The sequence below is a fragment of the Methanobrevibacter sp. genome (assembly GCF_045220775.1).
In the GTDB taxonomy this organism is placed as follows: Archaea; Methanobacteriota; Methanobacteria; order Methanobacteriales; family Methanobacteriaceae; genus Methanocatella.
In genome coordinates, this window is the sequence record NZ_JBGUWC010000149.1 from 1 (window position 1) to 56,268 (window position 56,268).

Annotated in this window: 33 protein-coding genes; 9 read left to right on the top strand and 24 right to left on the bottom strand. The window is 31.8% G+C overall.

The features are described from left to right. Window positions 1-219 precede the first annotated feature (219 nt). The 4 genes from ACJROP_RS09595 to ACJROP_RS09610 all read left to right on the top strand — a co-directional run bounded on the left by ACJROP_RS09595 (window position 220) and on the right by ACJROP_RS09610 (window position 4,166). Window positions 220-801, top strand: a complete 582-nt coding sequence (locus ACJROP_RS09595) for an HXXEE domain-containing protein (RefSeq protein ID WP_406535245.1) — start codon at window positions 220-222, stop codon at window positions 799-801. Window positions 802-1,720: 919 nt separating this feature from the next. Then, complete coding sequence (locus tag ACJROP_RS09600; protein WP_406535246.1) at window positions 1,721-1,843, top strand: hypothetical protein; 123 nt, start codon at window positions 1,721-1,723, stop codon at window positions 1,841-1,843. Beyond that, the gene (locus ACJROP_RS09605) at window positions 1,827-3,572 is read left to right on the top strand and encodes a hypothetical protein (RefSeq protein WP_406535247.1); all 1,746 of its coding nucleotides are present in this window, start codon (window positions 1,827-1,829) and stop codon (window positions 3,570-3,572) included. Before ACJROP_RS09600 ends, ACJROP_RS09605 begins: the two co-directional genes overlap by 17 nt. A gap of 279 nt (window positions 3,573-3,851) precedes the next feature. Further along, on the top strand, window positions 3,852-4,166 hold the full coding sequence (locus tag ACJROP_RS09610) for a hypothetical protein (protein WP_406535248.1): 315 nt from the start codon (window positions 3,852-3,854) through the stop codon (window positions 4,164-4,166). 1,141 nt (window positions 4,167-5,307) lie between these two features. Here the strand turns inward: ACJROP_RS09610 and ACJROP_RS09615 are convergent. The 4 genes from ACJROP_RS09615 to ACJROP_RS09630 form a co-directional block, all read right to left on the bottom strand. After that, window positions 5,308-5,625: a DUF2149 domain-containing protein gene (locus ACJROP_RS09615; RefSeq protein WP_406535249.1), complete on the bottom strand. Its 318-nt coding sequence runs from the start codon at window positions 5,623-5,625 to the stop codon at window positions 5,308-5,310. A 6-nt stretch (window positions 5,626-5,631) separates the two neighbouring features. Next, a complete protein-coding gene (locus tag ACJROP_RS09620; RefSeq protein ID WP_406535250.1) occupies window positions 5,632-6,267 on the bottom strand; it encodes a MotA/TolQ/ExbB proton channel family protein in 636 nt (211 codons plus the stop codon). Between the two features lie 177 nt (window positions 6,268-6,444). After that, window positions 6,445-13,230, bottom strand: coding sequence for a PKD domain-containing protein (locus tag ACJROP_RS09625; protein WP_406535251.1), 6,786 nt, complete (start codon window positions 13,228-13,230; stop codon window positions 6,445-6,447). A 411-nt stretch (window positions 13,231-13,641) separates the two neighbouring features. After that, the gene (locus ACJROP_RS09630; protein ID WP_406535252.1) at window positions 13,642-17,661 is read right to left on the bottom strand and encodes a PKD domain-containing protein; all 4,020 of its coding nucleotides are present in this window, start codon (window positions 17,659-17,661) and stop codon (window positions 13,642-13,644) included. An 883-nt stretch (window positions 17,662-18,544) separates the two neighbouring features. Between ACJROP_RS09630 and ACJROP_RS09635 the strand changes: the two genes are divergently transcribed. Beyond that, window positions 18,545-20,527, top strand: a complete 1,983-nt coding sequence (locus ACJROP_RS09635; protein ID WP_406535253.1) for a right-handed parallel beta-helix repeat-containing protein — start codon at window positions 18,545-18,547, stop codon at window positions 20,525-20,527. Between the two features lie 120 nt (window positions 20,528-20,647). Next, window positions 20,648-21,679, top strand: a complete 1,032-nt coding sequence (rhuM, locus tag ACJROP_RS09640) for a RhuM family protein (protein ID WP_406535254.1) — start codon at window positions 20,648-20,650, stop codon at window positions 21,677-21,679. A 65-nt stretch (window positions 21,680-21,744) separates the two neighbouring features. Here rhuM and ACJROP_RS09645 read toward each other — a convergent pair whose 3' ends face one another. The 11 genes from ACJROP_RS09645 to ACJROP_RS09695 all read right to left on the bottom strand — a co-directional run bounded on the left by ACJROP_RS09645 (window position 21,745) and on the right by ACJROP_RS09695 (window position 38,161). Further along, window positions 21,745-25,431: a hypothetical protein gene (locus ACJROP_RS09645; RefSeq protein ID WP_406535255.1), complete on the bottom strand. Its 3,687-nt coding sequence runs from the start codon at window positions 25,429-25,431 to the stop codon at window positions 21,745-21,747. Between the two features lie 82 nt (window positions 25,432-25,513). Continuing rightward, window positions 25,514-28,774, bottom strand: coding sequence for a hypothetical protein (locus tag ACJROP_RS09650; RefSeq protein ID WP_406535256.1), 3,261 nt, complete (start codon window positions 28,772-28,774; stop codon window positions 25,514-25,516). Window positions 28,775-28,859: 85 nt separating this feature from the next. Beyond that, entirely contained in the window at window positions 28,860-30,347 is a 1,488-nt protein-coding gene (locus tag ACJROP_RS09655) for an FRG domain-containing protein (protein WP_406535257.1), read from the bottom strand. A gap of 16 nt (window positions 30,348-30,363) precedes the next feature. Continuing rightward, window positions 30,364-31,839, bottom strand: a complete 1,476-nt coding sequence (locus tag ACJROP_RS09660) for an SEFIR domain-containing protein (RefSeq protein WP_406535258.1) — start codon at window positions 31,837-31,839, stop codon at window positions 30,364-30,366. Between the two features lie 119 nt (window positions 31,840-31,958). After that, window positions 31,959-32,615: a hypothetical protein gene (locus ACJROP_RS09665; protein ID WP_406535259.1), complete on the bottom strand. Its 657-nt coding sequence runs from the start codon at window positions 32,613-32,615 to the stop codon at window positions 31,959-31,961. Window positions 32,616-32,624: 9 nt separating this feature from the next. After that, window positions 32,625-33,119 (bottom strand): hypothetical protein, encoded by a 495-nt coding sequence (locus ACJROP_RS09670; protein WP_292609619.1) that lies wholly within the window; start codon window positions 33,117-33,119, stop codon window positions 32,625-32,627. Between the two features lie 513 nt (window positions 33,120-33,632). Then, complete coding sequence (locus tag ACJROP_RS09675) at window positions 33,633-34,418, bottom strand: hypothetical protein (RefSeq protein WP_292609617.1); 786 nt, start codon at window positions 34,416-34,418, stop codon at window positions 33,633-33,635. Between the two features lie 16 nt (window positions 34,419-34,434). After that, window positions 34,435-35,913: an AAA family ATPase gene (locus tag ACJROP_RS09680; protein ID WP_406535260.1), complete on the bottom strand. Its 1,479-nt coding sequence runs from the start codon at window positions 35,911-35,913 to the stop codon at window positions 34,435-34,437. Window positions 35,914-35,918: 5 nt separating this feature from the next. Continuing rightward, window positions 35,919-36,392, bottom strand: a complete 474-nt coding sequence (locus ACJROP_RS09685) for a hypothetical protein (RefSeq protein ID WP_406535261.1) — start codon at window positions 36,390-36,392, stop codon at window positions 35,919-35,921. Continuing rightward, window positions 36,382-36,774 carry a hypothetical protein gene (locus ACJROP_RS09690; RefSeq protein ID WP_406535262.1) on the bottom strand — a complete coding sequence of 131 codons (393 nt, stop codon included), beginning with the start codon at window positions 36,772-36,774 and terminating at the stop codon, window positions 36,382-36,384. Before ACJROP_RS09690 ends, ACJROP_RS09685 begins: the two co-directional genes overlap by 11 nt. Before the next feature lie 244 nt (window positions 36,775-37,018). After that, window positions 37,019-38,161, bottom strand: coding sequence for a tyrosine-type recombinase/integrase (locus ACJROP_RS09695; protein WP_406535263.1), 1,143 nt, complete (start codon window positions 38,159-38,161; stop codon window positions 37,019-37,021). A 181-nt stretch (window positions 38,162-38,342) separates the two neighbouring features. Between ACJROP_RS09695 and ACJROP_RS09700 the strand changes: the two genes are divergently transcribed. Next, window positions 38,343-39,569, top strand: a complete 1,227-nt coding sequence (locus tag ACJROP_RS09700; RefSeq protein WP_406535264.1) for an FprA family A-type flavoprotein — start codon at window positions 38,343-38,345, stop codon at window positions 39,567-39,569. Window positions 39,570-40,110: 541 nt separating this feature from the next. On the opposite strand, the gene ACJROP_RS09705 is transcribed toward ACJROP_RS09700, so the two are convergent. From ACJROP_RS09705 to metK, 5 genes are all read right to left on the bottom strand, one after another. Then, window positions 40,111-41,241: a site-2 protease family protein gene (locus ACJROP_RS09705; RefSeq protein WP_406535265.1), complete on the bottom strand. Its 1,131-nt coding sequence runs from the start codon at window positions 41,239-41,241 to the stop codon at window positions 40,111-40,113. 16 nt (window positions 41,242-41,257) lie between these two features. After that, window positions 41,258-42,475 (bottom strand): gephyrin-like molybdotransferase Glp, encoded by a 1,218-nt coding sequence (glp, locus tag ACJROP_RS09710; protein WP_406535266.1) that lies wholly within the window; start codon window positions 42,473-42,475, stop codon window positions 41,258-41,260. Between the two features lie 21 nt (window positions 42,476-42,496). Beyond that, window positions 42,497-44,635: a phosphoribosylformylglycinamidine synthase subunit PurL gene (gene purL / locus ACJROP_RS09715; RefSeq protein ID WP_406535267.1), complete on the bottom strand. Its 2,139-nt coding sequence runs from the start codon at window positions 44,633-44,635 to the stop codon at window positions 42,497-42,499. A gap of 10 nt (window positions 44,636-44,645) precedes the next feature. Continuing rightward, entirely contained in the window at window positions 44,646-47,885 is a 3,240-nt protein-coding gene (gene ileS / locus ACJROP_RS09720) for an isoleucine--tRNA ligase (RefSeq protein WP_406535268.1), read from the bottom strand. Window positions 47,886-48,076: 191 nt separating this feature from the next. Then, window positions 48,077-49,246 (bottom strand): methionine adenosyltransferase, encoded by a 1,170-nt coding sequence (gene metK, locus ACJROP_RS09725; RefSeq protein ID WP_406535269.1) that lies wholly within the window; start codon window positions 49,244-49,246, stop codon window positions 48,077-48,079. Between the two features lie 304 nt (window positions 49,247-49,550). Between metK and ACJROP_RS09730 the strand changes: the two genes are divergently transcribed. After that, window positions 49,551-50,216 (top strand): DsbA family protein, encoded by a 666-nt coding sequence (locus ACJROP_RS09730; protein WP_406535270.1) that lies wholly within the window; start codon window positions 49,551-49,553, stop codon window positions 50,214-50,216. Window positions 50,217-50,277: 61 nt separating this feature from the next. Beyond that, window positions 50,278-50,604: a DUF192 domain-containing protein gene (locus ACJROP_RS09735; protein WP_406535271.1), complete on the top strand. Its 327-nt coding sequence runs from the start codon at window positions 50,278-50,280 to the stop codon at window positions 50,602-50,604. Between the two features lie 52 nt (window positions 50,605-50,656). Here ACJROP_RS09735 and ACJROP_RS09740 read toward each other — a convergent pair whose 3' ends face one another. The 4 genes from ACJROP_RS09740 to ACJROP_RS09755 all read right to left on the bottom strand — a co-directional run. Next, window positions 50,657-53,539: a hypothetical protein gene (locus tag ACJROP_RS09740; protein WP_406535272.1), complete on the bottom strand. Its 2,883-nt coding sequence runs from the start codon at window positions 53,537-53,539 to the stop codon at window positions 50,657-50,659. A gap of 108 nt (window positions 53,540-53,647) precedes the next feature. After that, window positions 53,648-54,340: a dihydromethanopterin reductase (acceptor) gene (locus ACJROP_RS09745; RefSeq protein WP_406535273.1), complete on the bottom strand. Its 693-nt coding sequence runs from the start codon at window positions 54,338-54,340 to the stop codon at window positions 53,648-53,650. Window positions 54,341-54,346: 6 nt separating this feature from the next. Continuing rightward, window positions 54,347-55,615, bottom strand: coding sequence for a serine hydroxymethyltransferase (gene glyA / locus ACJROP_RS09750; protein WP_406535274.1), 1,269 nt, complete (start codon window positions 55,613-55,615; stop codon window positions 54,347-54,349). Window positions 55,616-55,778: 163 nt separating this feature from the next. Next, a partial coding sequence (locus ACJROP_RS09755) for a 4Fe-4S binding protein (RefSeq protein WP_406535275.1) occupies window positions 55,779-56,268 on the bottom strand: 490 nt, incomplete at its 5' end.

The window sequence follows — 56,268 nt, forward strand, 5'->3', positions numbered from 1 at the left end:
CCAATTGAAAATTAAATTTTTCTAAATAAAAAGTTAATGTGGCATGAAAGCCACTTAATTAATAACTATACCCTCTTGAAAAAGCCACTATAATAACGAACTATTCGTATAAAACTTATAAAAAAGTTCCTTTGACCTTTGCACTACTGAAAACACAAACCAATTATTACGTGCATAAATTTTAATGTTAAACAACATAAAATAATGTAAGGTGTTTTAATGAGAGAATATAATTTGGAAATTCTTACTTTTATTATGTTTGGAATGGTAACATTTTCAGCTGTTTTTTATAATGGTTTAAGTTTAGTCCAAAAGATGATGTTAGTTTATATGTTTCTTTTCACCCTCCATGAATGGGAAGAAACACGTTTTCCAGGAGGATTTGTAAAATTAATGTTAAAATTCTTCAAGCTCAAAGCAACACCTTATCAGATAAACGCTGCACATATTCCAGTTACTATCCTATTAATCATAATCACATTTGTACCTTTTTTTACCCAATATACTCTATTGGCATTAGTTCCTGTTTATCTGGGATTATTTGAAATATTTATACATATAATAGGCATCAAACTTCATAAAATGGAAAAGCCTTACACTCCAGGTTTAATCACAGCAATGTGTCTTGGACTAACATCAATAATTGCATTGCTAAACCTTTCCAACAATAACCTCTTTCAAAGCTGGGACTATGTATGGGGAATATTAATAATGTTTTTATGTTTTGGTGCAATGCAAAGAACTGTCATTGCAATTTATGGATTAGGATACAAAGATTTAATCGCAAATTTAAAAAAATAATCGCTGAAAATTAATAAATTAGCACTAGTATTAGTTATTGATGTAATATCTTAGCATTAATTTTCACAAAAATACGAATAATTCGTATAAAACTTATAAAAAAGTTCTGATACTTATCAATTTCCAGCACTAAAACTCTACTACAGAATTTATTTTTTGATGATTATAAAATTTTTGGAAATCGTTGATTACCTCATTACTTTTTTTATATAAATGGGATAATAAAAAGGATAATAAAGCCATAGTGGAAGCCAATGCTGATTTACTGCATTGTGAATCAGTTTTTGATTTTATACAATCTGATTTTTTTGTCGAAATAGTATGTTGAAATGTTTACAGAAATTCCAAAAAACACAAGGCTTTAGGACACAATTTTTTCTCAAAAAACTGAACAGTTTGGCAATGAAATCGAATAGAAATGTTTATATACACATAATGATAAAGTATACATTGGCCATTACCAATTAAAAGCAATTTTACGAAGTGGGAGCAATTTTCACACTCGTACAACTTTTTTTGGTAAGGTCTTAAAATCAAATTTAGAGAGGTAAAATACCAAGAAAAGAGTGAGGAAAAACAGATCATGAAAAAGGATTATAAAAAAAATAATTTTATGATGAATAACGAGCTATAAATATTATTTTTTAATATAATCCTATGGGGCCAGTAAGAGAAAAATAAGAATAGTTAAACAGAGCCGCAAAACTTTGTTAAAAATTAATATTTTTCAAAACTTAACCCAATATCTAGTTTATTTTAAGGAATATATAAAGATTATTCTAAATATTCGGTAATGATGGAAATATTAATTCTGCTCCAGTACTGTTTTTATTTTTCAAAGGATTCTGACAAACGTGAGCTTTAGACAGTTGAATAAATAATCGCCCCAAAGATGGGGAAAGAATAGGAGAAAAAAATCATGTTAGAAGAAGAAATAGATGGAGTAACATATGTTTATGTGCCAAAGGTGATGTGGGATAGAATGTGGGAAATTTTAGACAGAATTGATGAGATAGTGAGTAAATATGACCAACACAGCTGAACTGCCCACAAAAGACACAATAACACTTATCATCAGCAAAAAGAACCCTGATAAGGTTACATATGTATTCAAAAACAGGTATGGAAATAAGGTCGGAGAGCATGTAAACAGACCTCCGGCCACATTATCCCCACAGAGCAATGTCGCAAGGCAATGCAAACAGATAATGAATCGGAAAGGCAAAACAAATCCAAAGATGCTCAGCAATCAGTTCGAAGAAGTAAAACAGCTATTGCAGCTCAACTATGAAAATGAGCTATCTGTTATTGAACAGGAAATAGCTGAGAGAAAGCAGGCCGAGCTGGAAAAGGACATCGCCAAATCAAAGGAAGCTATCACTAAACTCAAGTCTTTGGATTATCCTTTGATTTATATTGGAAGCATTGTCGAATGGTTTACAGCAGGCGAGCGAAACAACATTCTCTATGCGTTTACCGTATATGCAGGACAGGTTATCCTGAAAAATCCAGTATCAGTGATATGTCTGGGTGAGGCAAGCAGCGGCAAATCCCACATCCAGGAGACCGCATTAAGACTGATTCCGGAAAAATTCATTGTCAATGAAAAGAAAATCACTGAAGCTGCCCTCTTCAACCGTGCCAAAAAGGATAAGTATTTTTATGACGGTAAGATTGTCAACTACGGAGATATGGGCGGCGCCAATGACCATGAGTTCATGGAGGAGTCCAAAAACCTCATGAAGGAACTGCAGTCCGACGGCTTTCTAAACAAACCATTAAACATTCCGGACGGTGAAGGCGGATGGGAAGTAAAAGACCTGAAACTTGAAGGCAGACCCTGTCTTACATACACTACTGTTCCTAATCATGATTTTGATGAGCAGGAAATGAGCAGAAGCATATTTATCACACCAAGAATGGACAACAAGGAAATATTCAACCGCAGAAACAGGCTACTGGAATTCAAGCATGGCAGAAGCTACAACACCTTAAAGAAATACGAAAATGAAGCCGAACTGATACCATACATGCTATTGCATCTAAAGGAAGTCTTTGAAGATATCTCAATAATAAACCCATATGTTTATTTCATCATTGACTTTTTAAAGAACTCCGCTTTCTACAAAAGGGATTTCGACAAATTCAATGGGATACTAAAAACGATAACTGCCCTGAATTACTATAACCATGAAGTCCATGATGTTGAAGGAAAAAAGGTGATCCTGACAAATATTGCAGACGTGCAGCAGTTCATGAGCCTCTTAAATCCATACAAGGAAAGCATATCTGCAAACCTGGCACCTAAGGCAGTTGAGGTTTTAAATGACATCAGAAACAATATCGACGAGTGGAGGATGCAAACAGATGAAGAAATATTGGACATGGGAATCACAACCAACCTATACTTTACACAACAAAATCTCGGACTAAGCAAGGATTCTGTTAAGAAATACATGTATAAGTTGGAAAAACAAGGATTTCTGCAAATAAACGGCCGTTTTGGAAACTCCAACATATATGATCTGGCCAATAGTGAAATTGCACATATCAGCTATGATCTAAAGCACATTGACGATTCAGTGTATGAGGACATCAGATATGAGATCGGCGAATGGGTAGTGGAGCTTATGAATGAAGACAGGTTTGTTGAAGGCTTGAGCATCATGAACTTTGACAGTGAGGTGGAAAAACCGGTTTGGGCAAAAACCAGAAAGACCAAAAAGACTTTTAGAAAAGTCTTTGAAAAGCCACTATTGGAAAACGATTGAGAATTGTTCTTCAGCTAATTGAAGCATTATCCGATGTTTTTCTATAGGCTTTGTTAATGTGAAAAACTAAAAAAGACCATGATTTTCAAGACAAGCGAGGGGAACATTTAAAGTTCCTCCCACACATTCCTGAAAGTATGGTCTTTTTAAAAACATATTTGATTGAAAAGGCATGAAAACTGTTATTTTCAATGTTAAAGACTTATTAAGAGATTTTTAAAAAGACCGTTGCAAAAGTCTTTGCGGTCTTTTTGGTCTTTTTTAAATCAGTGATGTTAAATGAAATCCATAAGACAGCAGATAATCGAAGCTAAAAGGCAAAAGACAGAACGGGAAAGTGAACTGTGGTTTGTAGATTACTGCAACAACTGCAAGACAGGTTTGGCCTTTAAAAATGATGTGCCCTGTCAGCATCCATATTACTGCTGGCATGAAGGTGAATCAGCTATTGTACAATCAGGAATTGTTAGAATTGATGAGTTTCGAAGATTACACGGCTACATCACAGCACAGATGTATGTTGAATATAAGCAATTGAGAAAAAGGCAGCGCCAACTGGTTTGGAAAGGTAGGAGAAAATTGTTGAAAAGTTAATACTGTCGTCAATGTTACCCGTTAGTTTTTTCAGTAATTGTTTCATTTGGACAACAACAATTTTTTTCAAAAAATATGAATGCCCATATTTTCGTGAACCCAGTCACATTTCTTCCATATAAGAGAAATTTTGTTGAATGTCTGCTGAAACATATCCTCCAGTAAAAGCCACTGCACAGTCATCGTGATTGGCTTCATTCGGATATGCGGTAATTTTTTCTAAAAAATTTCAATGCCCATATTCCTGTGAACCCTGTTCTATCCTGCCCATATGGAAAAATTCCATTAAATTAAAGGACTGCAGAATCTTGCATAACCGTATAAACATTGTTTTCGCACGTATTTACATCACATACTTCGCATTCTATACTGTTTAACTCATCAATGCCTAAAAATACAATATATTTATAATTAATATCTTACAGTTCCAAATATATGATATCAGATATATTTTCCTCTGTAATATTTAGAATATCATCAATTAGATTTTTATATTCAAATTAAGAGCCATATGAATCTAGAATATAGATATAACCCTTTAAATCTTTAGCCAGTAACACTCTAGTTGTGAAATTTGAATCACATTTTTCATGAATGCATCATCAAATTCACCAGTTGCATCAGGATTATGATACAAATGATGGGAATTTTCAAAAAGTAGCTATTAGAAATCAGATGGAAATCTGACTCACAAAATAGATACTATTCAACACTGCCTCATAGCTACCATAAGTTGCGATTAATAGATATGCAAAAAAGTTGCATTCATAAAGGATAAATTAAAGTTATATTATCCCTATTAATTGAACAATAACGGCTCACACATTTTGGACTAAAGATAATGCCTAGGGAAATCTTAATTTTATTTACGAATTCTCTTTGGAATGAAATTTGACTTTTTAAAAAGCAATATTGATATCAACTTGTAAAACAAAGAACGCAATGCAATATTTGATAAAATAAAACCATTCGGCTATGAAAAAAATAAGCAACCAACCACAAAAACAGTTGAGTAATCTACATGAACAGGTGTGAGAACATGATTATTAAAAATAGTATTGCAGATAATTAAAAAAACAAGTAATTAAACCAATAGTATTCATGTTTACTATTGATTTAATTTAATCTAAAATTAATCTAATCACCCTTCAACCATTATCAGTTTTCCCGTCGACGGATCCTTATAGACCTTACCCATCTCGGTATAACCCTGACCTGAAGAGTTTGATGTATCAGGGGTTTCGTTTAGCTGCTGGCCCTGGTCGACTTCAGTGGTGGTTTTCTGCATCTGCTCCTGAATACTGGTATCCGGGTCAATCATCGCAGTCATGTTCCATGAAATGATAACAAAGACAAGAAAGCCCACGGCTATCACAAGCATTGCATCCACAAGATTGCTTGTTCCGGCCATCGGATCCTCTTCAACCCGCTGCCTTCGACGTTGCTTTTTTCGAACCATAAACTTTTACCCCATAAAGTCCAGAACCGCATCGGTAAGTGCGTCCAGGTCTGACAGGTAGCGTTCCGCCCACTGGTTTCTGATTTTACCCAGAACGTAGCACAAGGCACCTGAACCGATACCGACAATGGTTGTGTTGAAAGCCACAGTCAAAGAAGATGCTAAAGTGTTGATGTCACCTGCACCTAAAGCGGCAAGACCCGGTCCCATCGGTATAAGTGTACCCATGAGTCCCAGTGTCGGGCCGATACGTGTGATGACGTCAGTTCTGTTGAGCTTTTTGTCAATCTTTTCTTCCTCCCACTCCACCAGCTTTCTTGCAAGAGCTTCACGGGTTGCCTTTTTCATTGAATCGGCATTGCAGATTTCTAAAAGAATGTTCTTTTGATTGCATGGAAGGTTTGATGAAGATATGAGGTTTCTTACTTCCTCGATGCTATCTGCCTCGTCTATGCCGTACATCAAATCTCTTATTTCACCCACTTTTACAGTCTTGTTTTTAAAATATTCCCTTACAACCTGTCCTAAAAGAATTATTGTCACCGCCACGATGACTAACAATATTATCAAAACAGGTATTGTGAGGCTCTGTGAAATGATATCCAGCGAGCCTGTAAGAATATTAGTACCATTAAAATCCATATTACGTCTGCACCTCTACTTTTTTTTATGATTAAAGATAAACGTGAAAAAAATGTTTTAAGGGAAAGAAGTAATCTTTCCCTTTTTTTCTAGGAGAAAAAACCTATGAATAAACAATAAAAATTATTGAGAGGAAAAAAATATTTAATTACACCTCTACTAAAAAAATTTAAAATTTTATAGCTCATCATCATCCTCGCTTCCTCCTCTTCCCCATCCGACGATGAAGAAGAAAACAGCTGAAAGGAAAACAACGAGAGCAAGTAAACTAATCTCTGTATTTTCAATATCAATTGCTTTTTTGATTTCATATGCTTTAGAACCGTCAGAACCGCTGGAGCCTCCTGAAGCACCAACCTCTCCACCTTGAGGCTGAGAGGATTGCTGAGCAGGTTTCTCGCTAACTTCAGCTTCGGATTCCATTGAAGGAGTGATGTCACCAGGATTTAACAGATTCTCAGGATCAATAACCTCCTCATGATTTCCATCATTCATATTGGTAACATTAACCTGAGTAACCGGCTCACTGACTTCCACAACAGTGGAATTGGCCGGGATTTCACTGACTTCAGTGCTGCTAGATGGAACATCAGTAGCGTTAGCAGGAGTATCCGAAACATCACTGCTGTTTGCCGGAACATCAGTAGCGTTAGCAGGAGTATCAGGAACATCAGTGCTGTTTGTTGGAGCTGTAGAGTTGCTTGGAATATCCGGAGTGTTACTTGGAGTCTCGGTGCTGTTAGTTGGAACCTCAGTTGAGTTTCCAGAAACCGTTGCATTACCAGTACTGTCAGTGTTGCCCGGATTTAAACTTGTTCCGTTTCCGGTGCCTACACCTGAACCTGTACCGTTACCGATTCCGGTTCCGCTTCCGCTGCCGTCAGTGCCGTTTCCATGACCTGTGCCGTTGCCGGTACCGTTACCTGGAGTGGTTCCGGGAGTAATGTTATTATTCTCTTCGGGAACATCCGGAACACTCGGATTATCTTCATGACCACTCGGATTATTTCCATTAATCAATTCCTGAATTGATGGAATAACAGGTTTTGGATTATTTATCGCCTCACCCGCCTCATAACCTGGATCTTTTTGCCTGTAAAATGAATTGAAACCTTCAGTTATATTAACACTCCATGAAATGGACTTTTTAATCTCAGCAGAAATTGTAGCAGTAATGGTAGTAATCGAAGATGCAACATCAAAAGTCGCAACAGCTTCACTGCCCTCAAATTTAACTGTCTGAGTATATCTTCCCGCAGTAAATATAACATCAAAGGCAGGAATCTCAGATAAAAACTCACCAGTGCGCATATTCTGCAACCTTAAACGGTAGGATGAATCACCGACACGGTCAACAACAAGATCAACAAATCCGGTACGGTAATGTGTAGTGCCGGTTGTAATCCAGTGATATGAATCTGATCCGTCCATCAGGTTATATCCGTAACCATCACAGCCGCTTTGAGTATAAGTGCTTGTTTTTCTTGATTCCCATGCGCGATGCTCCAGCAATATGCAGACATTGTTTTCAATATGAACTTCATTGTGGAAATTGCTTGCAAGCTCAAAAACCTGAATGGCATTATTATACTGACCATACAAATCAGTGCTATGTCTGAAATTATAGAACAAATCATATTCAAGACCGCTTTCAGGCTCACCGGGATGAGAATGCATCTTCTGGATAAGATTATTCAGAACTTCAACCTTTTCGCTGTAGCCGTTGAAATTAATACCCATAAAACACCCGTCAAGAGTATTGTGAGTAATATTCAAACCGATATACCTGCCGGACAAGTAAATCGCATCACCAACACCCTCATAAATGGTATTGTTATCCACTAATGTATTTTTATTAGTGTTTTTAAAGTATAAACCGAAATAACCATAATTAAGGGTATTGTTGATGATTTTGGTATTTTCACAATTGTCCAATAGAATATGGTTGGCTTCGGAGTAATACGGATCAACACCATTGCTTTCCAATAATGAATTTTGAATAACGGAATTATTTGAACCTTTAAGATAAACACCGTTCTCTGTACTGTTTACGATAGTGACTTTATTAATGTTGGTGTTATCTGAAGATATGATTTGAATTCCGTTTGTGGAGTTGGCAATCAATGTATCCTTGATTAAGGTATTGTTGCTGTTTATGATGTTAACAGCATTATCGCCCTGAATAATGGAATTGATGACTTTAACATTATTGCTGTTTTGAATCAATATTCCATCAGATTCATTATTTTCAATATTGAATCCGTTAATGGTTGAGTTAACTGCATTTTCACCTAAAGTAAACACCGGCTGATTGCCGTTTCCAATCAAACGAGTATTGACATTGGATATGATGTTTAAAGGTTTATTTATAGTGAAATTAGCACCCCATAATTCATCATAATCAAAGACAAATTTTGAATTCGCATCAGCATTGTCCAATAACTCCTGAATCTTCTGGATTAAAGTTGAATTAACCTTTTCATTGACATTAATCGCATCAGCAATAGTGAAATTGAATGTTGATACATTTCCGTAATTACCGGATTCATCAACCGCAACAGCATTTAACACAGTATTGACTTCAATATCAATAGGTTCACTGTAAACTCGCCTATTTGAACTGTTCACCGGATTGGAACCATCCACAGTATAATAGATAGTAAATCTTCGAGAATCATCACTGGAATTCAAACTAACTGTCTGTGTAGTGTTGAATATGCCTCCAGTAACATTACTGTTATTGATATAGGCAGTCACTGAATCTGGTGAAACTATATCATGGAATACAACTTCAATGGTTGTGTTTCTTGCAAGATTAATGCCATTATGAGTAACATATAATTCAACACGGTATTTTCCTGCTTCAGCATATGTATGTTCTGGATTTTGTTCAGTGGAATTGCATCCATCACCGAAAGACCAGAAATAACTGTTATTACCTTTGGTTGATAAATCACTAAACTGAACTGTTAGCTCACTTCCATCAACATGTTTGTATGCAAATTCCGCAGCAATATCCCTGAATGCATAAATTCCCTGTGTTGTAGTTACAATTAAAGTTCCATCATCAGTCAAAACCGGACCGGACAAACTTAAAGCACCACCATACAAACCTGAAATATTATAGCTCCATAACTCTTCACCATCAATTGTTAAAGCATAGACCATATTTCCTTTTGTTATATATATTACACCGTTTCCGCTGATTAACGGGGAACTGGATGTGAATACTGGTGCAAATTCAGAATAATCAATGGAATCATTCACAGCTAAACTATTATTATAAACTCCATAATCTTCAGGTGAAAAAACAACTTGAGTATAATTAGAAGCTATACCCCCCAAACTAACATTATAATACCCATAAGTTCCTGGTGGAAAAATTACTTGATTATAATTAGAACCGGCTGCCGGAATCAAATTCATTTCAGCATTAGTCATCTCAGGAAGAATCCAATAACTCTTACCCTCACCTGAAAATTCCTTATAAGTAACTGAAGAATCAATAATTAATTTATCATTCAGTACACTAACATAACCTTCACCATGTACATGTTTCCATAAAACATCCCCCGTACTTGCATTCAATGCAATTACACTATATTGATCATTTAAATATAATATTCCGTTATAATATGTTGGAGCCCCAAAGAGAACATATGTAGTCTTAACTCTAGATGAAAAATCATCATATAAAAGACTGCACCATTTCAAATTACCATCATTACTATATGCCCTAATGGAATACCATGACTCGGGAACATACTTTGGATTATTGAAGATAAAATAATGGGGTTGATTTATCACATAAATTGTATTATTCTCACCAACAGTTACAGAAACACGTGTTTCTTTTAAATCAACACTAATTTTACTGTATGCTTGTAAATGAGTTGCAATCAATGAAAAAGAATATTTGATTGTTCCATCCCAATTAATACAGATAAGCTCATGATCAGCACTTATCAGATAAATAGATCCATCATCTGCAACAGCAGGGGTTGAACCTGAAATAACCGGCAATGTAGTATTCCATAATAATTCCTGATTTTTAAATGCATATAAATTGGAATACTTTTCATTGCCTGTTAAAATATATAATGTACCATCAAGACCAAATACGGGATTAGAACCATCATTATAATCTCCTAACCAGTATTTCCAGATTAATTTGCCTTCAGGTGAAATACAATATAATGTGGAATTCATCCAGTTGTTAAAGTAAATATTGCCGTCTTCACCAATAACAGGAGTGCAGATAATAGAACTTGTAGTACCATATCTCCAAATAATCAATCCCTGACTATTTAAACAGTATAAATAACCGTCTTCAGCAGCAATATAAATAAATCCATCATTATCTATAACCGCAGAACCTGAACTAACAATATTCAGATTAGACCAACTGGTTAAATTAGTTAAAGAACCATTATAAATGGTAACACCATTATTGTCCTGATACTTACCCCAAATATAATTTAAATCAACAAAATCTGATTCTTTTAAAAGAGTAATGACATAATCAACATAATGGGCCTCATAACTAAAAATAGTCGGTACACTGGATATTCCAATCCAAGTATAATTGTTTATTGCATAATTACCATTAAAATCAATAGCAGTAACATGAATGCAGCTTGATTCATTAATACAAAATGGCTCTGTATAAACTAAACGGGTTAAGCTATTGCAAGGATTTGTACCATCTAATGTGTAGAAAATAACTGCAGATGAATCATCACAATCTACCTTAACTTCAACATTATCTTTAAACGTTGCAGATGGAGTGATATATGTGATATTTGGAGCAATACAATCAACTTTTAATGGTAAAGTTAACAGTTGATTTTCAAATTCAATGCTCATCTCACCAATATCTCCAGTCAGATAACCCCAAGTAAAAAGATACTCTCTAAATCCATCTTCCATATAAACATCAAAAGGGATATTGTTGAATTTGAAATTATAGTTTTTACTTGGAAGTGAGCCTGAACTGCTTACATCCTCACCGAGATTATTATGGGCTAAATCAATTGTCAAATTATAATATGTGACACCACCAACCCAATAGTGATAATCCAAATCATGATTAGAAACATTCAAAACTAAATAAGAAGGTGAAATCAAATTATTATCACTGACTTGGTAAATATCATAATATTCATCAGGAGTTGTTAAACTGGAATTAAAAGTAGGATTGTTACTTCCCCACCAGTTATTAGAATAATCGATGCCTTCTGTTGAATAAACTAAACCGAAATCCTTGTTGGAGTAAATTTCATTAAAATTAATGTTAGATTTACCTCCACTAATATTAACTGCAATGTTATTCTCAGTCATAGTATTGCCGGTAAGGTTTAGTTCACCTCCTGTTTGGCTAATTGCAACATCACAATCAACTAAAACATTGTTAATAATCTTTGATTTGCCATCATTGACAATAATTCCATAATGGGTTAAATTACAATATTCAACAACAGCATTTGATTCAATGATTAAAAAACCATTACTGAAACTGTTATTGTTAACAAAAACATTACCATTTACTGTTATATTAATATCGTTTATTTGTGAGTTTTCTAATGTAATTTTAGATGCCTTATCAGTTGTTATATTAATATTTGAGTCGAATGAAATATTATTGATAATAACATTTGCACCATTGACAACATTAATAATTGGAACACTGTCGTTACCAGTTAATGTGCAATTATTAAAGTTTAATGTCAATGATTTGTCAATAACCAAGTTTTCGAAGAATCTATCATAATACTCGCAACTAGTAATTGTTATTGTATCTCCTTCATCTGCATTATCAATGGCTTCTTGAATGAATCCATATTCTAAACCTGTGCTTTCAACATAAGGCGCAGTAGCATTCCAAGAATAAGAATACTCCTCTGAACCGTATTTATTTGAAATAGTGAGTTTGACTGTTTGATTTCCTAGTTTAAAATTATGTGTTGGATTCTGCTCCGTACTGTATGTTCCATCACCAAAATCCCACAACCAATTAGAAATCAAACCACTAGACTCATCACAAAAACTAACCACTAATCCTTCAGGAGTAATATTAAATGAGACAGGTGTGAAATTAGCAACAAGTATACTATTATAATCAACGTTAATGTTGTCTATGTATGCTGAGCTAACATTCTGGTAAAATTTTAAAGTATGATAACCAGTATAATTAGTCAAGTTTATAAAAACTTGTTCCCATTTGCCAATGCCTGTTTTTTTAATTGTATACACAGTAACGCATTCATCATCGATTAATACATTTATTGTTGCATTTTTGTTGGATGACATGTACCAGAATGACAATGAATCTATGATATCCAAGTTAATGAATTTTGAAATTGATCCATTGTTTTGTAAACTTGCATAGCGTATGCCGTTTTTTGCATTACGGAAATTAGTTGTAATTGAAGCTTTTTTATAATCCCAACCAACAAGAGTACCTGATTCTTCAAAATCAAGATTAATCAACTGACTGTTCAACTGATAAACATTAATAAAACCCTGCTTAACCATACAACTACTAACATCACCATCAGATACATTTAAAGACACATTATAAGAACCCCACTGAGCATAAGCATGTGCTGGATTTTGTTCAGTACTTGTGTTTCCATCTCCAAAATCCCACAACCAACTTGTAGGTTTACCTGTACTATTATCTTTAAAATTAACAGTTAAAGATTCGATTCCCTCATCTATATCACAAGAGAAATTAGACTCTAAACTATTATCACCTAACACTTCAATATTTGTAGTTGTTGTGTTGACTGATTCTAAATCTTCATTATTTTCTTCTTCTGCATATAAAGTATCTGTAAGCACCGCATCAACACCAACAACCTCATCACTAGCAGTATTGTTAATATCCTGTGCTGATACACCACCTACCGATACAAGAAAAGCAATCAATATTAAAAATATAAAAAACTTTTCAATTTTCATTTTTAACAAACCACAACCTTTCTTCTTAATTTTTTAAATTAGATTCAGGAAAAAAATTATTTTTTTCCTTAAATTATTAAAAATCTGGAAAAAAAGATTTTTTTCATAATATAGGTAGTTATAGGATTTAAACCTAAAATTCTAAAAAACATTACCCGTGTAATGTTTTTAAAACCACCATGCGGATAGAAAATATCTCTTTTGAAAAAAACTTTTTTTAACTTTTAATCTAAAAAATGGTTTTATTTTGATTTTTTTCTCCATAAATTAAAAATCAGCAATAATCTTGAAAAAAATAAAAAAAGTAAAATAATATAAAAAAGAATGAAGAAGAAAAACTTTTAAGAAGAATAACGGATTATTCTCTTTGGTTTAAATTTTTTCTTTTTACAATTGGATTCTTTTTATATTTTATTTTACTATAATTTTTCCGTTTTTGTTTATTGCTTTGTATGCTTTATCACCTGCGAATTTAACAGTGTATTTAAAATTACCTTTTTTAGTTAATTTGATGATTTTAAATGTTGCAATTCCTTTTTTATTGGTTTTTGCTATGTAAGTTTTGCCTTTGACTTTTAAAGTAACTTTTTTGTTTTTAAGTACTGTTTTTCCACTTGTTAGTTTTACTTGTACTTTTTTGGTTTTTGTTTTGACTTTGAAAGTCTTTTTAGGAGCTGTTATTTTTGTTGCTTTTTTGTTTACAACAACTTTAGCAGTAGCAATACTTGCACTATCTTTTTCATCACCAAGGAAACTGAAAGTGTAATACCTGGTACCTGCAGTACTGTAACTTACTTTAACAGTTGCAATACCTGAACCATTAGTGGTGGCACTGCCTGTTTTACCATTAACTGTGTATTTGATGGTTTTATTAACTAACGGATTATTATTTGCATCAACTAATGAAATAGTGAAATATTTAGCAGTTGTAGCAGTAGTAGTAATATCTTTCACTGATATGCTAGTTGCTATAGGATTAGAAACCTTGTTATTCTGCTCAATGATAGTTTCATTAAGATTATTAATAAGGGCTTTTTGTGAATCAATAGTACTGCTCTGAGTATTTACAGTATCATTAAGATTACTAATTTCAGCATCCTTACTAGCAATAACACCATCTTTCTCAGCTATAGTATTATTAAGAGCGCTAATTTGCTCAGCTTGATTAGCAATAGTGCTGTTCTGAACATTCACAACATCAGTAAGGTTATCAACTTGTTTTGTTAGATTATCAATAACACTATCTTTAGCATCTAAATCAGCGGTAAGATTGTCAACTTTACCTGATAAATCAGTGATATTATCCTTAGCATTAGCAAGTTCATCAGCTAATTTAGTAGCATTAGCCTGAGTCTCATTCAACTGAGAAGTCAAATCATCAACCTTACCATTAGCAACATCAAGCTCATCAGCCAACTTAGAAGCATTAGCCTGAGTCTCATTCAACTGAGAAGTCAAATCATCAACCTTACCATTAGCATCAGCAAGTTCATCAGTGAGGTTACCAATTTGTTCTGTCTGGTTCTTAAGTTCGTTGATTAAATCTTTGGTACTTTTATCAACATCGAATGAATCAGTTTGAATAGCATTGTCAAATATGTTATCTCCATGGTAAATTACTACAATGTTGTGTGTTCCCGCAATTAAATTATCTATGGTTTGACTGAGAGTATTTTCTCCATCCAATACTTTTTCATATTTGTCTTTATCTACGATTAAAGATACATTGCCTGTTGCATGTGGAATATTTACTACTATATTAGCAGTGGATTCTTCAACAGTTACTGTGATGTTGATTTTAGGAGTAGATACAACTGCACTTTCAGTTGAGTATGTTTGACCCAGAATTGTGTAATCAATTCCTTCACTATCACTATCACCAACAAGGATTTTAACTACACCAACACCATCAACAAGATATAAAGTTTCTACATCTCCAGCTGAACTTGCAACGTCTAATGATACTGTTTTAAGAGATCCCATGTCGCTTGTGTTTTGACCCATGCTGTTCATGGTTAAATCAAATACAATATCATATTCTTTGTTTGCAATCATTAGTTCAGGTGATGTAATTGTTAACATCAAATTGACAACATCGGAGCTTGTTTCTTCTGCTTGGTAAACATCTGCATATTCAGTTGGTGTTTCATTACCATTAATGTATGATATTTCGTCTTTTCCAAACCAGTTATTGTCTATGTTTATGTTTCCTTTGTAGACTATACCAAATTCTGTATTGCCGTAGATTGCATTGAAGTTAATGTTTCCAGTACCATTAGTAACATTAACGGCAACTTTATTGGCAGTGAATAAGTTACTGGTTAAGTTTAATTCGCCATTATTTTGTGTTACGGCTGCATCACAATTGGTAAATTCTGTGTTTAAGATTTTTGATTTGCCACCATTAACTATAACTTCACTGGCATTGATATTACAATGATTAATTTCAGCATTAGCATTAGTTATAGTTAAATAACTGTTATTCAATGCAATATCTTCAACATTAATGTTTCCTGATTGTAATTCAAGTTTAGCATCATCAATAGTTGAATCTTTAATGGTTAATTTAGATGTTTCATCAACAGCGAATACGTTACTGTCACCAGATAATGTGATATTGTTAACAATTACATCTGCACCACCAACAACATTAATCAAAGGAGCGTTTAATTCATTGCCGTTGAAGTTTAAAGTTACAGTTTGGTTAATTATTAAGTTTTCGGCCACATCGACTGGAATATCAATAACTGCACCAGATTCTGCATTATTAATAGCCTCTTGAACACTAGCATACATCTTTCCATCAATTGAAGGATAATCAAAAGCTAAAAGATAACTCTGGCTATTTGTTTTTTCACCATTATTAACAGTTAAAGTAACATTGTAAGTACCTGGTTTGAAAATATGGGTCGAGTGGATAAGATTACTTGTAGTATTGTCTCCAAAGTCCCATAAAATATTGTCGATTAAACCGATTGCAGTATTAATAAAATTGACTGTTACATTTTCACCATCAAAATCACTAGTGTAAGTAAAGTTGGAAATAGCTACATCATCATAAATAACTGCGAAATCATCCAAGTATAATGCATAGATTTTCTGAGTATTCTCCTCATGAAAATGAACAGATATTGCAAATAAATTAATACCATTATAATCTTTGGTATCAATTGTAGCTATTTGCCACTGAGAATCTTCAGAAGTATGGGAATTCTCAACAATATTATCTCCGATTAAAGTAGTGATATTGTAATTTAACCAGTGTAGACTTTGATCCAATGCATAATATTTGAAAATGATTTTATCAATATAATCAAAATTTATATATTGGGAAACAAAATATCCATAATAATTGCCAGACAATAATAATGCCCTAGTACCATTAAAAATCTTTATCATACCATCCTGACGATCTCCACCATGTGCAGAGCCCCCAGTAACATTCCAACCATAAACATCCTCAGAGACATCTAAATTTCCATCTTCAAAATTTGGATTAATGAAAGGATTGTTAGTAAAAGTAATATTATAGAAATTTACAGTTTTATTAGAGGTCAAATAATCATCATTCTCTGTAAAATTAGCTGAAATTGAAAAATTACCAGTTAAACTACAGAAAGTAACTCTACCATCATTATCTGTGCAAACAGTAGTTGTTTCGCCATTATCAATATTATAAGTTAAATTAACATTAGGGATAGAATACCCTTTTTCATCTTTTAGAGAAATAACAATAAAACCAGAGTCTGCATAATCTACTGAAATAATAGTGTTCATTTTTTGTTTTGGAGTAGGCTTATTAGTATTTACTGTGAAATCGTCTATTCTTAATTGGCCTCTTTCATTATTTACTATTTTAAAAAGACGTTCATCGGTAAAAGAAGAAGTATCTACAGTAAATTGTTTCCAAATTCCATTTCCAACATCAGCATCATTAACAATTGTAGCTACTACCTCCTCATCAACTAGAACATTGAAATTAACCTTCTTTGCAGCTGAAGATACCCAAAAACTAATACTATCAATTGAATTAAAATTCAAAGTTTGACTCATATACCTATTTGCTTGAGTGGTTTGTAATCCATAAGACCCAGAATGGGCTGCAGTTGAAGCACGACTAAAATCAGTATCCCACCCATCAGTACCATTCTCAAAACTAGGATTAACAATATATTCAGATGCATCTTCAGAACCTATACTTTCATCCGAAACACTACTTAACTTAATATTTTCATCATTAATCTGATTATCTTCCAAATTATCTTGTAAAACTGGTTCATTAATCTTTATATCATCAACATCTGAAAAATTTGGATTTTCTAAAATTGATTCGTTGTTTTCATTTATTGCTATGTCTTCAGTTGCTGAAACAGCACCTACTGCAAAAACTGCAACAAGAAGCATTGCAATTAAAACTTTATAATTAACCATTTTAAATCACATCTAAAAACTTATTTAACTGAGAAACTACCAAATATATAATTAGAGGTTTTTAAAATGTTTATAGGTGTTCGTTTTGAATGGTATGGACTTTGCCGTTAATAACAGTTCATATCGATTAACATTTTAATAAAACAAAATTTTTAAATATTGTTTTAAAAGCCTAATTCATTTTTTTAAACCTCTACTATTTTTTGATACTAACCCACATTAATATGAAACAAAGTTCATATCAATACTATTTTTACTAATAATTAATATATAATATTTGCTCTTTAAATTCACAGATACGGACTTAAAAAACTCCATAAGTCAAATGAACATCATCGGGGGGGGGGGCGTTTATAAAATGTATTAAAACTCATTTAAACAAAAAATAACTAAAAATCATTTAAATAACACTACCAAAAATAAACAGAATATAAATAAATAATTAAAGATTAAAATAATCAAATTAATAATAAAAAATTATACAATTAAAATAACAATTGATAATCATATATTCAATATATAAAACAAAATTCTAAAATTATCATAAATAGACTTCTAAAAGAATTAAATTAAAATGTAATCAATATTTAATCATAATTATAAAATTATATTCAAATTTAGCGAAATAAAATAAATAATTAAAATATCAAAAACAGTAATTACTAAACACTTCACCAAATAATAAAAACAATGATAATCGCCTGATAAAATTAACCAACACCGATATAAAATCAAAACGGCTAAAAATATCGAATTATAATAACTTTTATATTGAACAAAAGGTAAGATATAATATTGTAACTACTCTAAATATTGCGAATATTTTTTTGATACTGAAACTCACATTCTAAAAAAAATAATTACTTATTTAGAGATGTTAAAATTGAATCTTAAAAAAATTACAATACTTGCCCTATTGGTTTTAATCATTTCAGTTACCTGCGTTTCAGCACAGGACAACGAAACCGCATTGACTTCTGAAATCACAGTCGCCGGAAACAACGGCAGTGACATTCAGGATGCAGTCGATCATGCCAATAGCGGTGATACAATAAATCTGGGCTCTAATAAAACATACAATATTGAAAAGGAAATTTCAATCACAAAGCAGGTCACCATCATAGGTGACAATGTCAATGTTAGTGCCAATAGAGCCTTTGATATACAGAGTGCATCCGGCACCACAGTAAGTGGAATTACATTCATAAACACTGTTGAGGTACCGGAATATCGTGGAAATATAAATGGGGTTGCAATCAACTTAAGGTATGGAAATAATCTCTTAATCAAGGATTGCGGTTTTATTAATTACGCAAGCGGAATATATTTGAATAATGTACGTGACTCGACTGTAGATAACTGTTACTTTACCGGTGCTACTACCGGTGTTAATCCGGACAGCAGCGACAGCGGAACCAAGGCGATTAACATTATGGGTTCAAAAAACCTGAATATTATCAACAATGTTTTTGACGGTCCGGTTCTGGATGGTTTAAGCATTGCCTCTGGATCAGGTAACATATTGGCTGAAAATAACACTTTCATAAACAATACCTATGCCATTTTCTATGGAGGTGCTTCTACTGAAGGTTCTAAAATCAGAAACAACCGTTTCATAACCTGCGGCATGATTAACACAAGCTACTACAGTGCCAATCTTAAAAGGACATTCGTTGTAGACTATCCTAACCTGCCGGTTATCAGCCTGCAGAAGGCATCCGACAATCTGGAAATCACAGGCAATGAATTTATCGTAAAAGACAACAATATGTTAATCATTTCAGAGGCTGAAAACACCGCTCACGGTTATCCTTCAAGTATCGGCTCAATAAACATTACGGACAACACCGTCAAAAAAGCCGACTCAAATGTTGATGCCAAGACCGTTACATTCTATTATCTCAATGTCCTTTCAAGTCTTGCCCTCAAGCCGACTGGCGATATTATAATCAAAAACAACAACTTCTCTGATGTTGAGGGCATAAGGCAGTTTGAGCTTGTCTTCAGCGCAATCCAGTCAGGTGACGGTGACATCAAGATTCCTAAGGCGTCCACTGAGACCTATCTCAGTGCGGTGTATGTTAAGGACGGCCGTGTTGTAATTGAGCTTTCAGACATTGCAGGCGTCAGCCTCAAATCGGAAAAGGTCACCTACCGCATTAACGGAGGAAGTGACATTACAGACACTACCGATGAGTATGGCCATATCTACATCAACGGCCTTGAGGGTGAGGCTAAAATCACTGCAGTCTATAAAGGAAGTGACAGGTACTATGGAAGTGAACTGGAAACCATTGTCCAGACGGGCTCAGCTCAGACCGCCACCAAAATCACAGCATCCCAGGCCAAACTCACCGCCGGCGGCAAATACACTTTCACACTTAAGGATGCAAACGGCAATCCATTGGAGGGAAAAGAAATCAGCGTGAGCTTTAACGGTAAAATATACACTGTTAAGACTGCATCCAACGGTGCTGCAGCATTCACTCTGCCTGCAGTTGCTGCGGGCAAATATGCCGTTACCCTGGCATTTACCGGCTCATCCGGTTATAAGGGAAGCGTTGCAACATCTACAATAACCGTCCAGAAGCAGGTAACCAAGCTGACTGTTGCTAAAAAGACATTTAAAAAGTCTGCTACAAAAAAGGTTACAGCTACACTTAAAAGCGGAGGCAAGGCTTTAAGCGGCAAAAAGCTGACCCTTAAAGTCTCAGGTAAAACCTATAAGGCAACCACCAACAAGAAGGGAGTTGCAACATTCGAAGTTAAAATCACTAAAAAAGGTACCTTTACCGCCACAACCAAGTTTAGCGGGGACTCCGCATACAAGGCAAAAACTGTTAAATCTAAAATTGTAGTAAAATAGCTTTGCTATTTTACACTATTCTATTTTTTAAATATTACTTTTCAAATGCTCTCTCTAATCTTTTATATACATTATAAATCTACTTATTATTATAGCAATTAGATATTCAGGAGCTTGAATATGAATAATGAAGTTGTAAAAACATTATTATATACCAGTGAAGACGGAGCAGTGGCCATAAATGTAATTATTGATTCAGAAAATGACACAATGTGGACTACACAAAAAACCATGGCCGAATTATTTGGTAAAAATATCAATACAATAAGTACTCATTTAAATAATATTTTTGAGTCAGGAGAGTTGATAAAATCGGAAGTTACCTTCAATCCGAACGATTTCAATAATACTGAAATCGTTATTATAAACCCTGATGCAAAAACACAACCAATATTATACAACCTGGATGCCATAATCTCAGTCGGTTATCGCGTAAACAGCAAACAGGCAACACACTTTCGAAAATGGGCGACAAGCGTGCTTAAGGAGTATATTGTAAAAGGTTTTGCACTGGATGATGAATTATTGAAAAAAGGCTCAAGATTTGGAAAAGATTACTTTGACCATTTGCTTTCAAGAATTCGAGAAATACGTGCTTCAGAAAGAAGATTCAACCAAAAAATCACAGATTTATATGCAACAAGTGCAGACTACAATCTGGACGCCGATGAGACAAAAGACTTCTTTGCCACAGTACAAAACATGCTCTTGTTTGCCATAACCGGTCAGACTGCCGCTGAAATCATTAAATCCCGCAGCGACAAAAATAAAATTAACATGGGACTTACAACATGGGAAGACGCCCCTCATGGAAAAATCCTGCAGGCAGACGTGGTAATTTCAAAAAACTATCTAAACGAAATGGAACTGGATTCACTAAATACCTTGGTTGACGGTTTTTTGACCTTGGCAGAAACAAGGGCGAATTCCCAAAAGCCAACATTCATGAAAGACTGGAAAACATTGCTTTACGGATATCTTGAATTAAGCCAACTGCCACTACTGGAAGGTAAAGGTAAAGTTTCAGCTGTTGAAGCCAAAGCTCATGCGATTAATGAGTATAAGGAATTCAGAATAGATCAGGATAGAAACTATGAATCTGATTTTGATAACCTGATTAAATCCATTAAACGGCTGGAAGGTAAAAAATAATGCATCTGGAGAATACTCCTCCCAGATACTTTTGAAATTTTAGTCGAACTGGATTTATAATTTTATTACATAATTTGTATATTAATAGCTCTATTTAATTCAACTTCAGCACTATGAATTAAATTCTTCATCACAATAATATGCTCTAAATATTTTATAGAATCTAAATTTTCAATATATTTTTTAATTGTTTCATAAAACTTTATTTTTTCTTCTAGATATACTACCCTATTGACAAAACCATCAGGCAATAACTCTGCAGAAATAAACCCCTCAAAAATTTCACAATCTCCATTTAAACCTAAGAATAAATTTAAAAATTCAATGTATTCATTAATCGAATAATATTCTTTTATGATTTCAAAAATAGTTCTCATTTTTTGTTTATCTTTATAATTTTTAGAAATGAAATTAGTAATAAACTCTTTTTTATTTTCATCAAAATCTGGGAAGAAAATATAAATTCCATTATCATGTGGATAAAATTTTTCTAACATGAATGTAATCAAATCATCTAATTCACCATAATCATAATCTAAATTCCAAATAAAATCCACACTCCCTCTTTCATATGAAAATTCTAAATTATTTTCGTGGCGAAATTGTAGATATTCCTTCAAAAATGATTTATCGATTCTGCATAATACTTCTAATTCACTAAAGTCAGAATCATAATTTGAATCCAATAAACAATGGTTAAAATAACATTCTTTTAATAATTCAAAATTATCATCGAAATAATCCAAATATTCTTCACAAAAAGTATAACTAAAGAATATGGGAATTTCATTTGATTTTATAATAAGAATTTTAGTCAAATATTGAATTATATTAGATGCATCATTTTCACCAATTTCTTCTTTCACTTCTAAAAAAGCATCATTAAATCTATAATAATCAAATAAATTATAATAAGGATGATTTGAATCCTTAAGATATTTACAAAATTCATAAAACAAATCTTTTGTTATTTCTTCTTTAGGAATATGTAAAAAGAAAGAATGATAAAATATTTCTTTTTCAAGTATTTCCTTATTATTAATAAGATTAAATATTTCAGAGGTATCTAATTTTGAATTAAATAAGTTTTTTATAAAACTAGCTCCACTAATTAATCTAAATTTTGATTTAATATAATATTCAAATGTTTTTAAAAATTCATTAATATCTGCGTCTATTAAAATATTGAAGAGTAAATCTGTATAAACAGTTACGTATTCTTCATAAAGCCTAATTTCATTCATAAGATTTAATAATTCCTCTGATCCAAATTTATTAAAACAATCTGTTAATTTTTTTGTTATTTCAATTTCCTCAGTTCTTTCATGAATGCTAAAAGCATTGGAACATGTATGTATCTTTTTAATGATATTTTCATCTATAAATTCAAATTCCCCTTCATAATCAACATTATATTCATTTAATTTATTTTTATATAAATATGCTATTTTATTTGGATAATATCTTTTGTAATCTAATGTATTTAAAAAGGAATAAATCTGATTAAATTCTTTTTCTATTACTGGTGAAAAATTTTCATTGATTGTGTCTATATACATTTCAAGCGTTTTTCCTACAAATAAATTATTATCATCATACATTTTAAATAAATAATCTAAAATTTTTTGTCTTAATTCCAATAATGCGTCATCATAATTCAACTCAACATTAAGACGTGGTAAATCACTAATATGCAATATTCCCCATTCTGTACCAAATTCTTCTAAATATTTAATATCCGTTATGACAAATTGGAAAACCTTATCTGCTATTAACTGAGAATAGCTTCCTAGATTATGTTGATTGTTTAAAACATCAATTAACAGATGTTGTAAATAAAATTCATCATTTTTACTGTAATCTGTAAATGAATATTTTTGATTAATATTGAATAAAATATCCTTTAATAAAGATGGTTTTTTATAGATTAACTTAAAAGCAAACTCTAAAACGAATTTGTAATTATAAGATTCAAATAATAAATTTATCATCCTATTTTTTGATGCATGTCTACGAATATTGGAGGTAATGAATTCGTCCCAATTATACTCTTCAATATAACAATCTTCATAATGCCTAATAACAAATAGTAATAATTCTTCTGAATAAAAAATATTAAAAATCGAATAGAAATTAATTAAGTCGTTATCATTATTTAATTTATCTTTTATTAAATTTAATCTAGTCAAATGAGTTATTTTGAATTTATCCATATCAAATGAAGCAAATATGTCTCCAAATTTATACTCCAATTGTTTAGGATACTTTTGAATAAAAAATTCAATGAATTTCTGGAAATCAAAAATATCCCTTTTTACGAATGTTAGATAGAATATATATGTGGATAAAAGTGAATCTTCAAAATAAATTTTGCCATGACTTTCCGTTAATAATTCATATCTTAATAATTTATCAATATTAGAATTATTTCGTATTTGACAATCGAATAAATCTTCAATTGAATCTAATAAGTCATCATTATTTAAATCAATTACATCAAAAAATGAAAAAATTCCCAATAACTTTAAAAGTTCATTATTATAAAAAACATCCACCAATTTATCATAATTATGAAAATAATTTATAAAAACCCTCTCGGAATCATTAAGTAGACTTGTATCTTCTTCTTTAGCCATTATTTTCATTGCCATTACACAAAAAACAATATTGCCTTTAGATATTTTTATTAATCTATCAATTATATAGCGTTGATATAAAAAGGAACAATTTTCATTTTTTATAAATTCTCTGATGAAGTTTCTCATATGATACTCATCTAAAGAATTAATTGGAATAATATTTTGAGAATAATTCTTTAATTCTTGTTTAATTAAACTTAAAAATTGATTTCTTAATGTAAATATATATTTAAATGAAGAATTATCATGCAAATTATTTACATCTTCTATGAAATAGCTTAAATTAAAAAAATCATCAGTATAATCATCAATGACAAATAATACTTTTTCATCTGAATTAACAATTTTTCTAATGTCTGATACTAATGTGGGCGAATACCTTTTAATGACAATGACTCTGAAATCATTGATTTTTGAATATTCCTGAGCAATTTCTATAGCCAATCTTGTTTTTCCAGTACCTTGATTTCCATACAAACACAAATAATCCGTTTCATTTAATTTATTAAATATTTCATTAAAAAGATTTTTTGGCTTTATAAATTCATTCTTTAAATCCGGCCTAATGCCTTTTGCACTATGTTCAATGAATGAATTTAATGAATAAATTCCATCCATAGTTGGTGCAAATGGAATATAATTACCAAGATTCGGAAAGTTTTGCAAAAAATTTGCTAAATTTTGAATATTATAGAATAAAGGCTTAACATTAGGATTGAATTCTTTTACTTTAGATCTTAAATCTTTTACTTCATTAGGATATATCTTACTATTAAATACCAAAATTACTGTTGAAATATCTTCATTTGATATTTTTGATTTTTCTTCATCAAAGCAATGTTTAATATCATCATGAAGCTTTTCTAAAAACTTTGATTTATTATTTTCTCGTTTTAAAGTAGTAACTTCACAAAAAATAAATTTACCATCATTATCTTCAAAAAATCCATCTGGAGTTCCAGGTGAAGTTTTATTTGCTGACACCATTGCACCAGGGGCTCCGATATAATTAAATCCTTTAAAATTTAAAAAATCAAAAGCTAATTTTTGAAAATCAGATTGATTCATTGATTTTAAACCAGTTTCGATAAGGGATGTGAGTGAAGCAAACATAATTATCAATTTCATAGTTATATTAAAAATAATTTATGATAGCGATTCATCATCATTATTTAGAATTTTATAAAAATCTAATTTAATTAAATTCAATACCTGATTCATGGATAAATCTCTTAAAAATATTAAATATTTTTACCCAATCAATTTCATATTCACAATAATCAATTAAATATGGAATATTGCCTAAACAACCATATGCTATTGCAAAATGTTCTTCTGAAAAATAAACCCTACTTGTTATTGCATTATGAATAATCATCAGCAAATCATTTTTTATAACTTCTTTATCATATATTTTAAAAAATTCAGGATATGGTAAACAATCATAATTTCCATCTTGATATTTGGCTAATTCTAAATGATCTATATTAGATAATTTTATATCCTCAAAATCTGACCTTCTTATATAGTTTCTATCTTTAAATGATTCCAATTGTCTAATTTTTTCTCTTTGAGTCTCCTCTTTAATTATGTTTAATTTTTCATGATATTCCGTTTCATCTATTTCCTCTGATTGTTTCATGTAGTTCAACTGATCAATTTCAGTAAGTTCTTCATCAAAATCCACATTATTTTCTTCAAAAATCTCTGAAAATTCAATTGGGACATTAAAAACCTTCAAGTTAAGACATCTCAAATAAAGCAGTAGTTTATCTTTATGAGTAGATTTGAAAATGTTATTTAATCTATTAAAATCTATTTCTCTACCTTTATTAAAATCAAAAAAATTTTTAAAAACAATTTTTTCTGGAAGTTTGTTAATTTGCTCAGCATCAAAATAATTTATTTCAGATTCTAAATCAACATCAAATTCATTTAATAAAACTTCAATAGCTTCCGGAGATTTTTCAATCAAATAATCTAAACTTAAATGTCTGATGCCTTTTTCTGATTTAGACATAGTATTTAAAATTAAATTAAATGAATCGCTTTCTGAAATAAGACTATGCTTTTCAAATGTGAATAATGCATTATTAATTGTTAAAACACTATAATCTTTTCTAAAAGAGTACATATTGAAATATCTAAAAATTTGTGAAAAATCAAAGGCAGTATCTGTGTTATTATAAAACCTTAAATATCCAAGCAATGTTTGATAAATACTTGTGCTCATTTCTTTTAAATTGTTGTCTATATATTCAGTTAATGAATTTTTTAAGTAGCTATTTTCTTCATCCAAATATCCGCATTGATATATTTTTAATTTAGCTCCTTCCAACACATCTCTAAAGTTCATAACTCGAATTTTTAGATTGTTTAAAAAACATCTAAATTTGATTTCATCTTCAAAAGAAAATGAATGATTAATATAATTGTTTATAAATGGAAAATATTTTGAATCATCAATTTTATTAATCCAAATATATGCTAAATAATCTTGAAATAATCCATAATTATATTCCTCTTGAACAATTTTTTCAATATTATTTTCATCAAGTTCAACATAATTATCTGAATAGAAAATATTTTCTATTTCCCATTCTCTTTTTAAATCTTCACATACTCTTTCCGAATCATAAAAATGGTTTTCCAATAATTTTTTAAATGGATTAATGTTTTCTTCAGAATAATATTGATATAACCTCCATAAAACTCCATCACTATAAATCACCGTTTCATCAATTTCAGAATATCTAAATATTTGGTAAAATACTGAAAATTCGCCAATATAATCATCTCTATTCAAAATTAAATCAATTAAAATTAAGGAATAATATTGGTAAATATCTAACGTATTAGGATAATCTTTTAATATTTTTCTCAAATTTATATAAAACAGTTTTACAGATTCAAAATCAAAATTATCACTTAGTTCTTCAAAAGTGTTGAAATCTGAATATAGTTTTAATACCTGTTTAATAAATTCATTTTCAAAGTTAAAATCATTAAACCTTGTTAAAAAATTAATTTCTTTAGACAGTATGCTTTTTTTAACTTTATCAAGAGAATAATCATAATTCATTTCTGATTTTCCATGCAAATAAGTGAATAAACTATCATGGAATAACCGAATTCTATTTAACTCTTTAGTAAAAAAATAAGGATATTTTTCAATGAATTCATGTAATATTCGTGCAGAATTTTGATCCAATAAATAATCAATTTCACTTTCTAAAATATATGAATTGCAAAATAGAAACAATTCCAAAGGATATTGAAGATCAACAGTATCTAAAATTGTCTGATAATAATCTTCAATAGATTTAAGCTGTTCAGGATACAATGTTAAATCTTTATTTAATTTATAATGTTCAGCTAAATAATAAGTAATTATTGGATAGCCATTTGTTAAATCATAAATTTTTTCATTAATATCCTCCTCAAAACAGTAATGCTCTAAATATTTAAGAGTGTCTTCTTTATTCCAATTTTCAATACTAAACACATTATCCTTTTCCATAATCTCCGGAAATGGTCTGGAAAATATTAAAGTTTTTGTATCCTTCAAGATATCAAAAAATTCTAAAAATTTCTCTAAATCAGGAGTATTATAATTATATACATGATCTAGTCCATCAATAAGAATTATTAAATCATCCTCGATAATTTTATCAACTATTTCATCATAAGATTTCTTTTCAGGTGCTCCAAAAATTCTATGAGTAAAATCTTCAATGAATCTATAAAATTCTAAACGCTTTTGATTATGTTCATCAGCATAGAATCTATAAAGTATTGAATTTTCATAAAACTCATCAATTTCACCTGCCCAATGACTTTTACCAGTACCTGGAGCCCCCAAATGCCAAGATAAGCCATTGATAACTTCAGGGATCCTGTTAAATTTCACAGTTTCATGTTTTAAATCATTTGAAAAAAATGATAACTTAGGCAATTCATCAAATTTGAATTCAAAAAGTGCATTTGAAATTTTATTAATAACTTGGGTTTGAATAAATTCTTTTCTGGAATTATTAACATACTCCCCAACTTGTTCATCATAATTATTTTCTGTTAAGGGAATAACATGAATTCCATCAATTAATTTAGATTTAAAACCTAAAATTTCATTATCACATTCAAAATCCTTATTCACAATTAGCCCATTGATAAAAGTAGGGTCAAACTTACTGCTGCTTCGTGTATTCCCCGCAACAATTTTAACAATCTCATCTTCAATTGTTACTTTGTTAATGTCAAATTTTTCATAATCTTTCACTTGAAAACAAAAAATATTATCATTTTCATCAATAACTACCATATCATCAAATTCATGTTCTACTTCGGCTTCTGATTCAATATTTTTAATATTTCTTTTTAAATCCATTTTTGCAACAAAAGCATTTAAAACATTTACCTGATAAACAAAACCTTTTAATGAATTTTTTGCAGACATTTATTCTCCTATTTTTCATAGAATTCCGTTCTAATTTAATTTATAATGTTTATTATAACTGTATTCAACATATTAAGAAGTGATTCTAATTAAAATTTAATAAAAATTTTAAATCATCATTATCTTCTATATAATAAAATTTATGTTCAAATTTGAAATTACATAACTTAATTGAATAATTAAAGATGTTAAAATCGTTTATTCTGATAGCAAAACAATTTGAATTGTTAAATAATTTATCAAACTTATCTTTAGATAATCCAGAATATCTTCCAAATTTATCCCATAAATTCTTAGGTGAATCTTTAATTATTTCATTTCCTCTAAAATAACCAATGATTTCATCATTTTGATATATAAAGATTTTATCAATTTCAAATTCGAAATCTTGATTTATAAATTCATATAATTTTTCTTTACTTTTTACTTTATTAATATCCCAATCAACTGATAATATAATATTTTTCTTTAATGTTATTGGATTATTTAAATTATTTAATTTAATTCTATTAATGACAGATTTTGTAACTCCATCATATCCAGGAAATATATATTCTTCAGAATAGCCATCTAAATATAATTCCTTTAAAATTTCATGTTTGATTTCTTTAGGTATTATAAATTTGTAGAAGATATTGTTGTTTTTGGTAATATTGGTAGGTATAGTTGTGATTTTTGAATCATAATATGAAGATATTGGCCTATCTTTTAAATCTTGATTTAATTCATATGATATAATCTTGTCTAAAGGCCTATCATAATTTTCAACATATCTTTCTAAATAAGTGAATAACCCTTTTTGAGCATTTAAATTAGGATTTGTATTATATTCAGGCCTATAAATTTGTAAATTAACATAATAATTAGGGTCATTTAATTCTTGGTTTTCAATTAATTTATAATTCAAAGCCCATAAAACTCCATCATTTGATTTTGAATTTACTAAAATATCTTTCACTGCAAAATATAGTGATACTTTATAATCATATGACCAGTCAAGAGCTTTTGTAGGTAAACCATAATGTTGTGCCAAAGATATTATTTCTAAAATGTCTGAATCCACAAATTCATCATAAGGTTCATTTGATTTATGATGTAGCAAATATCTTGAAAATCCTTTAGCATTAACTTTCAAACCACTTTTATCTGCATGATAAAAAAATTTAATCAAAATATATAATTCTTTTTCAATTTGTAATTTATTTTTAGGTGCAGAATAGTCTGAATTTTTATCTAAAAAAGGTTTACCGTATTTGTCAAAAGGTATTATAAATGTATTGTCATAACTTTTATGTTTAGGATTATATGTTAAATTATTTGTTTTAATTTCAGTTTCATTAATTGGAACTTTTAATTTATAGTCAGATTCAATGAATTCATTGATATTTAATTGATTTAGATTATTTTTCCTTAATGAAGACGGAATTAATTCATATTCTATATTGGACAACCCTCTGAATATATAATCCTCTCTGAGATCGTGTTTATTTCTTCCATCTTTTCCGCAAATAAGATTTACAAGTTCATCATAACTATTTATTTTAATTTCAATTAAATGATTATCTGAATCCATGAATATCACAAATTAACTATTTTTTGCTTGCAATTTCATCAACATTAACATATTCACTAATAGGTTTAACATAATTCATGAAAACATTCGAAAATCCATATCTTATTTTTCCAAAATATTCCTCCGAATATTTAATTTTCTCTTCCAATTCATGTTTATACTCAATGTCAAAAATACATTTAACCTTCTCGCAATGGCTTTCAGAAATTAATTTTTGATATAATGACATATAATCCGTTTCTTTGTAAATATATGTAAATGGGAACCACCCATCTTGATCATGTAAATTGATTATAGAAATATGGCAACATAGAATATCTGAGTTTACAAAATCATCTACTTCATAATCTTTATGAATTCTTGATATTAATAAATGCCCCATACCAGTTAGTTTATTAAGATTATGTTCTTGACAATATTTTGTTAAATATCCATCAGTAGGAATATATCCTCTTCTATCTAAATTTAAAAATGTTTGATGATTCTTATCAAGATTATATTTGTCATTTAAGAAATACGGTGAGTTTAAAAGATAACTAGTAAGTTCATAATCATTATTTTCAACTGAAATAGTAATAGTATATAAAAAGAGTTCTCTTAAAATAAAGTCAAAATTCATAAATTCTTCCCTCATATAAGATTGACCAATGTTTGGTGTAGTGTATTTTGAATAAATATTTTCAAATAGCTCTTTAATTATATCATAATCTATTGGAGCAAACTCGTGTACTTGAGTAATTTTTTCAATGAACTCGATATAATAATCCCGTAAAGGAGTATACTCCTCAATATTTTTATATAATCCATTAGCAATTTCTAAAGTGTTTCTAGTTTCAAATTTTATTTTAAAATCATCAAGATTTTTTAAAAAATTTTTAAAGAAGTTTCTTGAAATAAAATTAATTGATTTAGGATTTTTTTCAACTTTTTCATCAAATGTTTCAATATACTCTTTTAGCGTGGGATAATATTTTTTTGTTTCTAATAATTCCTCTGGAAAATCGCCTAATTTTGGTTTTGGATTTTCTGGAAGATTATGTAATCTTCGTAATACTTTTTTAGAATTTGAATATCTATTTTTAGGTGTTAAATCAAAATATTTGCGAGAGGACAAATAATCTGGTAAATAAGGTTTTCCATTATTATCATTCTGCCAGACTATTGGAATAAATTTCGTTTGATTAACATCTTCATAAACTCTCTTACTGATAATTTGTGTTTCGGTACCTACACCACCAGTTCGTTCATCAGCTTTGCGAGCATATTCTTTATCGGAAATTATAAGAACAAAATCAATATCTTCTGATCTAACATTTTCTTCCATAAAATGATTTAAATCTATCCCTTCCGGAGCGTCCCACTCATCCAGTATAACTTCGACATGATTATTCATTAAATAAGTTGCAAACTCAAGGACATTGGAAATATGTTCTTCATCTGTCCATGAATAAGAAATAAATACTTTTGGTACCTTTCTTGTTGATTCATCCATTTTTACACCTTTCAAAATTAATATAAAGTTCAAATTTTTAGAAATATTGTTAGAGAAGATTTATAAATAAATAATCCGTATAAGAAATATAAATATTCAAATAAAACTCAATATACTTCTTAATTTGCCTTTTTAATTAATTCATAACCTTGAATATTTAAAAACCCAGCATTATTTATTTTTAAGAATAATTCTTCATCACATGTTAAAAATATTATTGGCTCGTCTGCTGAGAAGACATCAGCATCAATTACAATAATATAATCTGGTTTGTGAACATCAATTTGATTTTTTAGTTTATCTAAAACATCTGGGAAATTTTTGTAATTGTCCCTGCCACAGTCAAATAATTCCATTTTGCCAACGAAAATATTTTTCTCCTGATTAAAGCAGGACATCAATTCGCAAGTAAGCTTAGATAATGATTGTGGAAACATTGAATTGAATTTATCACTGTTCCAAATGAATTTAAGTAATTTTATTTTCTTATGATTATCAATTTCAATGTCAGTGGTGTTTCTCAATACGCTTTTTTCAAAGAAATCATAAGAGTATACTTCATTATTTGCTAATACATTCTGGATTTCTGCAAAAAAATCATCGATATTATCATTAATTTCCTGAAATTTTTTTCTGAATTCGTATTCTGTAAAGGATGACCAAACCAATGCTTTTTCAGTGTTGTCGATCTTTTGTTTGACGGAAGGGTGAAATTTATCAGGATAGAATGTATATGCAATGCCCACATTGGTATCGGTGAAATATTTATCACACATCCAAATCACCTAGAATAAAATGGATTTTATTTGATTGATTTCATCATCGAATTCATGTGTTTGAACATATATTTCACTATAGAAGTAGTCGCTGCTGATGCTTAATTCATCACGGAATTTGGAATATGCAGTTTCATATTCTTCATTTGAGATATTTCCTTTTAAGAGGTTTAATTTTGATTTTAAAAGGTTGCTGAAAGATTTCCATACATTATTAACATAATGTCCTAATTCAGGGGTTAATTTTTCGTGTTTGAAAACGTATTCAATGATTCTATTGGTTTTTAGAAGTGCACGGCATTCACTTTTAAATTCATCAAATATGCTTAAAAGTTCAAATAATGCATTGTAATAATATGAATATTGTCCAAGTAACTGTGAATTTTCATTTACCAATAATCTTGAAATATATTTCTTGAATTCTTCAAGTTTGGATGAAATAGAGCGATAAAGTGTCGCGAAATCACAGTGCATGCTTATAGTATTGTTTTCAAATTGATTCATAAGATTTTCACCCCTTAAAAGTTTAGTTTAATAGTGATATAGAATATATACTTACTAATTTATAAACCTTATTAAATTAATATGGTATGATTTAATAATAGAATAGATTTTAATTTTTATAAAAATTTTATTTTTCTCCAATTAATTTAATACTTATTAAATTTACAATAAAAATAAAATTCCAAATGAAAAGTACATATTTTAATAAAATCCAGTTCACTATCCGATATGAACCTGAGAAAAAGATTTACTGACTATGGACTGATTGTTTCTACAAATTTCCATACTTATTTATAGAGTTATGAAATAGGTAGGATAAGTTTATTTACCATGTAACTTCATATAATAATACTGTAGAAAGCACAAGTATGTGATATTTTAAAAAATATTTAATCATACTTATTTAAATAGTTTTATGGCTTAAATAAATCCACATCTCACTTCTGCATCTTACAATTAATATTAATGCTTTTTTTATTCAAGTCTATAAAAATAGAGACATTTTGAAACATATCACTCCCAATAACCATAATCTTCTTCTATTAAACATATATCTTGATTATCTTTTAAAATCAATTCATCAATACTATTAGTACATAATTCCACAAAAATATCCTTAAAATGATTATAAAAATCTTGTGTTTTGATATATTTTGAACCATAATACACCCTAAATACCAATTTATGTTGTTCAGGATACTTATATGTTCTAAATTCATTGATAAACTCTATATATGACGTGTAATTTCTTATAGATTTATGTGGAGGATAAACTGAAAAAATAATTTTATAACTTTCTAAATAATCATCTTTAAAATTTTTATTTGTCATATCTTTAAATTTATACTCAATTTTATACCTCAAAGTTATAGGTAGTTTATTCAACAATATTATATCTCCACATAAATTTGTAAATTGCATCACCAAAAAAGCTCTTGGAGACAAATATTGATATTTATAAGGGTTGTTAGATTTTTCTAAAGTTTGAAGTTGTAAATAAATGAGATATGTTTCTTGAAGAAATAACAACAATTCATTTATACCTTCTTTTGCATCTAGGAATCTAAGCTGTATAAAATTAAAATCTTCAGTTTGTTTTCTAGTAATATTATTATTAATAATAGATACAAGAAAACTGATTATTGAAATAGATGCCATAAGTAAACTTGCATAAACTGCATTATATGTAGAATCTTCAAATTGATTAAAAATTGCAACATATGCAAAGTAAACTCCAATTCCAAAAAGAATAAATATAAAAACACCTAAAACTAAATTACTATATTTTTCTAAATTCATGACTATCACTATTAATTTATTCAATATCTCTAATTACAATTTCTATTATTTGGCCATAAACTCTCCTTTGAATATCTCTTAAATTATTTATTTCATCTAAATTAAAATTTAAATTAAAATCAGACAAATCAATATTTTTGTATTTAGGATTTTTTACCATTGTATTTTTAATTTTTTCTAACTCTAATGACACAAATTTTTCTTTTTCAAGCGAAGTTAAATAATCAAATTCAAATATTAGATCCAATCTAGATTGAAATTCATGAGGAATATTACTTAAAAAATCATTTCGATTCAAATTACTCGTAAAAATTATTACATACCCATTTAAATCATATTCAATCGATTGAGAATCTGTGAATTTACCTTCTTCAAGCAATTCTAAAAAGAAACTTATAATTTTTGAATCTGCTTTTTCAAATTCATCGCATAATATTATCCCAGAATGTTTTTTAGATAATTTTAAACTCAATTCACCATCTTCAGATCCTATATAACCTCTAGGACTTCCAATCAAACTATTAATAGAGTCTTTACTTGAATAATTTCCAAAATTTATTTTAATTAATTGAAAATCTTCATTTAGAAACTTATTTAATATTCTAGCAACTTCCGTTTTACCCAATCCAGAATCTCCTAAAAGAAATATAGAGAATATTTTTTTTAAATTTAATTCATTTAAAACTTTAAACTGTTTTAATTGCTTATAAAATTCTGTTTTAAAATGATTATGACCGATTAAATTATTCTCCATGGTATTTACTAACTTATCAAATTCATCATTATTAAGTTCGACAATTTTTTTAATATTCCAACTATCATTTTCTACTACTTTAACAAAATCAGAGTATTTTTCAGAGATATGCACCTTATTTTCAAAATACATATTAAATTCATTTTTATAATTCTCATATTCACACACGAAAATAATATTAATAAAACTTAATTTTCTAATGAAAAACTCTAATAAATCTGTACTTTTATTCTTAATTAATGGTGTTATATCAACTAACACATCTAAGTTAAAATTCATATTTTTTATTCTTTCTTGGATTTTTAAACCATCAATATCAATGAATTGAATATTATTTTCATCAAAATAATTAAATAAATTAGTTTTTTCATCACTGTAATAATAATATAATTCTCTTTTTTCAATGAAATTATTGGAAATTGCCAAATCATTTAATTCAGGAATTTTTTCAGAAAGTTTTGCTTTAGTATAGAATATAGTAGGATACATATTCAATGCTATATCTACAAAATTTTCATTTATTATCGCAATACAATTCTCCCCCAAATCTTCTTCAAGACATTGCAATAAAATTTTATTTTGAGGGTTATAATATAAATGTTCAATTGCATTTGTTATATCCACAAAATCATATTGATGATAATTAAATTCAGATTCTAACCTAGAAATTTTAAGATACTTCTCATCATTTATATAACGTAATTCATCAGGGTGACTATAAGTATAAAGAACATTAGACAAAATTATCATCTCCCCATCCATTGTTTGATTTTATCTAATAATGACCTTTTCTCATTTATTGGTGATTTTTCCCGTTTGAAATTAATATTTTGAATTATAGCAAAAATATCAATATATAATAAATCATCTTCAATTTTAGTATTTTGAGGAGAATCATTTTTAGGTTCATCATGACTAGATGACATGATTTTTGAATTTGAACTATCTTGTTGAGGAGTATTTTGTTGTTGGTTTATTGCAGCAGAAAAATTAGATCTCTTAAAATCTATTTCAGATATTCTACCTTTGTAAATCCCAACTATAGACAATTTTCCAATTAGTAAATCATTTATTGAATATTTACTCTCAAATTCTGTGTTATTTTCTATAGGTATCTTAAAAACTATGTTTTCCCCATTGAATTTACATTTTAAATGGTATGCAGAATCATTAAAATATTTTAAAATAAAGTTACTTACATCAAAACCTTCATAAATCATTCCACTTCGCATCCTTAGATAATAAAGACAACATCCTTTCAGTATCCCCATCATCATAAAATTCAATGGATACATTGTCAATTTTTATTAAATCCCCTTCATTAACATTATCAAAATTTGAAATGGAATTAGTCTCTTTTAAAATATCCTTTAAAACAACAGCTTTTTCTTCTTTAACTTTTAAAGTTTCGGTTAATCTGAAATATTCACCTTTACTTTCTCCATGTTTTAATGAAAAAACATCTGATGAAAATCCAATTTCATTATTACTCTGAGAAGTGAAACTTTTTTCTTTAGTTATTTTTTCAGGAACTATATTATTTAATAACATCTTTGTTTCATATACTTTTGAAAAATTAAGGTAAAATATATTAAAATTCAAAAAATCCCCCCAATTACTGTGTTAATATATTATAAATGATATATATAAATTAAATTAAAGAATATTTGATAAATTATTATTTATTTGATTTTATGGATAATTAAATAATAAATAATAAAAACTTAAGAATTTGCTCTGATTATATGCTAATTAAATAAGAGAGGAAAAAACTGTTCAATTAGACTTTTTAATATTAATAGGATAGCATCCACATACCAAATGCTATCACTACCTTTTATATTTATCATGACCCCTCACTAACCTTATTAATTATACCTAAAAGTTCTTTCTTCAAACCTCGCATTTCCTCAAGTTCACCTCTCATATCACCCACTTCAGATTTCAATGCTTCATTTTCCTTTTCCATCTGAATGAACTGAGGTGATTTGACAGACAGCTTTTCAACATCAGTGTTTATAGTAACGGCAGGAAGATGCTGGATATATTCATATTTCAAATCGTCAGGATTTGTCATAAAATAAGCTGCATCGGTTTTGTTTTTAGCTTTTCCCTGCAAATCGTTGACCTTGTCTATGCTCATGCCGTCATTATATAATGCTGAAGCATGGAACTTCCTGAGCATGTGGCTTCTGAACCTGCGGTATCGTCCGACTCTACCAAGACCTAAAGTGTCATTGATCATCTCAAATGACTGCACCATATATGTCCTGCTGATTTGAAAAAGCGGACTTTCATCAGTTATTGGCTTATCCCGCAGCAACAGATATGCATTTATTGCTTTAACAGCTTCAGGACTGCAGTATGTGAGGTAGTACTTGTTTGTCTTTTTCCTTAAAATGCTGAAGGTCGGAACAACATCATCGACATCCTGCAGATAATCAATAACCTCAAATATGTCCATTCTATGTCTCGGCAGATATTCGGACAATGCCTCAATGTAATCCCCGATTGTCAGGCTCAATGTCTCTGTACGAGCACATCCGCTGGAGCATGAAAACAGTATGATGGCTTTCATCAGGGGAGATGCAATCTGAAAGGCTTCCCTTATCACTTCCTTATCCGGCAAGTCCTTAAAATATATCGGAGCCGGCTTCTGGATGTTTTTGTCATTGACTTTAGGCAAATCCAATACTTCTATGTCATAGAACTTGTAGAAAAAGATGATGCAGTTCATTTCCTTTCTGACGGTTCCTGCAGCATAGTTTTGAAACATGTAATGCCTATATTCAACAAGTTTTGATTTCAAGCGGCTGCGCTTCCATTTCACACCGTTCATCTCATCCTCTTCGGCTTCCTCAAGAAGTTCTTTAAGAGACATGTCAAAATAGTTGCAGTACTTTCTCAAAGACAGCTCATAACTCTGTGTTGTCCCAATTGCATGGTTACAACTTATTGTGAAATTTTTGAATAGCTCGTCATTCATCATATTAACCACTTTTATTTCTCTTATATTAAAAACCTTGAGAGAGAGCGCTTGAAAAGTAATAAGTATCTGAACTTTTGAAACAGTTCGTATAAAACAAAATTATAAATAAAGCAAATTTTATAAAATTAATTAAATTCATAAGCATTTTATATGAATTTAGCAAATATATTGGAGATTAAAAATGAAAGCCAATGCACAAAAAATAGCTGATGGAGTATACTGGGTTGGTGTACTCGATTGGGATTTAAGAACCTACCACGGTTACACATTAGACGGAACCACTTACAATGCATACCTTGTATTTGGAGAAGACGAAGTAGCAGTTATCGACAATGCTTATCCTGGAAAAACCCAAGAAATGATGGCACGTATCGATGATGCTTTTGCTCAAGAAGGAAGAGAAGTCAAAGTTGACTACATTATCCAAAACCACGTGGAAAAGGACCACTCCGGAGTTTTAGTGGATCTGCACAAAAGATTCCCTGAAGCGCCAATCTACTGTAGTAAAATCGCTGTAAATGGTCTTTTAAAACACTACCCTGCACTTGAAGGCGCTGAATTCATTACTGTTGGAACCGGCGACTCCTTGGATGTCGGCGGAAGACCATTAGCATTCCTAGATGCATTCCTCTTACACTGGCCTGACAGCATGTTCACCTTACTTGCAGATGAAACTGGTGTCTTATTCCCTAACGACGCATTCGGTCAACACTTATGTTTCACCAAAAGATTCTCAGATGAGATTCCTGAAAATATCTTGATGGACGCTGCGCAAAAGTTCTATGCAAACTTGATTACACCACTCTCAAAATTGGTGCTTAAAAAACTAAATGAAGTAGTTGAATTAGGATTGCTTGACTCCATTAAAATGATTGCACCATCTCACGGTCAAATCTGGACTGACCCTATGCAAGTAATAGGAGCTTACCAAAACTGGGCTACCGGTGTATGTGAAGATAAGATTACAATCATCTACGATACCATGCACTACTCCACCCAAAAGATGGCTCATGAAATTGCTGAAGGTGCAATGTCTGAAGGCTATGACGTGGAAATCTTTTTCTTGCACGAAGACGAAAGATCAGAAATCGTTAAAAGCATATTGACCAGTAAAGGAATTGCTGTTGGAGATCCTACAATCAACGATGTGCCATACCCAAGTATTGGTGACATCATGTACTACCTAAAAGGTCTCTTATTCAACAGAACCGGCATTGTAAGAAAAGCAGTTACCTTCGGTTCAATGGGTGGAAGAGGAGGAGCTCCTGCAAAACTCGCTGAAGAATTAGGTGCCTGTGGATTTGACGTCATTGAAAGTCAAGAAATCACATTTGTACCAAACGCTGAAGAAGAGGAAGCAAGCTATGAGTTAGGTAAAAAATTAGCTCAAGCATGTAAAGAATTATAGATTTTAAACGCGAAAGAATTTCATATTCTTTCATCTCTTCTTTTTTAAAAAAGTTTATAAGGAATGAAAAGATAATTATAATTAATTTTATGAAACAATTGGTTTCATAAAAGTAGTGATGAATCTCAAATGGAGAAAACAGACGGTGAGAGAACAATCTCTAAAAACTCCATCTCATTGATTCATCACATTTCACTGTTTTTAAAGATTGATATAACAAATACAACAAAAAATATAATTGTTAATGTCAAATCGACATTAAAAGTCACATCCATTATATCACCCCCTAAAAAATTATAGGGGAGGATAATCAAAAACAAGTGAATTCCGACCACCAGTCAATGTCTGTTTTTTTAAAAAAATAAAGTTGCAAGAATTAAATCTCGCAACTTTAGACTGGATTTTTATAATAATTAGTTTTCACTAATTAAGAGAAAATCAAATTATTTCTCCAATTATCTATTAGAATCACATGATATTTAAAATAAGCAGTTGTATATGGATTCAATTTTATAAAGTGAGACAACTTTTTCTTTATTTATTAAATAAAACCAATAATAAGGCTAAATATAATTATTACTGCCATTACCCCGGACAATGCATTGACAATTGGCTTATAGTGATTTTCAGATAGCTTATAACTAAGCAATATTTCAAGCATATATCCGCCATCCAACGGTTTGAGCGGAAGCAGATTGAATAGGCCGATTCCCAAGTTCAGCATGAACACCCATTGGAACAAATCTAAAAGCTCAAACAATACCCAAGGTATAGGGCCTAAGCTGTCATCTATTAACTTGAAATGTTTGTTTGCCTGAATTCCAAAAAATCCTACAGAATCATTATTTGGATTTTTACCAAGCATTATCGAATAGCTGCCCTGGTCCGTTTGAACCGTTATGTTATCTCCAGGCTTAAATGAACTTACGATATTGGTATACGATTCGGCATCAGTGATTTTATGATTATCGATTGCTTCCAAAACCATTCCATCCTTTAGTATTCCATCGGAAGGGGAATCGGAAACGACCCTGTCAATGGCTATTCCGTCTTCAGCAAAGTAATGAGGGATGCCCATAGAAATCAGTGATACAAGCAGTATTGCAATTATAGCCAAAGTGATATTGGCAATTGATCCTGCCGCATAGACCCTTAGCCTTGAAGATCTCTTAGCATTTTTCAATTCATCCTCATCGGGCTCGACAAATGCCCCCGGCAAAATTATAAACAATAGAAGCCCAATTGACTTGATTGATATTTTTTCGCCTACTGCCTGGATACCATGTGAAAACTCATGAACTATCAAAACTGATGCAAGAGCAATCAAACCGTAAAACAAAGGAACATAAATAGATGAACCCGGCATATCTACTCCTGGAATAACGATAGAAACGGCCGGTGTTTCAAAAACAGAAGGCAAAGACGAAATCAATGTCCATGTTATAAATATCATAGCCCCAAAAGCCACAACAATACCAACATTCATGTACCAACGCCAGAATGTTGGTGAAAAATTAGAAATTCTAGATATCAGTCCCCTAAGCCTTTGGGTTTTCCACATTATGACTGGAAAGTTAAGCTCAACTCCATAATCTGATAATTTCTCATGGAAAATTCCGACCAATATCCAGATGACAGCAAAAGCTATCAAATAATAATAAATGCCATTCATTAAAATACACCATTAGCTACCAGAGTAATGAATCAAAGAAGACTACGTCAACTATATCGCCCTTTTGATATCCTTCATCATTTTCGTCTATGATGATATAGCTGTTCGCCTCAACCATTGACCTAATTATACCAGAACCTCTATTCAAAACATGCTTTGCATTCTCATCATCAGAAACAGCACGTATAAAATCTGTTCGTCCAAGTTGAGAAGGCACTTTTAATTGGGATTCTCTTTTAACAACATGGAAATCAAAAGCTCTTCCTTGCATTTCAAATAAGTATTTTCTTGCAAAAACATCAAATTGTCCCATAGCAGCGACAGGTTGGCCTGAAAATGTAAATATAATCTTATCATTAACAATTCCCGCTCCTGCAGGTTTACCTGGCCTCATTGCTACACCATGGAACAAAATCTCACCAATGTCATCCACTACATCAAGAACAACATCTCCTTTACTGATAGCTGTTCCGCCGGTAGTCATGATTACATCAAAATCTTTAGAAACTTCTAAAATAGCTTCCTTAACCTCATCAAAAGTATCTCCCGCATGACCGATTTCTGCAATAGCGCCAGAATCCTCAATCATTGCCTTAATTGTAAACTGATTAGAATTAATAATCTTGGCTTTGTCAATCTCTTCTTTGGTTGGCTCTACCAATTCATTACCTGTTATAATAACTTTAACTTTTGGCTTTTTGAAAACTTTAACTGTATCATAGCCCGCTGAAGCAATCAAACCCAATTCCTGATATCTGATAAAGGTGTTTTTATCCAAGATCTTTTCACCTTTCTTGATATCCTCAGATTTTGGACTTACATTTTCTCCAGGAGTTACTTGGGAATAAATTGTTAAATCATCCCCATCGGTGGTTGTGTATTCCTTCATTATAACGGCATTAGCGCCGTTTGGAATTGGAGCGCCGGTAGCAATTACAATAGCTTCGCCTTCACCGACAGTTTTTTCACTGAAATCTCCAGCACCGATTGCATCAACTATTTTAAATTCTTTAGGGACTGATTGAGATGCTCCAAATGTATTTTCTGCAATTACTGCAAAACCGTCCATTGCAGACTTGTCAAATGGTGGTGAATCATGATAGGCCATGATATCTTCAGCCAAAACCCTTTTGTGAGCATCATGAATAGATATTTCTTCAGAATCCGTTAATCTCTGATTGTCACTTATTAGCTTTATGGCATTTTTTACAGAATCCAATTTTGAAAGAAACATGCTTAAAACTCTCCAAGTCTATTATGCCATGTATTGTTCGATAACTCCATGATATGCATTATCCAAATCTTCAAAGCTGAATTCATGACCATTAATATTTAATGAATTGCCTTTAACTTCACCGATTACCTGAACATCAACATCTATTTTAGCCAAAATGTCATCAAGTGCATCTGCCTTTACTGTTAAAATATATCTGCCGTGGCTTTCTGAGTAAAGCAATTGTATTTTATCCAATTCATCATCTTCCAAATTGACTTCACAGCCAAGTCCTGATTTGATAACCATTTCTGAAATTGCAACAGCAATACCCCCTGCTGAAACATCGTGAACAGCAGTGATATCCTTGTTTGCATCCTCATCGATTAATTTTAAGACTGTTTGACCATTAGCCAATTCTTCATCGATTCTGATTCTTGGAGCAGTTCCCACTTCTAAATTGTGTATTGTTCTGTGGTATTCTGAACCGGTCAATTCATCGTAAGTCTTACCGATTAAAAGTATTTTGTCTCCTTCGTTTTTAAAGTCCATGGTTCTGATGTTTTCAATATTTTCAACACCAATTACGCCAACAGCAGGAGTAGGATTGATTTTGATTCCTTCAGTCTCATTGTAAAAACTTACATTTCCGCTGATGACAGGAGCATCGAATTTTTCAGCAACAAGGCTCATTCCTTCGATAGCTGTTTTGAATTGCCATAAAATCTCTGGAGTTTCAGGGTTTCCAAAGTTAAGGCAGTCTACAACTGCATATGGAGTTGCTCCCATGGAAATAACGTTTCTGATAGCTTCTGCAACACATCCTGCACCTCCATCAAATGGAGACAATTTTGTGTGGATTGTGTTTGAATCTGTTGTAAGTGCGATAGCAGTATTTTCATCAATTCTTAAAACTGCAGCATCATCACCTGGTTTTACAACAGTTCTTACTTGAACTTCATGGTCATATTGTTTGTAGACCCATTCTTTTGAAGCTATATTCGGACTGGATAACAATTTAGGTAATGATTCATAAACGCCAGGCTCTTTAAGCTCGATTTTTTGAGTGTCTTCAGGAATTTCAACTATAGGCCTGTCAATTGAAGGAGGGTCTGCTAAAAGAATAGTAGGTAAGTTTGCAATTTCTTCGCCTTCATCTGAAACAATCATGTTGTTTCCTTCAATGACCTCCCCGATTACTGAGGATGCGATTTCATGCTTGTCGCATATTTCATGAGCAAGCTCAACATCGCTAGGGTTAATGACAAATACCATCCTTTCTTGGGATTCGGAAAGCATTATCTCATATGGAGTCATTCCGGTTTCCCTTAAAGGAATTGCACGTAAATCCACTAATGCACCATTGCTTGAAGAGTCTACAAGCTCTGAAATACAACAGGTGAGTCCTCCTCCACCTAAATCCTTTACACCACTGACATTGATTTTTTCTAAGATTTCTAGTGAAGCCTCTAAAACTCTTTTTTTGGTAAATGGATCGGCTACCTGTACAGCTGGCCTGTCTTCGGTTTCACTGTCGGATGTCAACTCTTCTGATGCAAATGTTACTCCGTGAATTCCGTCACGACCGGTAGTTCCACCCATCAAGAAGAATACATCACCAATATTAGGTGCTTGGGCACGAACAATCTTGTCCTTTTCAACAAGCCCTACACACATTACATTGACTAACGGATTTGTCCTGAATGATTCGTCAAACTCGATTTCACCTGCTACGGTTGGAACTCCAACACGGTTTCCGTAATCGGAAATTCCTTTAACGACATGTTCAAACAGGTATCTTGATTTTTCATCTTCCAAAGGACCAAATCTAAGTGAATCAAGAAGTGCAATAGGCATTGCCCCCATAGATATGATATCCCTTAAGATTCCACCAATACCAGTTCCCGCTCCACCGTATGGTTCAATAGCTGATGGGTGGTTGTGAGATTCCATTCCTACAGCAAGTGCGTATTTGTCAGTTACGGAAACAAGTCCCGCATCGTCGCCCGGACCTAAAATAATATTTTCCCCTTCAGTAGGAAATGCCCTTAAAAATGGCCTGCTGCTTTTGTAGGAACAATGTTCTGAAAACATTACATCAAGCATTCCTTCTTCCAATTCATTCATTTTCCTGCCAAGGATTCCTTCAATATATTCAATTTCAGAATCAGCTAAAGTCATGTTAACACCCTTAATTTTTAATTGAAATAATTACCTTTTCTCCTTCAATATCCCATTCTTTGGTATAATCTTTAGAGTCTTTACTGCATTCTTCTGTATCAGTTATGATTAAGCTATTTGCCCTTACTTCGTGTGCGATGAATTCAGATTGAGGTACAATCAAGTCTTTAAATTCGGTTGAAGTTTCAACATCAACATTGATGTTTGCTTCTACATCCAAATCCAAGTCTTTCCTCATGTCTTGAATTCTTCTAATCAGTTCACGGGCCATAGCTTCCTGTCTGATTTCTAAAGTAATATTGGTATTTACAAATACGTTTCCACCATCAAATTCTGATGAAACAAAGTCATCTGGAAGTTCTGAGTCAAATAATATATCATCTGAAGATAATTCATGACCTTCGATTGTGATGCTTCCATTCGCTTCAAGTTCAGCTTTGATTTCGTTACCGTCAGCTTCTTTTAATGCTTTCATTACCTTACCCATGTCTCCTTTGAGTCTTGGACCTAATGCCTTGAGGTTTGGTTTTGCATTAAATGAGAGTTTATCAAATTCGCTGGCACTTAAAACATCTTTAGTATTTGATTGATCTTTAATAATATCGGATAACTCTTCAATAGCCTTTAAGACATCTTCATCTTGAGATACAACGGTGATGTCTGAAACAGGCCATCTGAGCTTGTATTGTGCAATGTCACGTGCCCTTATTGACGCATCAATGACTTCACGGACAACATCCATTTTAGCTTCAAGTTCCACATCTATTGCCTCTTCATCATATCCCCAATCGTTCATGTGAATGCTTTCAGGAGCATCCGGATTTACGCCTTTAACAAGGTTTTCATAGATTTCTTCTGTAACGTGAGGAGCTATTGGACATAATACTGAAATCAATTTAATGATTGCTGTGTATAGGCTGTAGTATGCGCCTAACTTATCCGGATCATCGCTTTCAACCCATGTCCTTCCACGGATGAGCCTTACATACCAGCGGCTTAAATCTTCCAAGATGAAATTGTTGATTTTTCTTGTAGCATTGTGGAAGAATAACTTATCCAAATCTTCAGCTACTTCTTTAACTAAAGTATTTGCTTTTGATATAATCCATTTGTCTTCAGCCCTTAAAATCATGTCATCTTCAGTCAATCCTACAGGATTGAAGTCATCCAAAGACATGTAAGTGGTTGAAAATACATATACATTCCATAAGATGTTGAACATTTTGTTAATGTTAATGAGCTCTTCCCATACGAATTTCAAGTCATCCCATGGTTTTGAAGCCCATAACAAGTAGAATCTGAGTACATCGGCTCCGTATTTTTCTATTACTTCTTCTGGAGCTACTACATTACCTAATGATTTAGACATTTTATTACCGTTTTCATCTAAAACGAAACCGTGCATCAATACTTTCTGATATGGACTTTGACCCATTGAAATTACCCCGGTACCGAGCTGTGAGTAGAACCATCCTCTTGTTTGGTCGTGACCTTCTGTAATGAAGTCATAAGGGAACCAATCTTCGAATTTGTCGTTTTGAGCAGGATAGTAAAGTGAAGCCCAACCTGCTACACCGGAGTCAATCCAAACGTCCAATACATCATGAATTCTTTTGATTGGCTTTCCGCAGTTGTCACATTTGATTTCAACTTCATCCACATACGGCCTGTGGATAAGTTCGGCATCTGAAACATTGATTTCAGTCAATGCTTCCTCTTTCAATTCATCTAAAGATCCGATTACCTTGATTTCTCCACAGTCAGGACATTCCCAAATAGGAATCGGAATACCCCAGTATCTTTGTCTTGAAATTGTCCAGTCACGTGCATTGTCTACCCAATCATAGAACCTTCCTTCACCGGCCCATTTAGGTACCCATTCCACACGATTGATTTCATCCAACATTTTTTGTTTGATGTCAGTTACTTTCAAGAACCATTGTTTGGTTGCAATATAAATAATTGGAGTTTTACATCTCCAGCATACACCGTATCTGTGCTCAATGGTTTCTGAATGATACATTAATCCTTTATCTTCCAAATCTTTGATGATTTGCGCATTCTCATCTTTTGTGAATTTGGTATTATATTTGCCTGCGGCTTCGGTAAAGCAGCCGTCTTCACCTACAGGACAGAATATTGGAAGGCCGTGAGCTTGACCTACTTCAAAGTCGTCTGGACCGTGTCCCGGTGCTGTGTGTACCAAACCGGTACCTTCGCCGAGCTCTACATGGTCTCCAGGTAAAATTGTATGTACTTTTTCAATTTCAGAGTCAAATTCCATTTGTTTTGGAATTTCATCTGCCAAAATATAATCATAACTAAGACCAAGTAATTCTTCACCTTTTACGGTTTTAATGATTTCATATCTTACTTCTTCCTCTTCGATTATTTGGTCTTCTTCATCTTCGTTTTCAGCAGGTATTTTGGTTCTGTGAACTTTAACTTGTTTGCCTAAAACATCTTCCATCAAGTTTTCAGCCAATATTAAAGTTTCACCGTCTTTTAAAACATAAACATAATCAAATTCCGGATTTGCACAAATTGCCAAGTTTGCAGGAAGTGTCCATGGTGTAGTTGTCCATACCAAGAAATAAGTGTTTTCTTCACCAGTTACTGGGAATTTAATGAATATGGATGGGTCAACCTTTTCTTCGTATTCGATTTCTGCAGCCGCCAATGCAGTTCCGCAGTGAGGACACCAGCTAATTACCCTTTGGTCATTAACAAGCAGGTTTTGCTCATTTGCCCTTTTCAATGTCCACCAGGAAGATTCCATATATTGCGGGTCAAGTGTCATATAAGGGTCATCCCAATCCATCCAAACACCCAATGAATCGAATTCCTTTTCCATAGCTACTTTGTTTTCCATTGCAAATTCCCTACATTTGTCTACAAAAGCAGCAATTCCTATATCCTCTTCGATTTCTTGCTTGTCTTTGATTCCCATTAAGTGTTCAACCTTATTTTCGATTGGAAGCCCATGCATATCCCATCCAGCTTGTCTTCTTAAGCTAAAACCGTTCATTGATTTGAAACGCAAATATGAATCTTTAATAACTTTGTTCCAAGCTGTTCCCAAGTGGATTTTACCACTACAGTATGGCGGACCATCTAAAAATGAGTATCTGGGACCATTTTCTCTAAGTTCATTTACTTTTTTGAAAGTATCTTCATCTTTCCAGAATTTCTGTACTTTCTTTTCTATTTTATCATGATCGTATGATTTATCTGCCTCTTTTATTGGCATTGTAACTCCTCTGAAATTAGTAATATATAATATCTATATTTTTGTTTAAGGTAATAAATAAAGGTTATTAGAATTAGGAATATTTTAAAAATTAAAAAGATTTTAAAAAAAATACGAAACAAAAAAACACGAATAAATCTAAAAATGAAAATGAGTAAAAAAATAGGAAAACTTCCCATAAGAGGAAAGTTTTATTCTTCAATATATTTTTTCAAGGCTTCAACTTTATCGGTTTTCTCCCATGGAAGACCTTCAATACCAAAGTGTCCATATTTAGCGGTTTGTTTATAAGAAACATCCCTTAAGCCTAATGTTTCAATGATTCCATCAGGAGTTAATTTAAAGTTGTCGCGCACTATCTTATCGAAATCAAGATCTGCTGCAGCAGTTCCGAAAGTATCAACCATAACTGAAGTCGGTTCTGCAACTCCAATCGCATAAGACAATTGAATTTCACATTTTTCAGCTAATCCGCTTGCTACAATGTTTTTTGCAATGTATCTTGCCATGTAACATGCGCTTCTGTCTACTTTAGAACAATCCTTACCTGAAAATGCTCCACCACCATGGCGTGCATATCCTCCATAAGTATCAACAATGATTTTACGGCCTGTTAAACCTGAATCCCCATGAGGACCTCCAATTTCGAATTTGCCGGTTGGATTGATGTGCTCTTTAGTATTTTCAGTCATCAATTCATCTGGAATAACTGCCTTGAAGAGTTTTTCACGAATGTCCGCCTTTAATTGCTCCTGATTATCAGACATGGTCTCATCATGCTGGGTTGACAATACTACTGCATCAAGTGAAATGACATTGCCTTCCTTATCATAATTTACAGATACTTGTGCCTTACCGTCAGGCCTTAAATATGGAATTTCACCGCTTTCCCTGAGTTCAGTCAATTTATTGGTTAATTTACGAGCTAAATCAATCGGATAAGGCATTAATGATTCGGTTTCATTGGTTGCAAAACCAAACATCATACCCTGATCGCCAGCTCCGCTTTCTTCATCTCCACGGTCAACTCCCTGATTGATATCCGGAGATTGTTCATGGAGTTTGTTATCAATTTTACAGGTATGACCGTCAAATTTTAATTCTGGTTTATCATAACCGATTTCAATGATTGTATCCCTTATGATTTTTTCAATATCCTCTTTTGAGATATTAGCTGATGAGGTTATTTCACCAAATACCATACAAAAATCGGTTGTTACACAAGTTTCGCATGCAACATGTGAATATTTATCTTGTGCCATGTACGCATCCAATATAGCATCAGAAATAATGTCGGCAACCTTATCAGGGTGGCCTTGAGTTACTGATTCTGATGTAAATGTCCTATATACTTCATTCATGTTATCACCAATAGTACATGTTAAATCTCATTATAACTTAATTTTATAAAGTATAATCTTATTAACATTATAAACAATCAATATAAATTATATCTTAAATATTATATAAAAATTATTAAAAATTCGACTAAACATAGATTTCTAGACAATGAAAAAAATTAATTAAAATAACAACCAAAGTTTCTAATAGTGATAATATGAGTTTCCACAGAAAATACAATTCACTTTTTAAAGCCGTAGACAATATGATGAAATTATATAAAATATCTAAAAAAAAGAAATCTGAGAAAAAAGAGGGCAAGAAATGAGAATCATCTATATGATAGATTTCAACTGCCCTTATTCTTATATTGGACTTGAAAGAATTAAAAAAGCAACTGAAAGTTTGAATCTGGATGTTGAATGGGAAATGAAATCTTTTGAACTAGAGCCATTTGCTGGAAAAAGGCCTGAAGTAAGCACTACAGAACGATATGCCTGTAAATATGAATTATCTTTAGACGATGCATCGAGTAAAATTGCAGAAATCGAAGAAATTGCACTTGATGATGGTTTAAAAATTAATTTTAAAGATATGCCGCTTACAAGCTCAAAAGATGCGCTCAGATTAACAAAATTCTCTCAAAACATACATCCCGAAATTACTTTAGATCTTGTAGACAAGATATTTTATTCTCGATTTGTTAAAAACGAAAACATTGCCGATATTAACGTTTTAACAAAAATAGCTATTTCATGCGGAATTGGAGAAGAAGAAGCTAAAAAAATACTTGAAAATAATTACTATAACATAGAGGCATTCTTAGATAAGGAAGATGCCCTTTCAAATGGAATTACATCAACACCATATTTTATTCTGGAGAAAAATGAAGAAAGACTAATGATTCCAGGAGTATTTTCAGCTGAAGAGTTTGAAATTGCCCTAAAAGATTTTGTTAGCGGAGATATAAAAGACAAAAGTTTTATTTGAAGTCAATATTGATTTAAACTCATTAAAAGCTTAAATATTTTAAAATAGAAATAATTAACTCATGATTTTAAATAAAACAACCAATGAATTAATTAATATAAAAATTATAAACGCAAATAGCTTTTTTAAACGTTTTAAAGGGTTGATGTTGAAAAAGGATATTGATTTTGCATTATTGTTTTACAACTTAAAAGACTCAAGCATACACACTCATTTTATGAGATTTGATATAGATGTTTATTTTTTAGATAAAAACAAGATAATTTTTGAAAAAGCAACATTAAGTCCTTGGAAATTTTATAAACCTAAAAAACAAGCAAAATATATTTTAGAGACTAAAAAAGACTGTTTAAATTTAAAAATTGGAGACAAACTAGATTTTATCTGATATCCCAAGAAGATGATTGTAGAATATGAATAATGAGGCCATGACTGGTGAACTAATATTCTTTTGAGTCATCATTATCCTGTCTTTCATAAATAAAACCTAAAACTAGGATAACGAGAGATATAATTAATAATATTAAAAAGGCATTATTAACATTATTATCGAAGTTTATTATACTCTTTGTTACTTCATAACTTTTAGCTCCGTCACCATGCCCGCTTCCTTGAGAGCAAAAATCGCCGCTGAATCCCTTGCCGTTGAATGATATTTTTCCATTGAAAGTGCCGTTTCCACTGCCGGACACATTTGAATTCCCACTGCCTGTGCCAATTCCACCAGTATTGTTTCCTAAGCCATTTGATTGATTGATATCATTAACCGGTTCTGTGGTTGGTGGTGGTGAGTAGTAGTAGCGGTATGATGTGATTTCTAATGGAACAGTGAGTGTTTTAGATGCATATCGTTCATTGCCTTCGAAATCTATTTCAACATTGTAATTACCGGGACTTAAATTATTGAATTCAACTGTAAGATATTTTGTGTTCTTATTTATTGTAAATTTCTTTTGTTCGCCGCCTGCACTTGCAGACAAAATAGCATCGGATTTGGATTGACTGATGTCTATTGCCAAGTAAATTTTATTTCCATCACTTTCAAGACAGGTAATTGTTGGAGCTTCTTTTTTTACAGTAACCTTTGATTTTAAAGTAACATCATTGTATATTTCATTTCCTTCAAGGGTAAAGGTTGCAGTGTAAACCCCAGGGTCTATGTCTTTAAAAAGCACTTCTGTTTTGCTTTTGGCTAAACCTTTTTTTACATTAATCACTTTTTCTTCATTGTTTAGATTAATATGGCAAAGCGAATTCAAATCTTCCCTACAGGATGGAAAATCTAGAGTGAATAAAACATTGAAGTCATCGGATGAATACTTTTTATTGAAAATTCTATTTGCTTTTTTAACTTCAAATGATGCCGTGTCATAAGTATTGTCTGCCAAATTGATAATTTTTATGGTGTAGATTCCTGCTCTAGGTAAATTTTCATTTTCAAACTCATAATTCCAGTCCAGATCTTCGTAGACATTAATCAAATAATCCCCAATGTATACAATTCCATCATCATTGCTTACTATGATTCCAACGTCTTGTATGCCAATTGGATTTTCCAGATCATCCCAATCATCATCCCAATCATCCGAATCCTCATCCCAATCCTCATCCCAATCATCCGGTTCATATAGATCCAGTTTAACAACAAACTCGGTATCCTCAAAATAAGTATGGCTTTTTTTATTCAGAATATGGACAGTCTTTTCCTTTTCATTAACGATTAGAGAAGTGTTGAACCGATAATAAACACCATTCGGTTTAATGTTGGAATCTATTTGGTTGAATTTGAAATGTAATGCATTATTCCTAAATGAAATATCAACATCATATGTGTATAATGTCTTAAAGTCAAATCTTATGCTGTGGTTGCCCGTTAGAATGTCTCTTTCATTTGTCTCTTCAATGGAGGATCTTGCAAAGAATGTTTTAATATTGATTGTGCTATTATCAGTATAAGAATCATAGATTTCAACATCATCGACAAAAACCGTCAGATTATAACAATAAGGCAAACCCTCGATTTCAAGGTTTATATCATCTGTGTGGACAATGCTTACAATATCTTGTGAATATATTGGGATAATCTCTGTATTTTTATTGATTATGTTTAGCTTTGTATTTGCTACATATTTATCGTTCAAAATTACGCTGCTGTCATCAAAATCAAAAAAGTCGAGTATTAAAGTATCATCATGCCATGATATTTCTGGATTGAATTTTAAATACTTATCTAAAAATACGAATTCAAAGGAAATATTATGAATTCCCTCATTAAAATAATTTCCATCAGCATCTTTTGTAGGTATATAACAGATATTTTGCCATGAAAACAGAACGGAGTTATCATAAACTTTCACACCATCAATATAGACTGCAACATCACATGCTTCATCACCTTCAAAGAGTACAGGAATGCCTCTAGTGTAAGTTATATTAATTGGAGGGGTATTTAAATAAATTGTATTTAATTCTGGAAAATCTAAAATGTTTAAAGTGGTATTGACTATCGTGATGTATTTGTTTGGTGAATAAACTTTTTTGGATTTGACGAACTTAACATTAATCATGGAATCTGAATTATCTGCTTTAACATCATACTTGGCATAGACCTGATCAGATTCCACTACGCAGACAAGATTATAAGAACCTATCGCTAACTTAGTAGTGTCAATCTCATTCAAACAAGGATTTTCATCAATGTCAAACGAATTAAATAATCTATCATTAAGATAGATGATAACTTTACCGGAATTTAATCCTTTAATATTTAATAAAAGTGAGTCAGAATAGGTTATGTCAATATCCCCTAAATCGATTGTTGTTGATATTGGCTCCACACTTTTTATAATATTAAATTTCGAATTGAACCTATAAATTGAGTTTTGTGGATCTTCGCTGGTGCCGATAAGGTTAAAGTCAAAATATAAACCAGAATCTATGATGTAGACCTCAGGATCGTATACTGAAGTGGTATTGGTGAATTTGAACTCATAAATTATATTATGTTTTCCCAAACCTAAAGGCACCTCATCATCAATCATGACCGTTGTTGGAATATCAATTTGGTCATAGGCAACATCATTGAATTCATCATTGATTGTAGAGTTATGCCCGTTGATATAAACATTTAAACTCCAAGCTTCATCAACATTGATTTCAACGGGAATATAATCGTCTTCTTCAACCACCAACATCTCATCATCGATGTCTAAATTATATTCCTCATCCTTGAGTATAGGGTCTGCAGTGTCATTTGCATCATCATGAGCACTGACAGCACCTATCATTAAAAAGATTAAAACAATCAACAACAATCTTCTCATAACATTTTTTAGATTTATCTATAATAAGTATTAAATATAATGTTGTTGAACTACTTGGCTCCTTCGAAAACCTGTGTGATTTTTAAAAAATTAAAAATAGGAGATGAGTTAGAGTTTATATAAAATCTCATCCGGTGTTTCAAAAATTTGAATATTGTCAATACTTGTCAATTTTCGAGTATTTTCAATATCAATATCCCTCATATAGATTGTAATGATTTTTCCCTCTGATATTGCATCATACGGACATGTATTTCTGCACAGCCCACAGCCAATACATTTTGTCAAGTCTATCTCTTCATGGGCAATGATTGCACCTTGCTGGCATGCAAGTGCGGCCAAACAGTCATCACAATTTTGACACTTTGAAAGTTCCATTTTTGACGGTAAAACCGTGTCAATAGGTCCTGGATATATGTCAACCGGAACCATATAAACAGGAACAGCACCTTTTCCAGCTTGTGCCACCGCATTTGTAACCAAAGTATCCGCAATACCATAAACTATTTTAGAAACAGTATTTGCTGTAGCTGGAGAGACTATTAAAATGTCGTATTTTCCAAGTGAAAGACGACCTGTAATTGGATATGAAAATTTTTGGTCTGAATCAGTGGCAAGCTCCCTATATTTTCCGCCGGTTATGCGCTCAATGCGCTCATAAAGTCCATACATCTTAAGCACTTCTTCAGCAGCTCCTGAAAGAAATACTGTAACTTCATGTTCGCCGGCTAATTTTTCGGCCAATTGTACTGATTCACGAAGTAAATGACCAGCTCCAGTAAATGCAAATCCGATTCTCATATTAATCTATAATTTATGATATTGGTAAGCTTCCCTGTCTGAGAAGGCATAGTCAAGTTTTGTGTATTGATTCATGAATTCGGCAACTTCATCAGCAATGTCTTCCTTATCGACTGCTACACGTTTGATGAATTCAGCAACTTCATCCATTTCTTTTTCTTTTAAACCTCTTCTTGTGATTTCTTGAGTACCTATTCTGATACCTGACGGATCATCTGAATTGTCTCTGTCATCGCCCGGCAAGAGGTTTTTGTTTAGGATAACATTATTGTCAGCCAATTCTTTTGCAATGTCTGATGCGGATCTGATGTTGGTCAAGTCAACAGCAATTTGGTGGGACTCGGTAAATCCTAAGTCTTCACACAATACATTGAATCCCCTTTCATACATTGCCTGACCAAGAGCCTGTGCGTTTTTGATAATTTGTTTTGCGTAAGCTTCACCGAATTCCAACATTTCAGCAGTTGCAATTCCTAAACCAAGCAAGTGGTGTAAATGATGGTTACTTACAACACCAGGAAATACTGCTTCATCGATTATCTCTTCATTTTCTTTGCTTGAAAGGATGATTCCACCTTGTGGACCAGGGAATGTCTTGTGGGTAGACCCCATCATCAAATCTGCCCCTTCTTTGAGTGGTTGTTGGAATTGGCCTCCAGCAATAAGACCCAATACATGAGCTCCGTCATACATGACTGTTGCTCCAACTTCATCAGCAGCTTCACGAGCTTCTTTGATTGGGTGTGGGAACAGGAATAAACTTCCACCGAATAAGACTATTTTTGGTTTTTCTTCAAGGATTTTTTTGTTCATCGCATCGATGTCAATGTTCATTATATTTTTATCTAATGGGTGGAAAACTGTTTTAAGGCCGTGAATACCGGCAGCACTTACATCAGCGTGAGAGATGTGTCCTCCTGATGGTACTTCTAAAGCCATAACCTTATCACCTGGGTTTGCATAACCAAAGAATGCTGCAAGGTTTGCTGTTACACCGGAGACCGGCTGTACGTTAGCATAATCACAATCATATAATTCGCATGAAAGTTTTTTTGTCTTATCTTCCACTAAATCTACATATTGGCATCCTTCATAAAATCTTTGGAAAGCTTGTCCTTCTGCGTATCTGTGAGCAAAATCAGTTGCTACTGCTTCTGTTACTTCTACACTAGTAACATTTTCAGAAGCGATGAGATTTATACTATTTCTCATATATTCAGTATGTTCTTGTGCGATTTTTTCAAAATTTAAAATTTCATCATGATAATCAGTCATTTACTACACCTAATATCCAATTAAATATTTATGATTAGATTTTTGTTTATCTTCAAATATAAGATTTATGAAAAAAAGGGTTTTTTGAAAAAAATCTGAAAATTATATTAAAAAAAGTTAAAAAAAAAAGTAAAAAAAGAAATAGAGAAATTAATCTCTAAATCTATTTACCTAAGTCTTCAAGAGCAGCACTGATTTGTGCCATAATTTGCTCGGTTTTGAAGTGTTGTTGGTTCATTGCACCAGATGGACATGCACCTACACAAGTACCACATCCTTTACATAATGCGGAGTTGATTTGTGCAAATTCTTTTCCACCTACACCGGTTGCGATTGAAATAGCGTCGAATGGACATAATTCAACACATACTTGACAAGCACCACAAACGGTTTCGTCGTTGGATGCAATAATAGGTTCGATTTCTACTTCTCCTTTAGCCATTGGGATAGCTGCTCTGGATGCTGCAGCTGAACCTTGTGCTACGGAGTCAGGAATATCTTTAGGACCTTGTGCTACACCAGCAATGTAAACACCGTCAGTTAAGGTGTCAACAGGTCTGAGTTTTGGGTGAGCTTCCATGTAGAATCCGTCTGCAGATCTGGAAAGACCTAAGGTTTGTCTGAGTTCGTCAGATCCTGCAGAGTGTTCGAGA

Coding starts and splice junctions, on each gene's coding strand:
- ACJROP_RS09595 (WP_406535245.1), top strand. CDS start 220: ATGAGAGAATATAATTTGGAAATTCTTACTTTTATTATGTTTGGAATG.
- ACJROP_RS09600 (WP_406535246.1), top strand. CDS start 1,721: ATGTTAGAAGAAGAAATAGATGGAGTAACATATGTTTATGTGCCAAAG.
- ACJROP_RS09605 (WP_406535247.1), top strand. CDS start 1,827: ATGACCAACACAGCTGAACTGCCCACAAAAGACACAATAACACTTATC.
- ACJROP_RS09610 (WP_406535248.1), top strand. CDS start 3,852: ATGAAATCCATAAGACAGCAGATAATCGAAGCTAAAAGGCAAAAGACA.
- ACJROP_RS09615 (WP_406535249.1), bottom strand. CDS start 5,625: ATGGTTCGAAAAAAGCAACGTCGAAGGCAGCGGGTTGAAGAGGATCCG.
- ACJROP_RS09620 (WP_406535250.1), bottom strand. CDS start 6,267: ATGGATTTTAATGGTACTAATATTCTTACAGGCTCGCTGGATATCATT.
- ACJROP_RS09625 (WP_406535251.1), bottom strand. CDS start 13,230: ATGAAAATTGAAAAGTTTTTTATATTTTTAATATTGATTGCTTTTCTT.
- ACJROP_RS09630 (WP_406535252.1), bottom strand. CDS start 17,661: ATGGTTAATTATAAAGTTTTAATTGCAATGCTTCTTGTTGCAGTTTTT.
- rhuM (WP_406535254.1), top strand. CDS start 20,648: ATGAATAATGAAGTTGTAAAAACATTATTATATACCAGTGAAGACGGA.
- ACJROP_RS09645 (WP_406535255.1), bottom strand. CDS start 25,431: ATGTTTGCTTCACTCACATCCCTTATCGAAACTGGTTTAAAATCAATG.
- ACJROP_RS09650 (WP_406535256.1), bottom strand. CDS start 28,774: ATGTCTGCAAAAAATTCATTAAAAGGTTTTGTTTATCAGGTAAATGTT.
- ACJROP_RS09655 (WP_406535257.1), bottom strand. CDS start 30,347: ATGGATTCAGATAATCATTTAATTGAAATTAAAATAAATAGTTATGAT.
- ACJROP_RS09660 (WP_406535258.1), bottom strand. CDS start 31,839: ATGGATGAATCAACAAGAAAGGTACCAAAAGTATTTATTTCTTATTCA.
- ACJROP_RS09665 (WP_406535259.1), bottom strand. CDS start 32,615: ATGTGTGATAAATATTTCACCGATACCAATGTGGGCATTGCATATACA.
- ACJROP_RS09670 (WP_292609619.1), bottom strand. CDS start 33,119: ATGAATCAATTTGAAAACAATACTATAAGCATGCACTGTGATTTCGCG.
- ACJROP_RS09675 (WP_292609617.1), bottom strand. CDS start 34,418: ATGAATTTAGAAAAATATAGTAATTTAGTTTTAGGTGTTTTTATATTT.
- ACJROP_RS09685 (WP_406535261.1), bottom strand. CDS start 36,392: ATGATTTATGAAGGTTTTGATGTAAGTAACTTTATTTTAAAATATTTT.
- ACJROP_RS09695 (WP_406535263.1), bottom strand. CDS start 38,161: ATGATGAATGACGAGCTATTCAAAAATTTCACAATAAGTTGTAACCAT.
- ACJROP_RS09700 (WP_406535264.1), top strand. CDS start 38,343: ATGAAAGCCAATGCACAAAAAATAGCTGATGGAGTATACTGGGTTGGT.
- ACJROP_RS09705 (WP_406535265.1), bottom strand. CDS start 41,241: ATGAATGGCATTTATTATTATTTGATAGCTTTTGCTGTCATCTGGATA.
- glp (WP_406535266.1), bottom strand. CDS start 42,475: ATGTTTCTTTCAAAATTGGATTCTGTAAAAAATGCCATAAAGCTAATA.
- purL (WP_406535267.1), bottom strand. CDS start 44,635: ATGACTTTAGCTGATTCTGAAATTGAATATATTGAAGGAATCCTTGGC.
- ileS (WP_406535268.1), bottom strand. CDS start 47,885: ATGCCAATAAAAGAGGCAGATAAATCATACGATCATGATAAAATAGAA.
- metK (WP_406535269.1), bottom strand. CDS start 49,246: ATGAATGAAGTATATAGGACATTTACATCAGAATCAGTAACTCAAGGC.
- ACJROP_RS09730 (WP_406535270.1), top strand. CDS start 49,551: ATGAGAATCATCTATATGATAGATTTCAACTGCCCTTATTCTTATATT.
- ACJROP_RS09735 (WP_406535271.1), top strand. CDS start 50,278: ATGATTTTAAATAAAACAACCAATGAATTAATTAATATAAAAATTATA.
- ACJROP_RS09740 (WP_406535272.1), bottom strand. CDS start 53,539: ATGAGAAGATTGTTGTTGATTGTTTTAATCTTTTTAATGATAGGTGCT.
- ACJROP_RS09745 (WP_406535273.1), bottom strand. CDS start 54,340: ATGAGAATCGGATTTGCATTTACTGGAGCTGGTCATTTACTTCGTGAA.
- glyA (WP_406535274.1), bottom strand. CDS start 55,615: ATGACTGATTATCATGATGAAATTTTAAATTTTGAAAAAATCGCACAA.